General features: G+C 67.1%; 46 protein-coding genes, 2 tRNA genes and 2 pseudogenes (2 of these 50 cut by a window edge). 30 read left to right on the forward strand and 20 right to left on the reverse strand.

The features are described from left to right. From DQP58_RS00555 to DQP58_RS00580, 6 genes and pseudogenes are all read left to right on the forward strand, one after another. On the forward strand, positions 1 to 8 hold the end of the coding sequence (locus DQP58_RS00555; RefSeq protein WP_112706580.1) for an AMP-binding protein. Its footprint begins 1,579 nt before the window's first position; 8 of the gene's 1,587 nt are visible here — the last part of the coding sequence; its start codon lies beyond the left edge, outside the window; it ends in the stop codon at positions 6 to 8. Between the two features lie 91 nt (positions 9 to 99). After that, a complete protein-coding gene (locus tag DQP58_RS00560; RefSeq protein ID WP_112706581.1) occupies positions 100 to 525 on the forward strand; it encodes a nuclear transport factor 2 family protein in 426 nt (141 codons plus the stop codon). A 13-nt stretch (positions 526 to 538) separates the two neighbouring features. Then, a complete protein-coding gene (locus DQP58_RS00565; protein ID WP_112706582.1) occupies positions 539 to 1,069 on the forward strand; it encodes a MaoC family dehydratase in 531 nt (176 codons plus the stop codon). Then, positions 1,066 to 1,521, forward strand: a complete 456-nt coding sequence (locus tag DQP58_RS00570; RefSeq protein WP_112706583.1) for a MaoC/PaaZ C-terminal domain-containing protein — start codon at positions 1,066 to 1,068, stop codon at positions 1,519 to 1,521. Before DQP58_RS00565 ends, DQP58_RS00570 begins: the two co-directional genes overlap by 4 nt. Continuing rightward, positions 1,514 to 2,044, forward strand: a complete 531-nt coding sequence (locus DQP58_RS00575) for a maleylpyruvate isomerase family mycothiol-dependent enzyme (protein WP_112706584.1) — start codon at positions 1,514 to 1,516, stop codon at positions 2,042 to 2,044. Before DQP58_RS00570 ends, DQP58_RS00575 begins: the two co-directional genes overlap by 8 nt. A 75-nt stretch (positions 2,045 to 2,119) precedes the next feature. Continuing rightward, positions 2,120 to 3,366 (forward strand): annotated as a pseudogene (locus DQP58_RS00580) (HNH endonuclease signature motif containing protein). Positions 3,367 to 3,486: 120 nt separating this feature from the next. Here DQP58_RS00580 and DQP58_RS00585 read toward each other — a convergent pair. Beyond that, the gene (locus DQP58_RS00585; protein ID WP_112706585.1) at positions 3,487 to 4,953 is read right to left on the reverse strand and encodes an aldehyde dehydrogenase; all 1,467 of its coding nucleotides are present in this window, start codon (positions 4,951 to 4,953) and stop codon (positions 3,487 to 3,489) included. An 83-nt stretch (positions 4,954 to 5,036) separates the two neighbouring features. On the opposite strand from DQP58_RS00585, the gene DQP58_RS00590 reads away from it, so the two are divergent. Then, positions 5,037 to 6,386, forward strand: coding sequence for a secreted hydrolase (locus DQP58_RS00590; protein WP_112706586.1), 1,350 nt, complete (start codon positions 5,037 to 5,039; stop codon positions 6,384 to 6,386). Here DQP58_RS00590 and DQP58_RS00595 read toward each other — a convergent pair. After that, complete coding sequence (locus DQP58_RS00595; RefSeq protein ID WP_112706587.1) at positions 6,369 to 7,520, reverse strand: aromatic ring-hydroxylating oxygenase subunit alpha; 1,152 nt, start codon at positions 7,518 to 7,520, stop codon at positions 6,369 to 6,371. The genes DQP58_RS00590 and DQP58_RS00595 overlap by 18 nt on opposite strands. 40 nt (positions 7,521 to 7,560) lie before the next feature. Between DQP58_RS00595 and DQP58_RS00600 the strand changes: the two genes are divergently transcribed. The 5 genes from DQP58_RS00600 to DQP58_RS00630 all read left to right on the forward strand — a co-directional run bounded on the left by DQP58_RS00600 (position 7,561) and on the right by DQP58_RS00630 (position 20,881). After that, positions 7,561 to 8,463: a MerR family transcriptional regulator gene (locus DQP58_RS00600; protein WP_112706588.1), complete on the forward strand. Its 903-nt coding sequence runs from the start codon at positions 7,561 to 7,563 to the stop codon at positions 8,461 to 8,463. Positions 8,464 to 8,523: 60 nt separating this feature from the next. Continuing rightward, positions 8,524 to 9,246, forward strand: a complete 723-nt coding sequence (locus DQP58_RS00605) for a DUF1906 domain-containing protein (protein ID WP_112706589.1) — start codon at positions 8,524 to 8,526, stop codon at positions 9,244 to 9,246. 540 nt (positions 9,247 to 9,786) lie between these two features. After that, positions 9,787 to 19,044 carry a type I polyketide synthase gene (locus DQP58_RS00620; RefSeq protein ID WP_112706590.1) on the forward strand — a complete coding sequence of 3,086 codons (9,258 nt, stop codon included), beginning with the start codon at positions 9,787 to 9,789 and terminating at the stop codon, positions 19,042 to 19,044. A 25-nt stretch (positions 19,045 to 19,069) separates the two neighbouring features. Next, entirely contained in the window at positions 19,070 to 19,468 is a 399-nt protein-coding gene (acpS, locus tag DQP58_RS00625; protein ID WP_066862574.1) for a holo-ACP synthase AcpS, read from the forward strand. Positions 19,469 to 19,555: 87 nt separating this feature from the next. Further along, complete coding sequence (locus tag DQP58_RS00630; protein ID WP_112706591.1) at positions 19,556 to 20,881, forward strand: dipeptidase; 1,326 nt, start codon at positions 19,556 to 19,558, stop codon at positions 20,879 to 20,881. A 13-nt stretch (positions 20,882 to 20,894) separates the two neighbouring features. Here the strand turns inward: DQP58_RS00630 and DQP58_RS00635 are convergent, their stop codons facing one another. After that, the gene (locus tag DQP58_RS00635; protein ID WP_112706592.1) at positions 20,895 to 21,449 is read right to left on the reverse strand and encodes a DUF3060 domain-containing protein; all 555 of its coding nucleotides are present in this window, start codon (positions 21,447 to 21,449) and stop codon (positions 20,895 to 20,897) included. Between the two features lie 176 nt (positions 21,450 to 21,625). Here DQP58_RS00635 and DQP58_RS00640 point away from each other — a divergent pair, with 176 nt between their 5' ends. After that, the gene (locus DQP58_RS00640) at positions 21,626 to 22,990 is read left to right on the forward strand and encodes a cytochrome P450 (protein WP_112706655.1); all 1,365 of its coding nucleotides are present in this window, start codon (positions 21,626 to 21,628) and stop codon (positions 22,988 to 22,990) included. A 276-nt stretch (positions 22,991 to 23,266) separates the two neighbouring features. Here DQP58_RS00640 and bcp read toward each other — a convergent pair whose 3' ends face one another. Further along, positions 23,267 to 23,740, reverse strand: a complete 474-nt coding sequence (gene bcp / locus DQP58_RS00650) for a thioredoxin-dependent thiol peroxidase (protein ID WP_112706593.1) — start codon at positions 23,738 to 23,740, stop codon at positions 23,267 to 23,269. 105 nt (positions 23,741 to 23,845) lie between these two features. On the opposite strand from bcp, the gene DQP58_RS00655 reads away from it, so the two are divergent. Beyond that, complete coding sequence (locus DQP58_RS00655) at positions 23,846 to 24,073, forward strand: DUF3618 domain-containing protein (protein WP_112706656.1); 228 nt, start codon at positions 23,846 to 23,848, stop codon at positions 24,071 to 24,073. Here the strand turns inward: DQP58_RS00655 and DQP58_RS00660 are convergent. The 4 genes from DQP58_RS00660 to DQP58_RS00675 form a co-directional block, all read right to left on the reverse strand. Continuing rightward, positions 24,060 to 25,799: a DUF3556 domain-containing protein gene (locus DQP58_RS00660; RefSeq protein ID WP_112706594.1), complete on the reverse strand. Its 1,740-nt coding sequence runs from the start codon at positions 25,797 to 25,799 to the stop codon at positions 24,060 to 24,062. The genes DQP58_RS00655 and DQP58_RS00660 overlap by 14 nt on opposite strands. Before the next feature lie 139 nt (positions 25,800 to 25,938). Continuing rightward, entirely contained in the window at positions 25,939 to 26,205 is a 267-nt protein-coding gene (locus tag DQP58_RS00665) for a hypothetical protein (RefSeq protein WP_112706595.1), read from the reverse strand. Positions 26,206 to 26,348: 143 nt separating this feature from the next. Further along, positions 26,349 to 26,424, reverse strand: a tRNA-Lys gene (locus DQP58_RS00670). Between the two features lie 236 nt (positions 26,425 to 26,660). After that, a complete protein-coding gene (locus tag DQP58_RS00675) occupies positions 26,661 to 27,899 on the reverse strand; it encodes a GNAT family N-acetyltransferase (RefSeq protein ID WP_112706596.1) in 1,239 nt (412 codons plus the stop codon). 345 nt (positions 27,900 to 28,244) lie between these two features. Between DQP58_RS00675 and DQP58_RS00680 the strand changes: the two genes are divergently transcribed. The 3 genes from DQP58_RS00680 (at position 28,245) to DQP58_RS00690 (ending at position 32,953) form a co-directional block, all read left to right on the forward strand. Continuing rightward, positions 28,245 to 30,602, forward strand: a complete 2,358-nt coding sequence (locus tag DQP58_RS00680) for an MMPL family transporter (RefSeq protein ID WP_112706597.1) — start codon at positions 28,245 to 28,247, stop codon at positions 30,600 to 30,602. Between the two features lie 77 nt (positions 30,603 to 30,679). Next, positions 30,680 to 31,582 carry a DMT family transporter gene (locus tag DQP58_RS00685; RefSeq protein ID WP_112706657.1) on the forward strand — a complete coding sequence of 301 codons (903 nt, stop codon included), beginning with the start codon at positions 30,680 to 30,682 and terminating at the stop codon, positions 31,580 to 31,582. A gap of 159 nt (positions 31,583 to 31,741) precedes the next feature. Beyond that, a complete protein-coding gene (locus tag DQP58_RS00690; protein ID WP_205869301.1) occupies positions 31,742 to 32,953 on the forward strand; it encodes a L,D-transpeptidase in 1,212 nt (403 codons plus the stop codon). A gap of 8 nt (positions 32,954 to 32,961) precedes the next feature. Here the strand turns inward: DQP58_RS00690 and DQP58_RS00695 are convergent, their stop codons facing one another. From DQP58_RS00695 to orn, 3 genes are all read right to left on the reverse strand, one after another. Next, positions 32,962 to 33,384, reverse strand: coding sequence for a hypothetical protein (locus DQP58_RS00695; protein ID WP_205869302.1), 423 nt, complete (start codon positions 33,382 to 33,384; stop codon positions 32,962 to 32,964). Positions 33,385 to 33,468: 84 nt separating this feature from the next. After that, positions 33,469 to 33,544 (reverse strand) — tRNA-His (locus DQP58_RS00700). A 55-nt stretch (positions 33,545 to 33,599) separates the two neighbouring features. Next, positions 33,600 to 34,247 (reverse strand): oligoribonuclease, encoded by a 648-nt coding sequence (orn, locus tag DQP58_RS00705; protein WP_066860339.1) that lies wholly within the window; start codon positions 34,245 to 34,247, stop codon positions 33,600 to 33,602. 326 nt (positions 34,248 to 34,573) lie between these two features. Between orn and DQP58_RS00710 the strand changes: the two genes are divergently transcribed. Next, positions 34,574 to 36,145, forward strand: a complete 1,572-nt coding sequence (locus DQP58_RS00710) for a helicase HerA-like domain-containing protein (RefSeq protein ID WP_112706599.1) — start codon at positions 34,574 to 34,576, stop codon at positions 36,143 to 36,145. A gap of 115 nt (positions 36,146 to 36,260) precedes the next feature. Here the strand turns inward: DQP58_RS00710 and cmrA are convergent, their stop codons facing one another. Further along, a complete protein-coding gene (gene cmrA, locus DQP58_RS00715; protein WP_112706600.1) occupies positions 36,261 to 37,067 on the reverse strand; it encodes a mycolate reductase in 807 nt (268 codons plus the stop codon). A gap of 68 nt (positions 37,068 to 37,135) precedes the next feature. Here cmrA and DQP58_RS00720 point away from each other — a divergent pair, with 68 nt between their 5' ends. Beyond that, a complete protein-coding gene (locus tag DQP58_RS00720) occupies positions 37,136 to 38,488 on the forward strand; it encodes an MFS transporter (protein ID WP_112706601.1) in 1,353 nt (450 codons plus the stop codon). A 10-nt stretch (positions 38,489 to 38,498) separates the two neighbouring features. Here the strand turns inward: DQP58_RS00720 and DQP58_RS00725 are convergent, their stop codons facing one another. Beyond that, on the reverse strand, positions 38,499 to 39,275 hold the full coding sequence (locus tag DQP58_RS00725) for an MmpS family transport accessory protein (RefSeq protein WP_112706602.1): 777 nt from the start codon (positions 39,273 to 39,275) through the stop codon (positions 38,499 to 38,501). Positions 39,276 to 39,339: 64 nt separating this feature from the next. Further along, positions 39,340 to 39,996: an SACE_7040 family transcriptional regulator gene (locus DQP58_RS00730; protein ID WP_112706603.1), complete on the reverse strand. Its 657-nt coding sequence runs from the start codon at positions 39,994 to 39,996 to the stop codon at positions 39,340 to 39,342. 195 nt (positions 39,997 to 40,191) lie between these two features. Here DQP58_RS00730 and DQP58_RS00735 point away from each other — a divergent pair, with 195 nt between their 5' ends. From DQP58_RS00735 to DQP58_RS00770, 8 genes are all read left to right on the forward strand, one after another. Beyond that, positions 40,192 to 41,778 (forward strand): carboxyl transferase domain-containing protein, encoded by a 1,587-nt coding sequence (locus tag DQP58_RS00735; protein ID WP_112706659.1) that lies wholly within the window; start codon positions 40,192 to 40,194, stop codon positions 41,776 to 41,778. 5 nt (positions 41,779 to 41,783) lie between these two features. Continuing rightward, positions 41,784 to 43,799: an acetyl/propionyl/methylcrotonyl-CoA carboxylase subunit alpha gene (locus tag DQP58_RS00740; protein ID WP_112706604.1), complete on the forward strand. Its 2,016-nt coding sequence runs from the start codon at positions 41,784 to 41,786 to the stop codon at positions 43,797 to 43,799. Beyond that, a complete protein-coding gene (locus tag DQP58_RS00745; protein WP_112706605.1) occupies positions 43,796 to 44,962 on the forward strand; it encodes an acyl-CoA dehydrogenase family protein in 1,167 nt (388 codons plus the stop codon). The genes DQP58_RS00740 and DQP58_RS00745 overlap by 4 nt, the downstream gene beginning before the upstream one ends. Continuing rightward, positions 44,959 to 45,459, forward strand: a complete 501-nt coding sequence (locus DQP58_RS00750) for a MaoC family dehydratase (RefSeq protein ID WP_112706606.1) — start codon at positions 44,959 to 44,961, stop codon at positions 45,457 to 45,459. Before DQP58_RS00745 ends, DQP58_RS00750 begins: the two co-directional genes overlap by 4 nt. After that, on the forward strand, positions 45,456 to 46,277 hold the full coding sequence (locus DQP58_RS00755; protein ID WP_112706607.1) for an HpcH/HpaI aldolase/citrate lyase family protein: 822 nt from the start codon (positions 45,456 to 45,458) through the stop codon (positions 46,275 to 46,277). Before DQP58_RS00750 ends, DQP58_RS00755 begins: the two co-directional genes overlap by 4 nt. Before the next feature lie 234 nt (positions 46,278 to 46,511). Then, positions 46,512 to 47,594, forward strand: a complete 1,083-nt coding sequence (pdhA, locus tag DQP58_RS00760; protein WP_240629498.1) for a pyruvate dehydrogenase (acetyl-transferring) E1 component subunit alpha — start codon at positions 46,512 to 46,514, stop codon at positions 47,592 to 47,594. 9 nt (positions 47,595 to 47,603) lie between these two features. Beyond that, positions 47,604 to 48,659 carry a 3-methyl-2-oxobutanoate dehydrogenase subunit beta gene (gene bkdB / locus DQP58_RS00765; protein ID WP_112706609.1) on the forward strand — a complete coding sequence of 352 codons (1,056 nt, stop codon included), beginning with the start codon at positions 47,604 to 47,606 and terminating at the stop codon, positions 48,657 to 48,659. Next, complete coding sequence (locus DQP58_RS00770) at positions 48,656 to 49,825, forward strand: dihydrolipoamide acetyltransferase family protein (RefSeq protein ID WP_112706610.1); 1,170 nt, start codon at positions 48,656 to 48,658, stop codon at positions 49,823 to 49,825. The genes bkdB and DQP58_RS00770 overlap by 4 nt, the downstream gene beginning before the upstream one ends. An 8-nt stretch (positions 49,826 to 49,833) precedes the next feature. Here the strand turns inward: DQP58_RS00770 and DQP58_RS00775 are convergent, their stop codons facing one another. The 3 genes from DQP58_RS00775 to DQP58_RS00785 form a co-directional block, all read right to left on the reverse strand. Beyond that, positions 49,834 to 50,124, reverse strand: coding sequence for a hypothetical protein (locus DQP58_RS00775; RefSeq protein WP_112706611.1), 291 nt, complete (start codon positions 50,122 to 50,124; stop codon positions 49,834 to 49,836). Between the two features lie 103 nt (positions 50,125 to 50,227). Continuing rightward, entirely contained in the window at positions 50,228 to 50,998 is a 771-nt protein-coding gene (locus DQP58_RS00780) for an enoyl-CoA hydratase (RefSeq protein ID WP_112706612.1), read from the reverse strand. Between the two features lie 406 nt (positions 50,999 to 51,404). Further along, positions 51,405 to 51,815 carry a hypothetical protein gene (locus DQP58_RS00785; RefSeq protein WP_112706613.1) on the reverse strand — a complete coding sequence of 137 codons (411 nt, stop codon included), beginning with the start codon at positions 51,813 to 51,815 and terminating at the stop codon, positions 51,405 to 51,407. 517 nt (positions 51,816 to 52,332) lie between these two features. Between DQP58_RS00785 and DQP58_RS00790 the strand changes: the two genes are divergently transcribed. After that, entirely contained in the window at positions 52,333 to 52,623 is a 291-nt protein-coding gene (locus DQP58_RS00790) for a hypothetical protein (RefSeq protein WP_112706614.1), read from the forward strand. A 168-nt stretch (positions 52,624 to 52,791) separates the two neighbouring features. Here the strand turns inward: DQP58_RS00790 and DQP58_RS00795 are convergent, their stop codons facing one another. Further along, a complete protein-coding gene (locus DQP58_RS00795; protein ID WP_165827764.1) occupies positions 52,792 to 53,475 on the reverse strand; it encodes a cutinase family protein in 684 nt (227 codons plus the stop codon). A gap of 711 nt (positions 53,476 to 54,186) precedes the next feature. On the opposite strand from DQP58_RS00795, the gene DQP58_RS00805 reads away from it, so the two are divergent. Then, complete coding sequence (locus DQP58_RS00805; RefSeq protein ID WP_112706616.1) at positions 54,187 to 54,495, forward strand: hypothetical protein; 309 nt, start codon at positions 54,187 to 54,189, stop codon at positions 54,493 to 54,495. Positions 54,496 to 54,783: 288 nt separating this feature from the next. On the opposite strand, the pseudogene DQP58_RS00810 reads toward DQP58_RS00805, so the two are convergent. Further along, positions 54,784 to 55,028: pseudogene (locus DQP58_RS00810) on the reverse strand (adenylate/guanylate cyclase domain-containing protein); the annotation flags it as partial. Positions 55,029 to 55,223: 195 nt separating this feature from the next. Here DQP58_RS00810 and DQP58_RS00815 point away from each other — a divergent pair. Further along, complete coding sequence (locus DQP58_RS00815; RefSeq protein WP_112706617.1) at positions 55,224 to 56,288, forward strand: AraC family transcriptional regulator; 1,065 nt, start codon at positions 55,224 to 55,226, stop codon at positions 56,286 to 56,288. Positions 56,289 to 56,331: 43 nt separating this feature from the next. Here the strand turns inward: DQP58_RS00815 and DQP58_RS00820 are convergent, their stop codons facing one another. Next, positions 56,332 to 57,671, reverse strand: partial view of an acyl-CoA dehydrogenase family protein gene (locus DQP58_RS00820; protein ID WP_112706618.1) — the 3' portion only. Its footprint extends 286 nt past the window's final position; only the last 1,340 of its 1,626 coding nucleotides appear in the window; its start codon lies off the right edge, out of view — the gene reads right to left on this strand; the stop codon is at positions 56,332 to 56,334.

Consider the following 57,671-nt stretch of genomic DNA (forward strand, 5'->3'; position numbering starts at 1 on the left):
GCCGTTAGGTTCCGTTAATGTCACGTGATAGTCGACGAGTTGCATTAACGTCCCGTCAGCCCATTGTCGGCAGTGAATTCTCCAGAGAGGCTGGAAGCGATGACCATGACCTATCAAGAACAGCAAATGCTGCAAGCCGCTACCGGACGCGCTGCCATCCTCGATCTGAACGCCCGGCACAATCGGGCCTACTCCGACGGCGATCGCGACCGCTGGGTGTCCACTTTCCGTCATTCCGGTGCCAGCTATACCCGCGACGGTGAGCTGTTCAGCGACTTGCGGGCGGCCTTCGACGGTGGCGACGGTCAACGACTGGTCACGGTCGATCATGAGATCAGCGTCGACGGGGTCAACGCGACTCAGCACTGTGTCGCCGTGCTTTTCGCCGCGATTTATGGCGACACCACGCTGCGGGCCACCGGGACTTTCCGCGACACATTGATCTACGAGCGGGGCGGCTGGTACTTCACTTCGCGTGCCTTGCAGTGGGATTCCGTCCCGAGCCGCCACCCCCTCGTGATGTGAGTGGCACCGATACGTGGAGCAGGATTTCGGTCAGCGGCTGGCCTTCGGCACCTATGGCGATGCGCTGCGGATGGTCGGTGCGCGAAGCGAGCCGCGCGTCGCCGGAACCGCGGTCAGCGCCGCACGCATCCAGATGTTCGCTGCGATGGTGCGCGACGCTAATCGCTCCTACTGGGACCCGGAGTTCGCCCGGCGGCAGTGGGGAGGATTACTCGCGCCGCCCGCGCTGTTGATGGGCTGGCTGATCGCACCGCCCTGGCAACCCGGGGGAAGCGGCACCGCTTCGTTGATCGCCCTGCGGGTGCCGCTGCCCGGTACCACATTTATCAACGCCGCCAACGAGGTTGAGTTCCCCGAGCCCATCGTCGAAGGCGACGTGCTGACCGCAGTCGACGAACTGGTCTCGGTATCACCGGAAAAGCGGACGCGACTGGGCGTCGGCCATTTCGTCGAGACGCTGGAGACCTATCGCCGCCAGGACAACACCGTGGTCGCCACCAATCGCAATACCTTGTTCCGCTTCACCCCAGGGCCCGCGTCGTGACCGGCGACGGCCTGGACTGGGCGATGATCACCGTTCCCGTCGACCTGCCGGAAGTGATCGACCACATCAGCTACCAGCGGGTGGTGGAGAACGCCGGGGCGACTTGGGATTATTTCCCCGGCCATTTCGACCCGACATACGCTCAGGCGCAGGGCAATCCGACGATTTACGTCAACACGATGCACCTGGCCGGGTTCGCCGACCGCGTCGCGACCGACTGGGCGGGCCCGCGCTCGCGCGTGGTTCGCCGGTCCATGCGCCTGGCCGCGTCGGTGTACGCCGGCGACACGATGATCGGCCGGGGGCGGGCCGTGGCGAAGCGCCGGGACACCTCGGTGGACCCGCCGCGCTGCCTGGTCGACGTCGAAATCCGGGTGACCAATCAGCATGGCGCGCTGTGCTGTCCGGTCGAGCTGACGTTGCAGGTGCCCGGATCTTCCGGCGATGGATGACGTCGGCGAGCTGCATCTGGCGGTGTGCCGCCGCTTCGGCGAAGCCGTCGGCTCGGCGAACGGGAACTGGGACCGGCCTTCGCCTTGTGATGCGTGGGACGCTCGGGCGGTTCTCGAGCACGTGATCGGCTTTCACGACGTACTTCTATTGCGCCCGTTGGGGTTTAAGCCCGATCGTCCCCGAGAAGACCCGCAGGAGCGATGGCGACTGACCTATGACGCTCTGTTGACGGCGTTCGAATCGGGTCGAGCGACACAACTTGACGAGTACCGGCTGGTGCCGAACTTGACCCGTGATGTCCTGGTGCATACCTGGGACCTCGCCCGCGCGGTGGGCGCCGATGACGGCCTGGACCCCGCGTGGTGTGAACTGTTCTGCGCCGGCCTTCCGGAAGATCTGCAGGCCTTGGCCGCGTCCGGGATGTTCGGCGCGCCGGTCATGATCGGCGACGAGACCGATGCGCAGGCGAAGCTTTTGGCGCGCCTTGGCCGCGACCCGTGGTGGAAACCGGAGACCTCATAGAGGTATCTGCGCACACCACATTGGGGCCGCGGATCGGGGAGGCCGTTTGTCGGTGGTGGCTGCGATGATGGCGTCATGTCTTCGACCGCGGCTGCCGTCTGCGTCGAAGTGCGCCCCAAGGATCGTCTTGAGGTGTTGTTCGAGGAGTTGGCGGAGTTGACCGGTCAACGTAATGCGATTGATGGGCGCATCGTGGAGATCGTCGCCGAGATCGATCGCGATGAATTGTGCGGTATCACCGGGGCGCGGTCGGTGCCGGCGTTGGTGGCCTGGAAGACGGGCTGCTCGCCGACCAACGCGCACACGATCGCCACGATCGCCCACCGGTTGGCCGAGTTCCCGCGCTGCGCCGGCGGCATGCGGCAGGGTCGGCTGTCGGCCGATCAGGTCGGGGTGATCGCCGCCCGGGGCGGGCAGGGATCTGATGAGCATTACGCGCAGTTGGCCGCGGTGGCCACGGTCAACCAGTTGCGTACCGCGGTCAGGCTGGAGCCGCGCCCCGACCCCGAGGCCCGGCCCGAGGAGCTGGAGCGTTCGTTCACCACGACCACCACCGAGGCGGGCAGCTGTTACCGGATCACCCTGCCACACCCCGAGGCGGCGAAGTTCGATGCGGCGGTGGCCTCGCATCGTGACGCACTGATCGCCGAGTGGAAACACGATCACGACACCGGCGCGGGTGATCAGCGGCCGCCGGTGCCGGGCACGGTAGAGGAGTTTATGCGTCTGGTGGAGGCGGGCTGGGATGTCGAGGCGGCGCGGCGCCCGCACGGGCAGCACACCACCGTGGTGGTGCACCTCGATGTGGACAAGCCCGCCGCCGCACTGCATCGGGGTCCGCTGCTCGCCGATGCCGACCGCCAATATTTGAGCTGTGATGCCACCGGTGAAGTCTGGTTCGAACGCCGCGGCGAGGTTATCGGCGCCGGGCGGGCCACGCGGCTGATCAACCGGCGGCTACGCCGCGCGCTGGAGCATCGCGACCGCACCTGTGTGGTGCCCGGCTGCGGCGCCACCCGCGGCCTGCACGCCCATCACCTGCGGCACTGGGAAGACGGCGGCCCCACCGAGTTGGCCAACCTGGTGCTGCTGTGCCCCTACCACCACCGTCTGCATCATCGTGGTGTCCTCACCATCACCGGACCCGCACACGCACTCACCGTCACCGACACCACCGGCCGCCCATTGAGCCCGGGATCGCTGGCACGCCCACCCACAAAACCCCCACCCACAGTCCCGCCCTGTCCGGGACCGATCGGGAACGCGCCGACTGGTGGTGGTACACACCCTTCCAACCCCAACCACCACCAACAACCAACTAGCTTTTGCGGCACCCGATCCTTGGGCATGCATTGAAGCTCAAAGATATTGCGGCATCCATTAATTTGCACATGCCCGGCCGCCTACCGGTTGCCTGGCGCGGTGCCCGACACCCGCAAAACCTAGAGCGGCGGCAGCTGCCCCTTGGCTATCAGCGTCTGCAGCTCGACGTACTCGTGCAGGCCCTCCGGCCCGAACTCGCGGCCGATGCCCGACTGCTTGAAGCCGCCGAAGGGTGCGCCGATGTCCAAGGTGTACATGTTGATGCCGTAGGTCCCGGTGCGGACCGCGGCCGCGACCTGCAGGCCATGCTCGATGTCGGCAGTCCACACCGAACCGGCCAAGCCGTAATCGGTTTCGTTGGCGATGCGGATCGCGTCGTCCTCGTCGCGGTAGCGCAGCACGGTCAGCACCGGGCCGAAGATCTCCTCGCGGGCGATGCGCATGTCGTTGGTGGCGTCGGCGAACAACGTCGGCTGCACGTACCAGCCGCGCTCGGATGGGCTCTGCTCGCCACCGAGCACGACGCGAGCGCCCTCGCTGCGGCCGGACTTGATGTAATCCTGGACACGGCGCTGTTGCCGTTGCGCGACAAGGGGTCCGATGTCCGTCGACTCGTCGGCCGGGTCGCCGACCTTGAGCGCCGACATCATGCCGGCCAGCGCGTCGACGACCTCGTCGTGCTTGCGGTCGCTGACCAGAATCCGGGTCTGCGCCACGCACGCCTGGCCGTTGTTCATCAGGCCCGCGGACTTCAGGCCGGCCACCGTCTTGTCGATGTCGGCGTCGTCGAGGATGATGGCCGCCGACTTGCCGCCCAGCTCCAAACTGACCCGCTTCAGCTGCTCGCCGCACAGCGCGGCGATCCGGCGCCCGACGGCGCTGGAACCGGTGAACGCGATCTTGTCCACGCCGGGATGGCGCACCAGCGCCTCACCGATCTCCGGGCCGCCGGGCAGCACCGACACCACGCCGTCGGGCAACCCGATCTGTTCGATCATCTCGGCCAACCACAAGGCGTCCAACGGAGTTTCGGGCGCGGGCTTGATGATGACCGTGCAGCCCGCGATCAGCGCCGGGATCAGCTTGGGCATGATCAGAAACTGCGGCACGTTCCACGGCACGATCGCCCCGACCACTCCGACCGGAGCCCTGCGCAGGTGCACCTCGCCGAGCACGCCCTGGCGGCGTTCCTGCCACGGGAACTCGCGGGCGGCGGCCAGCGACAGGTGCATCAGCGCCGCCGCGGCCGCCCCCTGGCCCATTCGGCTGAAGCTACGCGGCGACCCCATTTCGTCGGTGATGAGATCGGCCATCTCGTCGGCGTGGCCGGCATAGATTCCGGCGAGCTGTTCGACCTTGGCCATCCGTTCGGCATGGCTCAGCCGTGGCCACGGACCGTGATCGAACGCGTGCCGTGCGGCGGCGACGGCCGCCTCGACGTCCTCGGGGCCGGCGACTTGGACGTGCCCGACCGGCTCCTCCGAGTGTGGCGAGATCACCGCGAGCTGCTGGGGATTAGCCGGCTTGCGCCACTGGCCCCCAATGAACACCTCGTTATAGGAGCGATGGCCGGAAGTCTCTGTCATCGGGGCACTTCCTCAGGGGATCGGACCGCGACCGCAATTTCGCTATTCACGCTAACATAGCGAAAAAAGCAGCGAGGCCCGATATGACCAGCGATTGGCGCAGTTACCCGTTCCAGTTGGTGCCCGACGACGACCAGTTGGAATTTCCCGCCGCGGAAGGCGAACATGCCGACCAGGAATCGGACACCTGGTTCATCGCCGGCCAGCTCGACGCCGCCGAGACCGATCGATCGTTTGCCTTCCTGACCATCTTCAACAAGAACCGGCCCGGGGGCACGGTGGTCGCGGACTTCTACACGCTGGCGCTGTTCGACCTCGACACCGGCGACTACGGCACCTTCACGGACTACGACATGCCGCCGGCCAACATGGAGCCGGGCGCCCAGCCCAAGCTGACGACGGCGTCGGGCCACCTCGACATCAACTATCACAGCGGCGCGGGTACCGCGTCGTGGACGACCAGTCGCAACGGCGATGGCGAACTGCTGCCCTACACGTACCGCGTGAGCCTGGTCGGAATGGATCAGTCCGCCCGGCCCATGCGACTGGATCTGGCCGTATCACCAACGCGCGCACCGACACCGGTGGGTGCGTCGACGTACAACGGAAAGATCGTCTGCTTCGGTCAAAGCGACACCTATTCCTATTTCCAGACCGGAATGGCGATGACCGGCACCTTGCGCTGGGGAGACGTGGTGGCGCAGGTGTCCGGCACCAGCGGGCACGTCGACAGGCAGTGGTTCCCGAAGTACGCCGGCGGAGGTGGATCCGGGGGAGATCCGCGGGCCAGGTCGCACGAATGGCGCACGATCAACTTCGACAACGGCGTCGACCTGAGCATCTGGCGCCAGTTCGACCGCACAGATGGCAATGCGCTGCAACCGTTTACCGGAATCACGACAAGCCACCCAGACCCCACGATCGCGCCGCAATGCGCCGAAGACATCGAGGTCACGGTCAGCAGCTACGTGCGATGGCCGGAGGCCATGCGACCGCTGGTGCGACCACTCGCCCCGGCGCGGTACATGCCCGACCGGCACCGGATCACCTGTCCCACACTGCAATTAGATCTCTTTGGCGAGCCGCTGGTGCCCGCTCCGGCGCACGGGCTGCCGATCGAATACATGGAAGGCCCCTACCGCTACCGCGGGACAATGTGGGGAGAACCGGTGACGGGCTTCGCGTTCAACGAACGCTCGCTGGCGCTATACCGGGATTGGGAGCTCGTCGAGGTGCTGTCCACCACTGTCGCGAACCTGACACCGCCGGAGCCTCGATTGCAGACGATGGTGGATCAGTTGGTGCCCCTGGTGGCCGCCGGGCGCCGCAAGGACGCCGTCGAGCTGCTGTTCAGCTCGGCGCCCGTCGAAAACGACGCGCTGGCAAAGCTTCTCGACGACCTTATCGCGGTGCTGTCAGTCGACGGCGGCTGAGCGCAAAAGCGCGCGGGCCCACGTGATGTGGCGATGCTGCAAACCCGGCTCGTTGCGGCCGAACAGCAGGTGATCGCGGACTCCGGACTCCAGATTGGCTTGCAGCCGCTCGACCAGCCGGTAGTCCTCGTCGCGCACGGTGGCATGTGCATATTCGAAGACGGCCTGAGCCCCGGCGGCCACCGCCTCGTCGGAGAGGTCCTGCGGAGTTGCATTCTGGTGCACGGTGATTGACCTGCCGGGGCGGTCGCCGGGGTAGACGCGGAACAGCTCACCGTTGGCGATGGTCACCGACAGCACGATGTTGGGGAACAGCGCGTAGATCACCACCATGTTGTGGAACGGATTCCACTGATCCTCGGGCACGTCCTCGAGCTCGAGAATGGTGTTGAGCGGGAAGATCAACCGATGGTGCGGGCCGTAGGAGTCGAACAGCGTGCAGTTGCTGCGCGCAATGGTGGCGAAGGTCTGTTGATGGACGGTGGCGAAATGGTAGTTCTCGGCGAAGGTGTCGATGGCCAGTTTCCAGTTGATCGGGGAGTCCAGCACCTTCTCGCCCAGCGGCGACCAGCGGCCGATGCCCCAGGAGTCCAGTTCCTGGGCGAGCGGGCCCAGGTGTGCGGCCACATCCAATGTCGCGCCGGGATCCAGTGCCACCCATAGGAATCCAGCGAACTCGGTGGCCGGGAGTTCGGTCAGGCCGTCGGACTTGACGGTCACTTCCGGGAACCCCTCACGTCCCGGAAGTGCCACCAAGTGCCCGGTGTTGTCGTACGTCCAGGCGTGGTATGGGCAGGTGAACCGCTTGGCGATGCCGCATCCCGTCGTCACCTGTGACTGGCGGTGCAGACACACGTTGTAGAACGCCTTGACGGATCCCTCGGACGTTCTGGTCAGCAGGATGGATCGCCCCATCACCGTCTTGGTGCAATACGCGCCGGGGACGGGAAGTTCCGAGACATAGCCGACCAGTTGAGGGCTGGCCAGGAGCATGGCGCGATCCCGGTCGTGTCGCTCGACACCCGTGTAGTCCCGCGCGTCGACGGTGTGCTGGCCGGGTGCGAGGTCGGTCGTCTTGTCCCGCGCCAACTTCAACGCGCGCCGGGTCAGGTCGATCAGCTGACCGTGTTCCATCCGCCCAGTACAGACCTTGTAACAGTTGTAAGGTCAAGGAGTGGCTGAGCAGTTGCTGATCGGCGACGTCACGGCCTTGACTGGCATCGCTTCCGGCCGTATTCGCCATTACGAGAGAATCGGGCTACTGCGCGCGCAACACCTGTCCAACGGCTACCGCGTTTTCGGCGTCGAGCAGGTTCTCGATTTGTTGCGCATCGACCTGATGCGAAGCCTCGGTATCGGTATCAACGACATTGCCCGCCTGATGGAGGGCGGACACAGCACGCTGGCCGGCCTGCTCGACCAGCACCGCACGCTGTTGGTGCAGGAACGTGAGCGGCTCGACCAACTGATCCGGGCCATCGACGAATCCTGCGCCGCCACCGAATGTTCCGGCGCCGACCTCAACGAGCACATCCTGCACCGGTTGGCGACGACGCACCGCGACAGCATCGGCGTGATCGGGCGGCTCAGCGCGCCGCTGTCAGCGCCCGTCGCCGCGATGTACGCGGACCTGTTCGACGAGTGGGAGCTACCGGTTCCCGCCTTGTTCGGGCAAATGGTGCTGCCGGGCGCGGCCAGCACCTTATTGTCGCGACTGGCCGAGACGCCTGGCCACGACGTGCTGTTCGGCCGATTGCGCAACCTGGCCGCCGACGTGATCGCGCTGGGCGAAGACGATTCGGCGGCGGGAGAGCTTGCGCGCCGTTGGATCGACCAGCAGCTGGCCGACCCGCTGCCCGACGACGTGGTCGACGTGCTGCGGGGAGTGCAACCGCTGTTGGAGCACGACCCGGTGATCGTGCAGGGATTCCGCGCCTGGGCGGCATCGATCAGCCCGGCGGCCGCGCACTTCATCGACGAGATCGCCCAGCAGACCGCTCGTCGTGGGGTGGAGGCTGTGAGCGTCATCGTGCTGCCCGCGCGCCGACCCGTTCAAACAAACGATGCGGCACCGTGATGCATATGTGACCGGTGTGATCAACGTGTCATATGGGGTTTGTGTCGTAATCTGTGGCCTGTGTCCTTAGTTACGCGACGTGACCTGCTCAGATTCGCGGCCGCAACCCCGGCATTTCTGGGCCTGGGCGCCGCGGGCGCATCCCTGAGCGCCACACCGGCGTCGGCCTCGCTCGGCACCCTGCTGGACTATGCGGCCGGCGTCATTCCCGCCAGCCAGATCCGGGCCGCGGGCGCCGTGGGGTCGATCCGGTATGTCTCCGACCGCCGTCCGGGCGGCAACTGGATGCTCGGCAAGCCGATCCAGGTCGCCGAAGCCCGCGACCTCAACAGCAACGGGCTCAAAATCGTGTCCTGCTATCAGTACGGCAAGGGCAGTACCGCGGACTGGCTGGGCGGTGCCAATGCCGGCCTGCAGCACGCGCAGCGTGGGATGCAGTTGCACGCCGCCGCCGGCGGGCCCGCCAGCGCACCCATTTACGCCTCGATCGACGACGACCCCTCCTACGAGCAGTACAAGAGCCAGGTGGCGCCGTACCTGCGGTCGTGGGAGTCGGTGATCGGCCATCAGCGCACAGGCGTGTACGCCAATTCGAAAACGATCGACTGGGCGCTGCACGATGGACTGGGCTCTTATTTCTGGCAGCACAACTGGGGCTCGCCCAAGGGGTACGCCCATCCGGCGGCCAACCTGCACCAGGTTGAAATCGACAAACGCAGCGTCGGCGGGGTGGGCGTGGACATCAACGAGATCCTCAAGCCCCAATTCGGGCAGTGGGCCTAGTCTCGGATCCCGCCGTCCGGCCCGGCCCAGACGCCGACTCTTAAAATTTCCAGCAAACACTCGTTCGCTCGTTTTCCCGAGGGGTGCGCGCGGCCATTGGCCGTCCGATGCCGCCAAGGGCGCCGTGACGGCACTCCGTGGCCCAAAATTTTTATGTAACGATTCGATAACAAGACTGCTTTGATCTGCGCAGTTATAGCTACTCGACCGTAACCACCTGCACGCAGCGGGTTTGTTAATCGGGTCCGCGCCGTCGGTGAAACCCCGTGTTACCCAGGACACGGTTACCCATGCGTAGAACTCACCAGTAACCAATCAGCACGCGAAACAAGCGCCGATCCTTATGACACTCTTAGTACAGCCGATGGAGTCCGTCGCGCCGCTGTGCACCACTCGGGCGGTCCGCCGACAACGCACCGGCCAGCCGTTTCCCGGCTAGTGATTCGACGCTGAACCACGCCGCATCGACGCCAAGCCCGCCAGGCGGTGGTGACCGCCAGACGACGAGACCTAAAGACGCATACAGGGGAGACAGACAAGGTGACGATCCACGAGCACGACCGGGTGTCCGCTGACCGCAACGGCCAAGGCAAGGTCCCACAGGCCGGGGACACCCACGCCCTTGTCGACCGCCTGACGGCCGGCGAGCCCTACGCCGTCGCATTCGGTGGCCAGGGCAGCGCCTGGCTGGAAACCCTCGAAGAGCTGGTGTCGTCGGCCGGTATCGAATCCGACCTGGCAACGCTGGTCGGTGAGGTGAACCTGGTCCTCGAGCCGGTGGCCAAGGAGCTCATCGTGGTCCGCCCGATCGGTTTCGAGCCGTTGACCTGGGTGCGTGCCCTGGCGGCCGAAGATCCGGTCCCCTCGGACAAGCACCTGACCTCGGCCGCGGTGTCGATACCGGGCGTGCTGCTCACCCAGATCGCGGCCGTGCGCGCGCTGGCGCGCCAAGGGATGGACCTCAAGGCGACGCCTCCGGTGGCCGTGGCCGGACATTCCCAGGGCGTGCTCGCCGTCGAGGCGCTCAAGGCCGGGGGCGCCCGCGATGTCGAGCTGCTGGCGTTGGCCCAGCTGATCGGCGCGGCCGGGACCCTGGTGGCCCGCCGGCGCGGAATCTCGGTGCTCGGCGATCGCCCGCCGATGGTGTCGGTAACCAACGTTGACCCCGACCGCATCGGCCGGCTGCTCGACGAGTTCGCGCAGGACGTGCGCACCGTCCTGCCGCCCGTCCTGTCCATCCGCAACGGCCGCCGTTCGGTCGTCATCACCGGCACCCCGGAACAGTTGTCCCGTTTCGAGCTGTACTGCCAGCAGATCTCGGAGAAGGAAGAGGCCGACCGGAAAAACAAGCTGCGCGGCGGTGACGTCTTTTCGCCGGTCTTCGATCCGGTGCAGGTCGAGGTGGGCTTCCACACGCCCCGGCTGGCCGACGGCATCGACATCGTCGGCGGCTGGGCCGAGAAGGTCGGCCTGGACGTCGAGCTGGCTCGCCAGCTCACCGAATCGATCCTGGTGCGTCCGGTCGACTGGGTGGAGGAGATCACCCGGGTCAACGACGCCGGCGCTCGCTGGATTCTTGACCTCGGCCCCGGCGACATCCTGACCCGGCTGACCGCGCCGGTCATCCGCGGCCTGGGGGTGGGCATCGTGCCGGCCGCCACCCGCGGCGGTCAGCGCAACCTGTTCACCGTCGGGGCCGTCCCCGAGGTGGCGCGGGCGTGGTCGAGCTACGCCCCGACGCTGGTTCGCCTGCCCGACGGGAGGGTCAAGCTCTCGACGAAATTCACCCGGCTGACCGGCCGCTCGCCGATCCTGCTGGCCGGCATGACCCCGACCACCGTGGACGCCAAGATCGTGGCCGCCGCGGCCAACGCCGGGCACTGGGCCGAGCTGGCCGGTGGCGGGCAGGTCACCGAGGAGATCTTCGCCGACCGCGTCGAGCAGCTGGCCGGGTTGCTCGAGGACGGCCGCACCTACCAGTTCAACGCACTGTTCCTGGACCCGTACCTATGGAAGTTGCAGGTCGGCGGCAAGCGGCTGGTGCAGAAGGCGCGCCAGTCCGGCGCGGCCATCGACGGCCTGGTGATCAGCGCCGGAATCCCGGATCTGGAGGAGGCCGTCGAGCTGATCGAGGAGCTCGGCGAGGTCGGCATCAGTCACGTCGTCTTCAAGCCCGGCACCGTCGAGCAGATCCGCTCGGTGATCCGCATCGCGACCGAGGTGTCCACCAAGCCGGTGATCGCGCACATCGAGGGCGGGCGCGCCGGTGGTCACCACTCCTGGGAAGACCTCGACGACCTGCTGCTGGCGACCTACTCGGAATTGCGGTCACGCCCCAACATCACCGTCTGCGTTGGTGGCGGCATCGGCACGCCGGAGCGGGCGGCCGAATACCTGTCCGGGCGCTGGGCGCAGGCGTACGGTTTCCCGCTGATGCCCATCGACGGCATCCTGGTCGGCACCGCGGCGATGGCCGCCAAGGAAGCGACCACCTCGCCGTCGGTCAAGCGCATGCTGGTCGAAACCCAGGGCACCGACCAGTGGATCGGAGCCGGAAAAGCCTCGGGCGGAATGGCATCCAGCCGCAGCCAGCTCGGCGCGGACATCCACGAGATCGACAACAGCGCCTCGCGGTGCGGCCGGCTGCTCGACGAGGTCGCCGGCGACGCGGACGCCGTCGCGGAGCGCCGCGACGAGATCATCGCCGCGATGGCCAACACCGCCAAGCCGTACTTCGGCGATGTCGGTGAGATGACCTACCTGCAATGGCTGCAGCGCTACGTCGAATTGTCCATCGGCGACGGCGATTCCACCGCCGACACCGCCTCGCCGGGCAGCCCGTGGCTGGCCGACACCTGGCGCGACCGTTTCCAGCAGATGCTGCAGCGCGCCGAGGCGCGGTTGGCCCCACAGGATTTCGGGCCGATCGAGACGCTGTACAACGACGAGGCCCTGCTGGAGAACCCCGAGGCGGCGATCGACCTGCTGCTCGACCGCTACCCCGACGCCGAGACGGTCCAGTTGCACCCGGCCGACGTGCCGTTCTTCGTCACCCTGTGCAAGACGCCAGGCAAGCCGGTCAACTTCGTGCCGGTGATCGATAAGGACGTGCGGCGTTGGTGGCGCAGCGATTCGCTGTGGCAGGCGCACGACGCCCGCTACGACGCCGACCAGGTCTGCATCATCCCGGGCACCGCGGCCGTCGCCGGCATCACCCGGATGGACGAGCCCGTCGGTGAGCTACTGGACCGCTTCGAGCAGGCGGCCATCGACGAGGCGCTCGCCGCCGGACTGGAGCCCAAGGCCGTCACGTCACGCCGGACCGGTCGCGCCGACGTCACCGGGCCGCTGGCCGTCGTGCTGGACGCCCCCGACGTCCAGTGGGCCGGCCGCACCGCGACCAACCCGGTGCATCGCATCGCCGACCCCGCCGAGTGGCTGGTGCACGACGGACCCGAGAGCCGCCGCGCCACCCATTCGACCACCGGGGCGCGGCTGCAGGTCGAAGGCGACCGCGTCGTCCTCAGTGTGCCCGTCTCGGGCACCTGGATCGACATCCCGTTCACGTTGCCGCCCAACACCGTTGACGGCGCCACCCCGGTGGTCTCCACCGAGGACGCCGCCACGGCCATGCGGGCGGTGCTGGCCATCGCGGCCGGCGTCGACGGCCCGGACTTCTTGCCCGCGGTCACCGACGGCACGGCCACCGTCACCGTCGACTGGGACCCCGAGCGGGTCGCCGACCACACCGGTGTCACGGCCACCTTCGGAGAACCGTTGGCGCCCAGCCTCACCACCGTGCCCGACGCGCTCGTCGGGCCGTGCTGGCCGGCCGTCTTCTCGGCGATCGGCTCGGCCGTCACCGATGCCGGCGTCCCGGTCGTCGAGGGCCTGCTGAGCCTGGTGCACCTGGATCACGCCGCCCACATGGTCGGCAGCCTGCCGACGGTCCGATCCCAATTGACCATCGCCGCAACGGCTTCGGCGGCCATCGACACGGAAATGGGACGTGTGGTCCCCGTCTCGGCGACCATCGCCGACACTGACGGTCAGGTGATCGCCACCCTTGCCGAACGTTTCGCCATCCTGGGCCGCACCGGCCCCGCCGAACTGACCGACCCGACACGCGCCGGTGGTGCGGTCTCGCCGAACGCGACCGACACCCCGCGTCGGCGCCGCCGCGACGTCACCATCACCGCTCCGGTCGACATGCGTCCGTTCGCGGTGGTCTCCGGTGACCACAACCCCATTCACACCGACCGGGCCGCCGCGCTGCTGGCCGGCCTGGAATCGCCGATCGTGCACGGCATGTGGCTGTCGGCGGCCGCCCAGCATGCGGTGACCGCCACCGATGGCCAGACCCGCCCCCCGGCGCGGCTGATCGGCTGGACCGCCCGCTTCCTGGGCATGGTGCGCCCCGGCGACGAGGTCGCGTTCCGCGTCGACCGCGTCGGAATCGACCAGGGCGCCGAGGTTTTGGAGGTCGCCGCCAAGGTCGGATCGGATCTGGTGATGTCGGCGACGGCCCGCCTGGCGGCCCCGCACACTGTCTACGCGTTCCCCGGCCAGGGCATTCAGCACAAGGGCATGGGCATGGACGTGCGGGCCCGGTCCAAGGCCGCCCGCAAGGTGTGGGACAAGGCCGACAAGTTCACCCGCGACACCCTCGGCTTCTCGGTCCTGCACGTGGTCCGGGACAACCCGACCAGCATCATCGCCAGCGGTGTGCACTACAACCACCCCGAGGGCGTCCTGTACCTGACGCAGTTCACCCAGGTCGCGATGGCCACGGTGGCCGCCGCGCAGGTCGCCGAGATGCGCGAGCAGGGCGCCTTCGTGGAGGGCGCGATCGCCTGCGGTCACTCCGTCGGTGAGTACACCGCGCTGGCCTGCGTGACGGGCATCTACGAGCTGGAAGCCTTGCTGGAGACCGTGTTTCATCGCGGCTCGAAGATGCACGACATCGTGCCGCGCGACGAGCTGGGCCGGTCCAACTACCGGCTGGCGGCGATCCGGCCGTCGCAAATCGACCTGCCCGACGACGAGGTCCCGGGTTTTGTCGCGGAAATCGCCGAGCGCACGGGCGAATTCCTGGAGATCGTCAACTTCAACCTGCGCGGTTCCCAGTACGCGATCGCCGGCACGGTGCGCGGCTTGGAAGCGCTCGAGGAAGAGGTGGAGCGGCGCCGCGAGATCACCGGCGGCAAGCGCTCATTCATCTTGGTGCCCGGCATCGACGTGCCGTTCCACTCGCGCGTGCTGCGGGTCGGTGTGGCGGAGTTCCGGCGGTCGCTGGACCGGGTCATGCCGCGCGACAAAGATCCCGACGTCATCATCGGCCGGTACATCCCGAACCTGGTGCCGCGTCCGTTCACCCTGGACCGCGACTTCATCCAGGAGATCCGCGACCTGGTGCCGGCCGAGCCGCTCGACCCGATCCTCGCCGACTACGACACCTGGCTCGCCGAGCGCCGCATCGAGATGGCCCGCATCGTCCTGATCGAGCTGCTGGCATGGCAATTCGCCAGCCCGGTGCGCTGGATCGAAACCCAGGACCTGCTGTTCACCGAGGAGGCCGCCGGCGGCCTGGGTGTGGAGCGGTTCGTCGAGATCGGGGTGAAGTCCGCCCCGACCGTCGCGGGCCTGGCCACCAACACCCTCAAGCTGCCCGAATACGCTCACAGCACAGTCGAAGTGCTCAACGCCGAGCGCGACGCCGCGGTGCTGTTCGCCACCGACACCGACCCCGAGCCGGAACCCGAGGACGAGCCGGCGGCGGATGATTCCGCCGCATCCCCGGCGGAGGCGGCGCCCCTGCCTAATGTCGCCCCCGCCGTCGCTCCGGCTGGCGCCGCAGCTCCGTCGAGTGCTCGGCCGGACGACATCGGGTTCGATGCGGCCGACGCCACGCTGGCGCTGATCGCGCTGTCGGCCAAGATGCGCATCGACCAGATCGAGGAGCTGGACTCCATCGAATCGATCACCGACGGCGCGTCGTCGCGACGCAACCAGCTGCTGGTGGACCTGGGCTCGGAGCTGAACCTGGGCGCCATCGACGGCGCCGCCGAAGCCGACCTGGCCGGGCTGCGCGCGCAGGTCACCAAGCTGGCGCGCACCTACAAGCCTTACGGCCCAGTGCTTTCCGACGCAATCAACGATCAATTGCGCACCGTGCTGGGGCCTTCGGGTAAGCGGCCCGCCGCCATCGCCGAGCGGGTCAAGAAGACCTGGGAGCTCGGCGACGGTTGGGCCAAGCACGTCACCGTGGAGGTCGCGCTGGGAACCCGCGAGGGCACCAGTGTCCGGGGTGGCGCCATGGGCCACCTGCACGAGGGCGCACTGGCCGACGCCGCCTCTGTCGACAAGGTGATCGACGCCGCGGTGGCCTCCGTCGCCGCGCGGCGCGGCATCGCGGTGGCGCTGCCGTCTTCGGGCGGTGGCGGCGGCGGTGCGACCATCGACGCCGCCGCGCTGGGCGAATTCACCGAACAGATCACCGGCCGCGACGGCGTGCTGGCCTCGGCGGCGCGCCTGGTGCTCAATCAGCTGGGCCTCGACGACCCGGTCAGCGCGTCGCCGGCGGCCACCGACGCCGAGCTCATCGACCTGGTGACCGCCGAACTCGGTGCCGACTGGCCGCGGCTGGTGGCACCGGTCTTCGAGCCGAAGAAGGCCGTGCTGTTCGACGACCGGTGGGCCAGCGCACGCGAGGACCTGGTCAAGCTGTGGCTGACCGACGAGGGCGACATCGATGCCCGGTGGGTGGAGCTGTCCCAAAGGTTCGAGGGCGCAGGCCATGTCGTGGCCACCCAGGCCACCTGGTGGCAGGGCAAGGCGCTGTCCGCGGGTCGTCAGATCCACGCGTCGTTGTACGGCCGCATCGCGGCCGGCGCCGAGAACCCGGACCCGGGCCAGTACAGCAGCGAAGTCGCCGTGGTGACGGGTGCCTCCAAGGGCTCGATCGCCGCGTCGGTCGTCGGGCGGCTGCTCGACGGCGGGGCCACCGTCATCGCCACCACGTCCAAGCTCGACGACGAGCGGCTCGCGTTCTACCGCGGCCTCTACCGCGACCACGCCCGGTATGGCGCTGCGCTGTGGGTGGTGGCCGCCAACATGGCGTCCTACTCCGACATCGACGCGCTGGTCGAATGGGTGGGCACTGAGCAGACCGAAAGCCTTGGGCCGCAGTCGATTCACATCAAGGACGCGCAGACCCCGACGTTGCTGTTCCCGTTCGCCGCACCGCGGGTCGCGGGCGACCTGTCCGAGGCCGGCTCTCGCTCCGAGATGGAGATGAAGGTGCTGCTGTGGGCGGTGCAGCGCCTCATCGGTGGGCTGTCGAAGATCGGCGCCGAGCGTGACATCGCGTCCCGGCTGCACGTCGTGCTGCCGGGCTCACCGAACCGCGGAATGTTCGGCGGCGACGGCGCTTACGGCGAGGCCAAGTCGGCGCTGGACGCCTTGGTGAGTCGTTGGCACGCCGAGTCCTCCTGGGCGGCCCGGGTCAGTCTGGCGCACGCGCTGATCGGGTGGACCCGCGGCACCGGGCTGATGGGCCACAACGACGCGATCGTGGACGCGGTCGAGGAGGCCGGCGTCACCACCTACTCGACCGACGAGATGGCGGCAATGCTGCTGTCGCTCTGCGACGTCGAGTCGAAGGTGGCCGCGGCGGGTGCGCCGATCAAGGCGGACCTGACCGGTGGGCTGGGCGAGGCCAACCTCGACATGGCCGAACTGGCCGCCAAGGCCCGGGAGCAGGCCACGTCGGCATCGGACGAAGCGGCCGACGAGGCCGCCGCCGAGGGCACCATCGCCGCGCTGCCGTCGCCGCCGCGTGGCTTCACCCCGGCGCCGCCTCCGGAATGGGCGGACCTCGACGTCGACCCGGCCGACCTGGTGGTCATCGTCGGTGGCGCGGAGCTCGGGCCCTACGGCTCGTCGCGGACCCGCTTCGAGATGGAGGTCGACAACGAGTTGTCGGCGGCCGGCGTCCTGGAGCTGGCCTGGACCACCGGCCTGATCCGCTGGGAGGACGACCCCCAACCCGGTTGGTACGACACGCAATCCGGTGACCTGGTCGACGAGTCCGAGTTGGTCGAGCGCTATCACGACTCCGTCGTGGAGCGTTGCGGCATCCGCGAATTCGTCGACGACGGCGCGATCGACCCCGATCACGCGTCGCCGCTGCTGGTGTCGGTGTTCCTGGACAAGGACTTCGCGTTCGTGGTGTCCTCGGAGGCCGACGCGCGCGCCTTCGTCGAGTTCGATCCCGAACACACCATCATCCGGCCGGTGCCCGACTCCAGCGACTGGCAGGTGATCCGCAAGGCGGGCACCGAGATTCGGGTGCCGCGCAAGACCAAGCTGTCGCGGACCGTCGGCGCGCAGATCCCGACCGGGTTCGACCCGACGGTGTTCGGCATCAGCCAGGACATGGCCAGCTCGACCGACCGGGTGGCGCTGTGGAACATCGTCGCGACCGTCGACGCGTTCCTGTCGTCGGGATTCACCCCGGCCGAGCTGATGCGGTGGGTGCACCCGGGCCTGGTGGCCAGCACGCAGGGCACCGGCATGGGCGGCATGACGTCGATGCAGACGATGTATCACGGCAACCTGCTCGGCCGGAACAAGCCGAACGACATCCTGCAAGAAGTTCTGCCGAATGTCGTTGCCGCACATGTCATTCAGAGTTACGTCGGCAGCTACGGCGCGATGATCCACCCGGTGGGCGCCTGCGCGACCGCGGCGGTGTCGGTCGAGGAGGGCGTCGACAAGATCCGGCTCGGCAAGGCCGAGCTGGTGGTCGCCGGTGGATTCGACGACCTGACGCTGGAAGCCATCATCGGCTTCGGTGACATGGCAGCCACCGCCGACACCTCCATGATGCGCGGCCGCGGCATCCACGACTCGAAGTTCTCCCGGCCCAACGATCGTCGCCGGCTGGGATTCCTCGAGGCGCAGGGCGGTGGCACCATCCTGCTGGCGCGCGGCGACCTGGCGCTGAAGATGGGTCTGCCGGTGCTGGCCGTGGTTGCCTACGCGCAGTCGTTCGCCGACGGCGTGCACACCTCGATCCCGGCGCCGGGGCTGGGCGCGCTGGGCGCCGGTCGCGGCGGCAAGGATTCAGCGCTGGCGCGGTCGCTGACAAAGCTCGGGGTGACCGCCGACGACATCGCGGTGATCTCCAAGCACGACACGTCGACGTTGGCCAACGATCCCAACGAGACCGAGCTGCACGAGCGGCTCGCCGATTCGCTCGGCCGCTCCGAGGGGGCTCCGCTGTTCGTGGTGTCGCAGAAGAGCCTCACCGGGCACGCCAAGGGCGGCGCGGCGGTCTTCCAGATGATGGGCCTGTGCCAGATGCTGCGTGACGGGGTGATCCCACCGAACCGCAGCCTGGACTGCGTCGACGACGAACTGGCCGGCTCGGCCCACTTCGTGTGGGTGCGCGAGACCCTGCGCCTGGGCGAGAAATTCCCGCTCAAGGCGGGCTTGGTGACCAGCCTTGGGTTCGGCCATGTTTCGGGCTTGGTTGCGCTGGTGCATCCGCAGGCGTTCGTCGCCGCGCTCGACCCGCAGCAGCGTGCGGACTACCAGCGTCGCGCGGATGCGCGCGTGCTGGCCGGTCAGCGGCGGCTGGCGTCGGCGATCGCCGGTGGCGCGCCGATGTACGAGCGGCCGCCGAACCGTCGCTTCGACCATGACGAGTCGGAGAAGCGTCAGGAGGCCGCGATGCTGTTGAACCCGGATTCGCGCCTGGGTGACGGCGACGCCTACCAGGTCTCTGCCGGATGACGTCGGTCCGTTAGCCTGGCGACCCATGGGAATTGTCGGTGTGGGGATCGATCTCGTCTCCATCCCTGATTTCGCCGAGCAGGTCGACCAGCCGGGAACCGTTTTCTCCGAGACGTTCACCCCGGGTGAGCGCCGCGATGCCTCGGACAAGAGTTCGTCGGCGGCGCGTCACCTGGCGGCCCGGTGGGCGGCGAAGGAGGCGGTGATCAAGGCGTGGTCGGGATCGCGGTTCGCCCAGCGCCCCGTGCTGCCGGAGGACATCCACCGCGATATCGAGGTGGTCACCGACATGTGGGGCCGCCCACGGGTTCGGCTGAGCGGCGACATCGCCAAACACCTGGCCGACGTGACGATTCACGTCTCGCTGACGCACGAAGGGGATACCGCCGCCGCGGTGGCGATCCTGGAGACGACGTCCGACTAGCCTCGCCGAGAGTCACGCCAGCGTGGCAATAGGCGGCGAACGTCACGCCAGCGTGACGCTCGCCGCGGGCCGACTAGCCTCGATCCCATGAGCGATCTGGTTGAGCGCGTGCGCGCGGTGTTGCCGTCGGTGCGGCGCGATCTGGAAGACCTGGTGCGCATCGAATCGGTGTGGGCCGACCCCGGCCGCCGCGACGAGGTGCATCGCAGCGCGCAGGCCGTCGCGGATCTGTTGGCGCAGGCCGGTTTCGGCGATGTGCAGATCGTCAGCGAAGGGGGAGCGCCGGCGGTCATCGCGCGCCATCCCGCGCCGGACGGCGCGCCGACCGTGCTGCTGTACGCACACCACGACGTGCAGCCCGAAGGCGACCGCGGCCAATGGCTCTCGCCGCCCTTCGAGCCCACCGAGCGCGGCGGCCGGCTCTACGGCCGTGGCAGCGCCGACGACAAAGCTGGCATCGCAACACATTTGGCGGCATTTCGGGCGCACGGCGGGCAGCCGCCGGTGGGCGTGACGGTGTTCGTCGAGGGCGAGGAGGAATCCGGGTCGCCGTCGTTGGGCCGGCTGCTGGCCGCGCACCGCGATGCGCTGGCCGCCGACGTCATCGTCATCGCCGACTCGGACAACTGGAGCACCGAAGTCCCGGCCCTGACGGTCACGCTGCGCGGCCTGGTGGACTGCGTGGTCGAGGTGGCCACGCTCGACCACGGCCTGCACTCCGGCATCTGGGGCGGGGTGGTGCCCGACGCGCTCAGCGCCCTGGTGCGGCTGCTGGCCAGCCTGCACGACGACGACGGGAACGTGGCCGTCGCCGGCCTGCACGAAAGCACCGCCGCCCCAGTCGATTACCCGCCCGAGCGGGTACGCGCCGACTCCGGATTGCTGGACGGCGTGTCCGAGATCGGGTCGGGTTCGGCGCCGCAGCGGCTGTGGGCCAAGCCCGCGATCACCGTGATCGGCATCGACACCACCCCCATCGAAAAGGCGTCCAACACGCTGATTCCGCGGGCGCGGGCCAAGATCAGCATGCGCGTCGCGCCGGGCGGTGACGCGGCGGGGCACCTGGACGCGTTGACCGCCCACCTCCAACGGCACGCGCCGTGGGGCGCGCACGTCAGCGTCACCCGCGGCGACATCGGCGAGCCCTACGCCATCGACGCCAGCGGCAGCGTCTACGACGCCGCCCGCCAGGCGTTCCGGCAAGCATGGGGTACCGACCCGATCGACATGGGCATGGGCGGGTCGATCCCGTTCATCGCCGAGTTCGCCGAGGCCTTTCCGCGGGCCAAGATCCTGGTGACCGGCGTGGAGGACCCCGCGACGCAGGCCCACAGCATCAACGAGAGCCTGCACCTGGGCGTGCTGGAACGTGCGGCGATCGCCGAGGCGCTGCTGCTGGCCAACCTGGGCTAGGGGGACGCACCTTTCATCGGGTGCCTTGGCCCTGAGCCACGACGTTGTTGTTTCCCGTCTTGTTGATTGTCGGTGAGCCGGAGTGATAGATCATCGCGTTGTCATCGCCGAAAACACTAATGACGTCGGCGCTGTCGACGGTGACATGATTTGCGCTGCCGGCGACGTCAAGCCTGCGACAGTGGCCGGTGACGGTGTAGGTGTTGTTGTCACCTTCGAGCCTGAGGTTCCCGTCGTTGCAGTCGATCGTGTCCTTCGCCCCGCCATTGATCATGGTGAGATTGCCGTGCACGGTGGTGCCGGAGTAGTTACCCGCGACGGCTACGATCGCGAACGCAGCTGCGAACGCACCCCCCAACACCATCCAACCTCGGGGCGTGTTCGCCAGCCCCGCAAGGCCTCTGATCCGCTGCCACCAGGTCCCACCGAGTGCACGCCCGCCATCCCGGCCGCTTTTGGACGTTCCGGACGGCTGAGGAGGGCTCCCCGGTGGTCGTGCGGCGCCGCGCTCCAGCTCGCGTATGTATTCCTCAGGGTCTAGCTTCTCCGGGTCTTCTTCCGGGTCCATCGCTCAATGATCCGCTCTGCGGTCGAGTTTTGGAGGTGTCACGTCGAAGCCGCGACTTTCCACGGCCAGGCGAAGCCGGACGCCGATCCGAACTGGCCCCCCGAATGCTGAACGAGAACGACGGTCTCGTCGCATACTGCTCTAGACGCAGCCACTCGTCCGCAGGAGACGCCACCGTGAGTACGGAAAACACCCTGACCGGAGACGCCCGCAAGACCAACCGTTACCACTTCGATCGCCACACCCCCGAGTACCGCGAGCGGTTCACCGCGATCACCGAGGAGATGCACGCCAAGTGTCCGCTGGCGTGGACCGACACTTACGACGGGCATTGGGTGGCAGCGGGCAACCGGGAGGTCTTCGAGCTCGCGCGCTGCCCGCAGGTGTCCAACGACCACGACGTCACGGGCGAAGGCACCGGCTACAAGGGCATCACGATCCCGACGCTGCCGCAGGGCACCGGTGTCCGTGGCGGCATGCTCGAGATGGACGAACCCGAGCACTCCGCCTATCGCAGCATTCTCAACCCCTACCTGTCGCCGGCGGCCGTCAAGCGCTGGAAGCCGTTCGTCGACGAGATCGTGCGGGCGAGCATCGACGAGAAGATCGAAGCCGGGCGGATCGACTTCGTCGACGATCTCGCGAACGTCGTGCCCGCGGTCCTGACCCTGGCGATGATGGGCGTTCCACTGAAGAAGTGGCAGCTGTATTGCGAGCCGGCGCACGCCAATGTCTACACGCCCGCCGATTCCCCGAACGCCCCAAGGGTTTTGGAACAGACGATGGCGATGGGGGCCGACCTGTTCAACCACCTCCTCGAGATTCGCGAGAACCCGCGGCCCGGCATTGTGGACGCGTTGGCGAGGCTGGAGATCGACGGCGAACCCGCCCCCGACGCCGAACTGCTCGGAATGCTGGGCCTCATCATCGGCGGCGGTTTTGACACGACGACCGCGCTGACCGCGCACGCGCTCGAATGGCTGGGCGAAAATCCCGAGCAACGCGAGCTGCTGAGGCGGGAATCGGAAACCCTGCTCGACTCGGCGACCGAAGAATTTTTGCGATACTTCACGCCCGCTCCCGGCGACGGCCGCACGATCGCCGCCGACCTCGAAATAGCGGGCACGCGGTTCAAAGAGGGCGATCGCCTGTGGCTGTCCTGGGCGATGGCCAACCGCGATCCCGCGGTGTTCCCCGATCCGAACCGCCTAGACCTGAGCCGAAAGAACAACCGGCACTTCAGCTTCGGGCTCGGCATCCACCGCTGCATCGGCTCCAACGTCGCGCGGGTGGTGTTCAAGTCGATGCTTACGGCGGTGCTCGATCGGATGCCCGACTACCGCTGCGACCCCGAGGGCACCGTGCACTATCCGACGATCGGCGTGATCCAGGGCATGCAGCACCTGCCCGCCACCTTCACGCCCGGCAAGCGCCTCGGACCGGGGATAGATGAGACGCTCGCCAAACTGCAGCGCGTTTGCGACGAACAGGGGATCGCGCGGCCGATCACCGAGTACCACGAGGCCGCCGTCATCGGCTAGACCCGATGGTGGCGACCCGCTTCGCCCGGCTTCGCCGCGCTCGCGATCGCCACTAAACCGGATGGCGGCGACCCGCCTCGCCCGGCTTCGCCGCGCTCGCGATCGCCACTAAACCGGATGGCGGCGACCCGCCTCGCCCGGCTTCGCCGCGCTCGCGATCGCCACTAAACCCGATGGCGGCGACCCGCCTCGCCCGGCTTCGCCGCGCTCGCGATCGCCACTAGACCCGATGGCGGCGACCCGCCTCGCCCGGCTTCGCCGCGCTCGCGATCGCCACTAGACGGACAGGTCGCGGCGCAGCTTGGCGACGTGGCCGGTCGCCTTCACGTTGTACTGCGCGACGGCGACCTTGCCCTTCTCGTCGACCACGAAAGTCGAGCGAATCACGCCGGTGACCGTCTTGCCGTACATCTGCTTTTCGCCGTAGGCGCCGTAGGCCGTCAGGACCTTGCGGTCGGGATCGGACAGCAGCGGGAACGTCAGCTTTTCGGCGTCGCGGAACTTGGCCAGCTTCTCCGGCTTGTCGGGGGAGATGCCGATGACGTCGAGGCCGGCTTCGTTGAGCTCGGCCAGGCTGTCGCGAAAGTCGCACGCCTGCTTGGTGCATCCGGGCGTCGAGGCGGCCGGGTAGAAGTACACGACGACGCGTCGGCCTTTGTAGTCGGCCAGCGATACCTTCTTGCCATCGGCGTCGGGCAGGCTGAAGGAGGGCGCTTTGTCGCCCGGTGCAAGCCGCGTGGTCTCGGTCAAGGTGGGGCCCTTTCTGTTCACCGGAGCGTCGGGGTTACCGCCAGCTGATCTAGGGTAGTTCGGGCAGGTGCATGAGCCGGATAAGTGGGCGACTTGGAGGACACAGTGGCGGACCGGGACCCCGAAGCCATCAAGCAGGACATCGACGTCGCCCGGGACCAGCTGGCGGCCACCGTCGACTCGCTTGCCGAGCGGGCCAATCCTCGGCGCCTGGCCGACGACCTCAAGATCCGGGTGATCGGATTCGTGCAGAAGCCCGTGGTGCTGGCCTCGCTGGCCGGGGTCGGGGCCCTCGTCGTGGTGGTGGCGGTGCGCCGCGTCAGGAATCGGTGACGCGCCCGGTCTGGACGTACACCGGAATGTCGTCGGCCCAGGGCTGATTGGTGGCCATGTCGTCGACGTCGCAGTAGCCGCGTTCGAATTCGCCCGTCGCGGCGTCGACCAACCTGTATTCCTGCCGCTGTTGGTGGATGGGCTGGGCATCGAGGATCACGACGCGCACCTCGCCCGGCTCGAACCCGCACCGCTGCTGCAGCGCCTCGATCAGGCATTCGTTGTGCATGTGGCCGTCGCCGAAATTCCAGCCCAGCACCATCGAGCACAGGACTTCACCCTCGCACAGGTTGTAGTCGTCCTCGTCGTAGTCGGCCATCGCCCGGTGCGCCAGGGTGAGCAGCGCGCGCCCGTGGGTGTTCATTCCCCGGAAGGCCAGGGCCAGGTGCAGCGGGATCAGGGTCTCTTCTTTGCTGCCGTACAACCGCTCGAGCTGCAGGTGCTGCATCGGGCCCAGGGCGCGGGAGCCGACGCGGAACTTCTCGTCGGCCGACGGCCGCACACACCACAGGGTGGTGTCCCAGTTGCCGGCGTAGTAGCGCATGCCGGGCAGAAACGAGACCTTACGCGGATAGAGGTTCCCCACGACGGCCGTGCCGGCCATGACGGCGAACAGGACGGCGATCGGCAACGGGTGGGCGATGTCGGACAGGCCCAGGCGGGCGTGCGCGACGAACAGCCACAACACCCCGAAGATCATGAAGACGTTCCACTCGAGCGGCACGCCCATCGGGAAGGCCAGCAGGATATTGAGGTGGAACACGATCATCACGAACGCCGCGACGGCCGTCGGCCAGCCGCCGTGTGAAAACACCAGCACCAGCGGTACCAGGCCCTCCACCGCGGTCGAGAAGTGCGCGATGAATCCCGCCAGCGCGCTGGGCCGCAGGTCGTCGGGGTGGTGTCTGAACATCGACCGCTTGAGCGGCCCCGAGGGGATGAACGGATTGTTCGCCAGCATGGTCGAGATGACGAACGGAAAGTGCCTGTTGAGTTTGGAGGTCGCCGCGCCCAGCCAGATCACCATGAACACGACCTTGGCGCCGACGATGATGTCCGCCCCGGCGAACAGGAACGTCAGCGCCAGCGGCGCGTACACCTCGCCGCGCGCGGCCAGGAAGATCACCTTGTCGCGCAAGCTGAGCACGGCCAGCACCGCCAGAATCGCGACGGTGCGCCACCACGGCAGCACACCGATCGTGGTGTCCAGCGCGGGAATCGGTCCGGCGCCGTCAGACACCAGCGCGGTCAGGAGCGCCACCAGCAGGACGCCGTAGAGCAACGCGTCGAACGCGGTTCGGTTGCTGCCCTTGGTCAACGGCACCCGGTCGGGCCACGGCGGCAACCGGATGGTGCCGGGCCGCAGCCAGTACAGGATCGACCCCATCGGGGGGAAGTAGCGCCCCGCCAGCGGCCCGAAGCAGCAACCGAGGCCGACGACCTCGAACAACATCGTGAAGAGGACGGCCTTCTGGAACACGATCGGCTCCGACCACCATTCGCCGACGTGGGTGAAGCCGCCGATGCCGGAGGTCGACCACGCGAAGAGCCAACCGCCGAGGACGTAGAGCGCGATCTTCACGCCGTACATCACGTGCATCACCAGCGGGGAGCCGAAGCCGTGCTCGGCGATGTGGCGCGCCATCGGCACGATCCGTTCGGCGCGGGAGCGGGTGGTCCACTCGGCCATGTCGACGACGGGCAGGTTGGGCCGGATGAACCCCATTGCAGCTCCTTCGACGCAGCTTGTCCCAAGGGGGCCTATCGGCGCTTCTGGCGCCGATCGGTGCCAGCAAGAAATTACCTGCAGGAGGGGCTTTCGCGGTGGGATACGGCGGCAAAATTCCGGTCAACCGCTGACGGGGTCACTCCCAGCCCGGCGGGTCGTTCTCGGCCATGTAGGCCTCCCACGCGGCGCGGCGCAGGGCCCTGGTGTGCAGGTCCTGACAGATCGCCTGTGCTTCGGCGGCGGTGCCGGCCCGGCCCAGGTCGTGGTGCACGAAGCCGTCGTCCACCCGTTCGGCGCGAAAGCCGCCCGTCGAGACCACGTGGACCCGGTATTCGCTGCGGTCGTCGATGTTGGCGTGATAGTGGCCCTCGAAGGGCTCGACCCACTTCAGGTCAGTTTTCACAAGTGCCTTCTGAAAAACCCCACACGCAGCGATGGTAGGACCCGCGCGATCGCCGGGAAAGGGATTGCTCGGAGATCGCTACCCATCGGGTGAACCCCCCATTGAAGTGGAGAAGCCACCAAATATTGAACTACTCGGTGAGCTGGTGCGCCGTCAGGGTTTCGAACCCCGGACCCGCTGATTAAGAGTCAGCTGCTCTACCAACTGAGCTAACGGCGCTTCTAAACGGCCGAGACCGCGTAGGCGACAATAACAGGCGTCTTGCCGTCCAGTGAAATCCCGACCGTTTCCCAGGATAGCCGCTAGGCCGCGGGGGATCCGCTTGGTTCGGAGCCGTCCGGCTCGCCTCGAGCATTACCCGCACGACTGGGGTCGGCGTCACCGCGGTTAGGCGCGCCACCCGCAATGCCTTCGAATAGTTTTCGCCGCAACCTGATTGGCGACCTGAACGGCTATCAGAAGAGCGTGCCGCAATAGGGCACCCGGTCGGTGGCGAACACGGCGTCCAGCGTGCGCAGCGTGCCCGGCTGCAGTTCCGTGATGCGGTTCGCCCGGTGAAGTTCCGATGGGCGGTGTGCCCCCATGTAGATGGTCCCCAGATCACCGAGGCTTATCTGGACGTCCGCGGGCCCGGCGTGCGGTGTGCACTCGCCGACACCATTGCGTGTCTGCAGCCGGAAGTGTCCACCAGCGACGCTGAGCGGGTCCGTGATGTCCAGGACCACGTCGGCGTCGGCAGAATAACCGCGGGCGCCGAGCGCGGCGGGCACGTTCATGATTCGCAGCCACAGGAAATCGCTCATGCCTATCGTTTTCGCGGCGAGCTGGTCTTTGAGTTTGAGTGGGAGCGGGTCATCGACCGGGACCTCCATCACGATGTTGTCGAACGTTTTGGAGCCCACCAGAGTCGCCAGCAGTTCGTCGTGGGCTTTGTTCGTGACCGCGCAGAAGTCTTGGACGATCACGCTGCCGAATGGCCGCCGATAGGCGTGCGGCGACGCTCCCACGACGCGATAGGTCACAAAACCGTCCGGATGAACGACGAAATTGAGCGTCGATCCGTTGTCCCGCTGGGTGATCCTGTCTTCGAGGATGTCGTCCCACCACGCATCATCTCGGCTCAGCGCACCCGGAGTGATGGCGCGCCACCGCTCATAGAGCGGGGGCAGCAGGCGTGCCGCCTGGGATGCGTCGACCTCACGAGCCCGATTTCGGTCGGGTTTGTTGCGCAGCTGGGTGAACCGCGGCTCGATGTCGTAGGTCCTGGCATAGCTGGCCACCCCGGCCCCAAGGATTTCGTAAACCGTTGGCTGCGTGGGAACGCCGCAAAGAATGGGATAACCACGCTCCTGCAATATTGCGAAGCCCTGGATGCTGAGCTGTTGCCAGATTCCTTGTCCCTGATGCGTCGCCGCGACTGCGATCATCGACAGCCAGGCGGCGTCGAGACTGGCGCCCCCTGGCACGGTGAGCCGTAGTGGGTAGTAAAGGGAAGTTCCGACCAGGTGCGGCTTTTCCGGATCGGACATGTCTTCGGCGATCAGGATGTCTTGCAGGTTGACCCGCCGCGTCCAGGCTGCGACGTCGTGCGGGTCCACGGCAATCCCATATGCGCGCGCCTGGTTCTCGTAGACGGCCTGCCAGTCCTTCTCGGTCGGATGCTTGACCCTGAGGGCGTCCTTTGGTGCATTCATCGCTCATCCAATTCGCTACTGGCCCAGCTGAATTCGCGATGTGCATGCCGAATCCAACAAAGCTCGTTTACTGGAATGCCGCCCTTCTTCGGTACCCGAGTCCGGGGTGGTGAAACGTCGCAACGACATTGGTGACGCCGCCCACAAGCCGTCATAGTAGGAGCAAGGGTGTAAGGCGGATCACCGGTGTGACGGAATCATCTGCGCTGACGCGACCGTCTTACTGTTACATAAACCGCGCGTGCGTCTCCGACGCATCGGCGGAAATGAGTGCCGAGGGGCGTCAAACGATCCCTGTATGGGTATAGAGCTAGGCCGGAGGCGCCGGATAAAGAAAGGACGCCAGTGCTGCGAGGAATTGCTCGAATTGCCATCGCGGCGCCCAGACGCATCATAGCGGCCGCCGTTTTCGTCCTGGTGGTCTGCGGGATCTTCGGGATTCCGGTGGTAAACAGGCTGTCGGCCGGCGGATTCCAGGACCCGACCTCGGAATCGGCGCGGGCGACCGAACTGCTCAAGGACAAGTTCGGCCAAACCGACCAGAAGATGCTGATCGCGCTGACCGCGCCCACGGGCGCCCGCAGCGACAAGGCGCGCCAGGTGGGCACCGACATCGTCGACCACCTGAAACGATCGCCTTGGGTCATCGACGTTTCTTCGGCGTGGACCTCGCCGCCCCAGACCGCGGCCCAGCTGGTCAGCACGGACAACAAGTCCGGGATGATCGTGGCCGACCTGAGAGGCGGGGAGAACAAGGCCCAGGAGTACGCCAGCACGCTCATGCGTGAGGTGGTCCACGACCGGGATGGCGTCACCGTTCGCGCCGGTGGGATGGCCGTGGCGTACGCCCAGATCAATCAGCAGAACCAGCGCGACCTGATGCTGATGGAGTCGATCGCGATTCCGTTGAGCTTCGCGGTGCTGGTGTGGGTGCTTGGCGGTGTGGTGGCGGCGACGCTGCCGATCGTGTTGGGCGCATTGGCCATCGTCGGCACCATGTCGGTGCTGCGGCTGATCACCTACGTCACCGACGTGTCGACGTATGCGCTGGACCTGAGCATCGCCATGGGCCTGGCCCTGGCGATCGACTACAACCTGCTGATCATCACTCGCTATCGCGAGGAGCTGGCCCGAACCGAGGACCGGGACCAGGCGTTGTTTCGGACCATGGCCACGGCCGGCCGAACCGTTCTGTTCTCGGCCACAACCGTCGGGCTGTCCATGGCCGTGATGGCGCTGTTCCCGATGTACTTCCTCAAGTCGTCGGCCTACACGATCGTGGTCACCGCGATCATCGTGGCCCTCGCCGCTGTCGTGGTGACGCCGGCCGCGATCGTGCTGCTGGGGCCGCGGTTGGACTCACTGAACGCCCGTCGGGTGATGCATCGCGTGCTGCACGGGCAGCGGCCGTTCCGCGACCACGCGCACCAGCCGCTCGAGACACAGTTCTGGTACCGGTCGACGCGCTACGTGTTGCGCCACGCCATGTCGGTCGGCCTGAGTGTCGTGGTGTTGCTGCTGTTGCTCGGTGCGCCGTTCCTCGGGGTGAAATGGGGCTTCCCTGACGAGCGGGTGCTGCCCAAAGGGGCGTCTGCGCGCCAGGTTGCCGACATGCTGGACAACGATTTCGCTAACGGGCTAGGCACCGGGGTGTCCGTCGTCGTCCCCGACGCCCGCGGCATGACCCCCGCCGACCTGGAGCGCTACGCCGCCGAGCTGTCCCGGGTGGCCGACGTCTCCGCGGTCAGCGCGCCGGCCGGCACGTTCGTGGGCGGGAGACGGGTGGCACCGCCCGCGGAGGCCACCGGCATGGCCAACGGCGCCGCGCTTCTGACGGTGTCGAGCACCGCGCCGCTCTATTCGAAGGCTTCGAACATCCAACTCGACCGACTGCATCAGGTCGCTGGGCCGGCCGGCCACTCGGTGCTGTTGACCGGTCTTGCGCAGATCAACCGCGACAGTGTCGACGCCATCACCAAGCGACTGCCGCTGGTGTTCGCGCTGATCGCCGTGATCACCTTTGCCCTGCTCTTTCTGCTGACCGGCAGCGCGGTGCTGCCGCTGCAGGCGCTGGTGTGCAACGTGCTGTCACTGACCGCGGCATTCGGCGCGATGGTGTGGATCTTCCAAGACGGCCACCTGGGCGCGCTGGGCACCACACCCAACGGGACGTTGAACGCCAATATCCCAGTGTTGTTGTTCTGCATCGCCTTTGGGCTGGCCATGGATTACGAGGTATTCCTGGTCTCACGCATCCACGAATACTGGTTGGCCTCGCAGGCCACCCGGGAGACGCCGCCCACGGCCGCCGAGGCGCGCGCCGCCACCGACGAGAGCACGGCGCTGGGTATCGCCGGGATCGGCCGGGTGGTTACCACCGCCGCCGTGGTGATGTCGATCTCCTTCGCCGCCTTGATTCCCGCGCACGTGTCGTTCATGCGCATGCTGGGCCTGGGTTTGACGCTCGGCGTGCTCGTCGATGCCACCCTGGTCCGAATGGTCTTGGTGCCGGCCTTCATTCACCTGCTGGGCCGCTGGACGTGGTGGGCCCCACGGCCGTTGGTGTGGCTGCGGGAGCGATCCGCAACCGGTGAAGAGGGCGAGGTCGCGGTGGGGCGGGGACGCTGGGCCCGTGACGCTCCGAACGGGGGCCGGTCATTGACCAGACGGTGGGCCGACAGGGCCAGCGCCGAGCGCACCTGACCCGCGAATATGCGTTGCACAACAATGGTTTTGCAATACCGCGAAGTCCGAAATGCCGGACACCGACGGAGATTTTCATGTCGCACACACTGATCGCCGCTCTCCTCGCGTTGAGTTCCGCGTTGTGCATTGCCACGGGCGACGTGTTGCAGCAACGCACGGCGCAGCGCATCACCGACCGGGCGGTGGGCTCCGTCGAATTGTTCGCCAATTTGCTTCGCAGCCAACGGTGGTGGTGGGGCACGCTGCTCTTGGCGGCGAGCATTGCGTTGCAAGTCGCGGCCTTGGGCGTGGGGTCGGTGTTACTGGTCCAGGCGCTGCTGATGTTTTCGGTGCTCTTCGCGCTGCCCCTCAACGCCAGGCTGTCGCACCGGGCCGTCACCGCAGGCGAATGGGTGTGGGCCGCGCTGTTGACCGCCGCGGTGACGGTGGTGGTCGTCGTCGGCAATCCGCAGGCCGGTCATAGCGGCGCATCGCTTCGCACCTGGGCGGTGGTGGCCATCGTGTTGGGGCCGCTCCTGATCGGCTGTGTGGTGGCCGGTCGTCTTCGGGGCGGCGCGCTGGCCGCCATGTTGTTCGCCTTGGTGTCCGGGGCGTTGTGGGGCACCATTGCGGCGCTCACCAAGGAGGTCGTCGCTCGGCTGGGCGAGGGTCCAGCCGCGGTGATGCGCGCCCCGGAGCTCTACGCCTGCATCCTTGTCGCCCTGGGCGGCGTGGTGTGGAGCCAGGCGGCGTTTCGGGCGGGCCCGTTGACCGCGTCCATGCCCACGCTGCAGGTGTCACAGCCCGTCGTCGCGGCGGTGCTGGGCGTCGTCGTCCTTGGTGAGACGCTTGAGACCGGTCGCGCCGGCATGATCGCCCTGACGGCAGCGGCGCTGGTGATGACGGCAGCCATCATCAAGCTCGCCCGCGTCGAGGCCGCCAGCGCCCGCGACAGGGGCGACGCCGAACTGGACGAAGAGTCCAACTTGCCGGCGTAGTCGGCGCCGCTGGCTGTTGGCCGCGCCGGAAATGACGATTTCATTGCGGCGATGACACCGAACGGACGCCCCGGCTCATGTGGCACGGGAGTGTCGGCAGATGCCATTAGAATGCCTGCAGCTACCTCGCTGGTCAGCGGTGACCATCTGAAGAATTGAATGGAAGGTCACTGGATGGCGCATTTGCGGAAACGCCGATCATGGCTGGTGGCTGCCATCGTTCCGATTGCTGTGTTCATCGCCGCCTGCGATGGCAACCATGCGGCGGCACCGGCGAAGGTCATCTTCGACAAGGGCACCCCGCTGGCCGACCTGCTGGTCCCGAAGCTCACCGCCTCGGTGACCGACGGCGCCGTCGGCGTGACGGTGGATGCGCCCGTCACGGTGAGCGTTGCCGACGGCGTGCTCGCCTCGGTCAGCATGGTCAACGAGAACGGCAAGTCGATCAGCGGGCAGCTGAGTCCCGACGGGCTGCGGTGGTCGACCACCGAGCAGCTCGGCTACAACCGGCGCTACACGTTGACCGTGAAGGCGACCGGCCTGGGCGGTGCGGCCAGCAAGCAGATGTCGTTCGAGACCAGTTCACCTGCCCACCTGACCATGCCCTATGTGAGCCCGGCCGACGGCGAGGTGGTGGGCATTGGTGAGCCGGTGGCGATCCGCTTCGACGAGAACATCGCGAACCGGGCGGCGGCCCAGAAGGCCATCAACATCACCACCAACCCGCCGGTCGAGGGCGCGTTCTATTGGCTGAACAACCGCGAAGTGCGTTGGCGCCCAGAGCATTTCTGGAAGTCAGGGACCACCATCGACGTGGCGGTCAACACCTACGGGGTGGACCTGGGCGACGGGATGTTCGGCGAGGACAACGTCAAGACGCATTTCACCATCGGTGACGAGGTGATCTCGACGGCCGACGACACCACCAAGACGGTGACCGTGCGGGTCAACGGCGACGTCGTCAAGACCATGCCGACGTCGATGGGCAAGGACAGCACCCCAACGGCCAACGGCGTCTACATCATTGGCGCCCGGTTCAAGCACATCATCATGGACTCCTCGACCTACGGGGTTCCGGTCAACTCGCCCAACGGATACCGCACCGAAGTCGATTGGGCCACGCAGATGTCCTACAGCGGCGTCTTCGTCCATTCCGCGCCGTGGTCGGTGGGCGCGCAGGGGCACACCAACACCAGCCACGGCTGCCTGAACGTGAGTCCCAGCAACGCCGAATGGTTCTACGACCACAGCAAGAGCGGTGACATCGTCGAGGTGGTGCACACGGTCGGGCCGACGCTGCCCGGGATCGAGGGGCTGGGCGACTGGAACATCCCGTGGCCGCAGTGGAAGGCGGGCAACGCCAACACCTGACGTAGCGGTCAGTCGATCTTGTGCCAGCTCCCGCAGCTTCGGGTCATGAACGCGGTATCGGTCGGCAGGATCCGGACCACCTGGGGGCCGTCGCCGACGTTGTTGTCGATGATGTCGTTGGTGTCGAAGCTGCGCAGCCTCGCCCAATAGCACCCGGACTGGGCGCCATCGGTGCGATAGGTGCCCGCCGCGATGTCCTTATTGACGATGTAGGTGCCGTTTTTCTCGATCGATGTCTTGGGTCCGGGCGGGGGTGGCGGGGCGACGGTCTTGGTCACCGTCTTGGTTTCAGCCGGCAGTGTCGACATGACCGTCGTCGTGGTGTGGCTCGACCCGCCGCATCCCGCGAGGAACAGCGCGACCCCCGCGACGGCCGCTGCCCCCGGGCGCAGGCGCCGGGGTGGGGGCGGGACGGGGCGTTGTCTCTTCACTACCTTCCACTCACGGGTGCATCGGCATCGCGCCGAGTCGGTAACACCATAAAAGGTCAGGGAGCGGTGATGCTCCCTGACCTGTGGGGTGAGTGACGGGACTCGAACCCGCGACATTCAGGATCACAACCTGACGCTCTACCAACTGAACTACACCCACCACGGCCGCAGGCCGACCTGCGCACGATGTCGGTCAACGAGCGGCGACGTCGATACTAGCCGGTCGGCGGCGCGGAGGCCGAATCGTTTGGTCCCGGTGCGTCTTTTCCGCCATCGAGGGCGGCGACGATCGCCTCGATTTCGCTGGTAGACGGACCCGGCGGCGCGACGAACGCGGCCTGGCGGTAGAACTGCAGCTCGCGGATGGACTCGTGGATGTCGGCCAATGCGCGATGGGCCAGGCCTTTTACCGGCTGACCGAAGTAGATCCGCGGGTACCAGCGGCGGCAGAGCTCTTTGATCGAACTCACATCGATCATGCGGTAGTGCAGGTACGCGTCCAGGGCGGGCATGTCGCGCACGATGAAGGCGCGATCGGTGGCGATGGAGTTTCCAGCCAGCGGCGCCGTCTTGGGTTGTTTGACGTGTTCGCCGATGTAGTCGAGCACCATCGCCTCGGCGGTCGCCAGGTCGACGGTCGATGCCCGCACTTCGTCGGTGAGCCCCGAGCGTGAGTGCATTTCACTGACCACGTCGCCCATCGCCGCGAGCGCGGCGTCGTCGGCATGAATCACCACGTCGACCCCGTCACCGAGAACGTTCAAATCGGCGTCGGTCACCAGCGCCGCGATCTCAATCAGCTTGTCCGAGCCCAGATCAAGCCCGGTCATCTCGCAGTCGATCCACACCAATTCGTCTCGCACAGCGCTCAGACTAGTTGTGATCGCAAGCGCGGCGGAGCCGGGCGCGGCGGGTCGCAACCGTCGGATCAGTTGCGATCGCAAGCGCGGCGGAGCCGGGCGCGGCGGGTCGCAACCGTCGGATCAGTTGCGATCGCAAGCGCGGCGGAGCCGGGCGCGGCGGGTCGCAACCGTCGGATCAGTTGCGATCGCAAGCGCGGCGGGTCGCCACCCATTGCACTAGGCGCGGATGACGCCCGCGCCGGCCCTCGCCCGCGTCTCAGCTGGAGAAGTAGGGTGAGCGTTGTCGAACTGCATGCCGAATCACCGGGGAAGAGGGGCGCAGCACGATGAGCACCGATTCAGCTGCCACGGCCGCGACGCGGATCGCCGAGGGCTACGCCGTCGGTGGCCAGGCACTCGAATTGGGCACGGTCGTCATCGACGGGGCGGCCGATCCGGCGGCGCAGATCCGTATCCCGCTGGCCACCATCAACAGGCACGGCCTGGTGGCCGGGGCCACCGGCACCGGCAAGACCAAGACGCTGCAACTGATCGCCGAGCAGCTCAGCGCCGCGGGTGTTCCCGTGTTGATGGCCGATGTGAAGGGCGACCTGTCCGGGCTGGCCCAGCCCGGCGAGGGCAACGACAAGACCGCGGCCCGGGCCAAAGACACCGGCGACGACTGGGAGCCGACCGGGTTTCCGGTCGAGTTCTTGTCGCTGGGCACCGATGGGGTCGGTGTGCCGATCCGGGCCACGGTGGCCAGCTTCGGCCCCGTCCTGTTGTCAAAGGTGTTGGGGCTCAACGCCACTCAGGAGTCGACGCTGGGGCTGATCTTCCACTGGGCCAAGGAGAACAACAGCGCCCTGGTCACCCTGAACCAACTGCGCGATGTCATCACCCACCTGACCAGCGATGCCGGCAAGGAAGACCTGAAATCCCTTGGCGGAGTGTCGTCCACCACGGCCGGGGTGATCCTGCGGGCACTGGTGAACCTCGAGGGCGAGGGCGGCGACACGTTCTTTGGCGAGCCGAAGCTCGACCCGCGCGATCTGCTGCGCGTCCAGGAGGGCCGCGGCATCATTTCGCTGCTGGAGTTTGGCGGTCAATCATTGCGCCCGGTCATCTTCTCGACCTTCCTGATGTGGCTGCTGGCCGACCTGTTCACGGTGTTGGACGAGGTAGGCGACGTGGACAAGCCGAAGCTGGTCTTCTTCTTCGACGAGGCGCACCTGTTGTTCGCCGACGCGTCCAAGGCCTTTCTCGAGCAGGTCGAGCAGACCGTGAAGCTGATCCGGTCAAAGGGCGTCGGGGTGTTCTTCTGCACCCAGTTGCCCACCGACATTCCCAACGACATCCTCTCCCAGTTGGGCGCGCGCATTCAGCACGCGTTGCGCGCGTTCACGCCCGACGACCAGAAGGCGCTGAGCAAGACCGTCCGCACCTACCCGAAAACCGATGTCTACGACCTGGAGTCGGCGTTGACGTCGCTGGGCATCGGCGAAGCGGTGGTGACCGTACTGTCCGAGAAGGGCGCGCCGACGCCGGTCGCGTGGACCCGCATGCGAGTGCCCCGCTCGTTGATGGCCTCGATCGGCAACGACGCGATCAAGTCGGCGGCGAAAAGCAGTGCGCTGCAGGCAACCTACGGCGAGACCGTTGCCCAACCGGCGCAGCCGCAGGCCGGCCCGCCGGCTCGGCCCTCGTCGCGGGCACCGCAAACCCAGTCGGACTACCCACCGGTCCCGTCGAATGAGCCGGTCCCGCCGATGCCGGAGCCGGCGGAGCCGTCGGGGCCGAAAGGTCCCTCGATGTGGGAGGAAGTGCTGCAGAACCCGACGGTGAAAAGCGGCATCAACACCGCGATACGTGAAGTGGTGAAGAACATCTTCGGGACCGGGCGCCGCCGCCGGAAGTAGCGCGTGTCCGCCCTCCGCGCGCGTAACGCCACGGCGAATAATCGGGCCAATAATCGCCGCTGCGTTACGCCCACGAAGGCGCCGCCGCCACGCAGCCGCCACGCAGCCGCCGGAACTATCCGCCGCCGAGCTTCTTGTAGAACGCGCCCACGATGGGCGCCACGATGGCGCGCGGGCCGTACCCGCTGGCCACCGACATGGCCTTTGACGTCAGACCCGGCACGACGCGCATCTTGTTGCGCGCCAACGCATCCAGCGACGCGCGCGCGGTGTGCTCGGTCGAGATCCACAGAAAGTCCGGCACCAACCGCTCGACGATCGAGGCCTCGGTGTCGTCGGGCAGATCGGTCCGCACCGGGCCCGGCGCCAGCAGGGTCACGTTGACGCCGGACCCGCGCAACTCACCGCGCAGCGATTCGCTGAAGGTGTTCGCGAACGCCTTGGTCGCCGCATACGTGGCGTTGTAGGGGATCGGCGAATTACCCGCCGCCGAACCGGAAATCAGGATGCCGCCGGACTTCCGCTCGACCATTCCGGGCAGCACGGCCAATGTAAGGTCATGAACCCCAAGGACGTTCAACTGCAGTTGCGCCTTCTCGCCGGCCGGATCGAGCGTGGCGACCGGACCGAAGGTCGCGGTGCCCGCGTTGGCGCACAGGATCGAGATGGGGCGGGCGGCCAGCTCGTCGCACAGCTTCGCCCGTTCGCCCGGGTCGGCCAGGTCGGCGGGGCGCACGTCGACGGTGACGCCGTACTTGCCGGTCAACCGGGCGGCCAGGTCCTTGAGCAGGTCTTCACGGCGTGCGGTGACGATCAGGTGGTGTCCGCGTGCGGCGAGTTCGGTGGCGAGCGCCTCACCGATGTTCTGCGAAGCTCCGGTGACAACGGCGCGCGCCTCGGCGCTTGGGGCGGGTAACGGCATGCGCCAATCGTAGACAGCGGGCGCAACGCGGCCCGCGGGCGATCGCGGGCGCCTATAGAGTGCCGGGCATGAGCCAGCCGGAGTCGCATCCCGCCACGCCCGCGCGATCGCGCGTGCTGGCCTGGGCGCTCTGGGACTGCGGTTCGACCGGCCTCAACGCGATCGTGGCGACCTTCGTGTTCTCCGTCTATCTGACCAGCAGCGTTGGGGTGGGGATATCCGGTGCCACCACCCCGGCGAGCTGGTTGGGCCGCGCGGCGGCCATCGCCGGACTGACCGTCGCCGTGCTCGCGCCGGCCGTCGGCGTGTGGGTGGAATCCCCGCATCGTCGGCGGGTGGCGCTCAGTGTGCTGACCGCCACAGCGGTGACGCTGACCGGTGCGATGTTCTTCATCCGCGACCGCCCCGGCTACCTGTGGGCGGGCCTGGTGCTGTTGGGGGCGACGGCGGCGTGCGGCGATTTGGCCAGCGTCCCGTACAACGCCATGCTGCGTCAGCTTTCGACGCCGCAGACTGCCGGGCGGATCTCCGGGTTGGGCTGGGCGTCAGGTTATGTCGGAAGCGTTCTGCTGCTCCTGGTTATCTACACCGGGTTCATCTCCGGGTCCGGCGGCGGTCCCGACGCGACGCGCGGTCTGCTGCGAGTTCCCTTGCGGGACGGGCTCTATGTCCGCGAGGCGATGGTGGTGGCCGCGATCTGGTTCGCGGTATTGGCGCTGCCCCTGCTGTTCGTCGCGCAGCGGCTCACCGCGCCCTCGGAGGGGTATCAACCGACCAGCATGCTGGGCGGCTATCGAAAGTTGTGGACCGAGGTCAGCGCGGAATGGAAGCGCGACCGCAACCTGGTGTACTTCCTGTTCGCCAGCGCCCTCTTCCGGGATGGGCTGGCGGCGATCTTCGCTTTCGGTGCGGTGCTCGGCGTCAACGTGTACGGCATCTCTCAGGCCAACGTGCTGATCTTCGGCGTGGCCGCCAGCGTGGTCGCCGCCGTGGGGGCGGTGCTGGGCGGGTTCGTCGACCACCGGGTCGGGTCGAAGCCCGTCATCGTGGCGTCACTGCTCGCGATCGTCGTCCTGGGACTGACCCTGATGGTGCTGTCCGGCCCGGTGGCCTTCTGGGTGTGCGGGCTGCTGCTGTGCATGTTCATCGGCCCGTCGCAGTCGTCGTCGCGCGCACTGCTGCTGCACATGGCCAAGCACGGCCGCGAAGGCGTCGCGTTCGGCCTCTACACGATGACCGGGCGGGCGGTGGCGTTCGTCGCACCCTGGCTGTTCTCGGTGTTCGTCGACATCTTCGGCGCCGTGCGGGCCGGCCTGGGTGGGATTTCGCTGGTGCTGATCGCTGGACTGGTGGCGATGCTGGCGGTCCGGGTCCCGCTGCGCGGCCCCGCGGTTGCCGAACCCGTGGCCGAGCCGTCGTAGCGGGCGCGGCCTATCCGCGGGCGTCGCAGATCGTCAGACCGCCGCCGACGCGCTTGGCGACCTGCACGCCGTCGACGGTCAGCGTGCAGGTGACGCTGTGGCCGATGTTGACGATGGTCACGTTGGCAGGGTGGTTGGCCGACTTGGACAGGCTGACCTCTTTGCTCCAGGGCAGCGCCACGTTGAATTCGGTCTGGATCAGGCCGCCGGTGTCGATGTACATGATGCTGATCGCGCGCCCCTCACCCGAGACGGTGTAGACGACGTCCTGCATCGCCGCCGGCCCGGTCGTTTCGGGGGGCTGCGCGGGAACGCTGGTCGGCGGGATCGGCGCCGGAATGAGCGACGGGGTCCGGTGCGGTGACGTCGTCGTGGTCGGCGTGCTCGGCTCGGGCATCGCCGGCAACGGCGGGACGGCGGTCTGGGTCTTGATCGCGTCGTTCGCGAGCGCCAATGCAATCACCAGGGCGACGGCCAGCAGTACCGCCGCAGCGGCGCCGATCCACAACCACCGCGACGATTTCGGGGCGTCGGGCGGCGGGGGAGCCATGCCGGGCGGCAGGTCGCCCGACGGGGGCAGGTCTTGCTGCCAGTACGCGGGCAGCCGCTTGGTCGTATTCGCCTCGTTCGGAGTGGGCGCCCACGGTGGCGTCGTCCCGCCATAGCTCGGCGCGTACGGCGTCTGGTCGGCGTACGCGGGATCGGCGGAGGGCGAATACCTCGGCTGCTGCGGCCCCGGCTGCGATGTGCTAAACCGCTCGGTGGGACGTGAATCGTTCATGTCCACCTCATGGCTTGCAGGGTACCTGGACTGAAGTGTTAAAGCCCTGAGTCACCTTACGACGGGAAACTCAGGGGCACTGATTTCCGGCGGCGAGCGCGGCCACCGTCATCGCCCGCATGACGGTGCGCGACCGCGCCGCGCGGACCGTCTTGCTGCGCGACGCATCCGAGGACTTCATGCTGTGCGGGGTCGAATTCAGCAGGCCGAACACGGCGTGAGCGGCGAGTCGGGCGTCGGCCTCGGCCAGCTCGGGATTGAGCTCCCGCAGCACGCCCACCCAGACCTCGACGTACTGACGCTGGGATTTGCGCACCTGCTTTTCGGCCGCCTCGGGCAGATACGCGAGGTCGCGATCCTGGATGCGGATCAGGTCGGGTTCGTCGAACACGAAGTCCAGATGGAAGTCGATCAGGCCGTCCAGCACGGCGGCGGCATCGGCGTTGTCGGCCCGCACCCGCCGCGCACCGGCGAGCAGCCGGGTGCTGATGCCCACCAGCAATTCGACGAGCAGCGACTCCTTGTTCGGGAAATGCCGGTAGATCGCCGGACCGCTGACGCCGGCCGCGGCGCCGATGTCTTCCAGCCGCACCGCGAGGAACCCGCGCTCGGCGAACAACCGCTCGGCGGCGGACAGAAGCTGGAGGCGGCGGTCAGACTTCAACTGGCTCCGGCGATTTGGAGCGTCGGGGACACCCGCCTGACCGTCGGAGGCGGACGTTGTCATGACGAACCTCCGTTGGTTAATTGGCCCTAACGTAGCACGAGTTATTCGCGATTAACTCGCGTTTTTCGGTTGGTGCGGTCGTTTCTGGACCGGCAACGACGACGATGGTATTCTCCCCTTGAGTTAATGAGCATTAACTCAAGGATTGCCTGACCGCACGACGGCAAGGAGGCTGCTGCGGCGATGGACAACGTGGTGACCTCGCCCGCGAAGGCCGAGGCGTCGTTCGCCGATGAGCACCGCCGGCTGGTCGGCGAGCTGAACGTCAAGCTGGCCGCGGCGGCGCTGGGCGGTAACGAGCGCGCGCGGGAACGCCACGTCAGCCGGGGCAAGCTGTTGCCTCGCGAACGGGTGGATCGCCTGCTCGACCCGGGTAGCCCGTTCTTGGAGCTCTCCCCCCTGGCCGCGGACGGTATGTACGGCGACGAATCGCCGGGCGCCGGAATCATCACCGGCATCGGCCGGGTGTCGGAGCGCGAGTGCGTGATCGTCGCCAACGACGCGACGGTCAAGGGCGGCACCTACTACCCGATGACGGTCAAGAAGCATCTGCGCGCCCAGGAGGTGGCGCTGCAGAATCGGCTCCCGTGCATCTACCTGGTGGACTCCGGGGGTGCGTTCTTGCCGCGGCAGGACGAGGTGTTCCCCGACCGCGAGCATTTCGGTCGCATCTTCTACAACCAGGCGACCATGAGCGCCAAGGAGATTCCACAGGTGGCCGCGGTGCTCGGTTCATGCACGGCCGGCGGCGCCTACGTGCCCGCGATGAGCGACGAGGCCGTCATCGTCCGCGAGCAGGGCACGATCTTCTTGGGGGGTCCGCCCTTGGTCAAGGCGGCGACCGGCGAGATCGTGTCGGCCGAAGACCTCGGCGGTGGTGACCTGCATTCCCGGGTTTCCGGCGTCACCGACCACCTCGCCGACGACGACGAACACGCCCTGCGGATCGTGCGTGCGATCGCGGCCACCTTCGGCCCGCGCGGGGCCAGCCCGTGGGAGGTGCGATCCCCGGTCGCGCCCAAATGCGCGCAGACCGAGCTCTACGACGTGGTGCCGCCCGACCCGCGCGTGCCCTACGACGTGCACGAGGTCATCGTGCGGCTGGTCGACGGCGGCGAATTCAGCGAATTCAAGGCCAATTACGGCAAGACCCTGGTGACCGCCTTCGCCCACATCCACGGCCACCCGGTGGGCATCGTGGCCAACAACGGCGTGTTGTTCAGCGAATCCGCCGTGAAGGGCGCGCATTTCATCGAGCTGTGCGACAAGCGCAAGATCCCGCTGCTGTTCTTGCAGAACATCGCCGGCTTCATGGTCGGCCGCGATTACGAGGCCGGCGGCATCGCCAAGCACGGCGCCAAGATGGTCACCGCCGTCGCCTGCGCGCGGGTACCCAAGCTGACCGTCGTGATCGGTGGTTCCTATGGGGCGGGCAACTATTCGATGTGCGGCCGGGCCTACTCGCCACGCTTCCTGTGGATGTGGCCCAACGCCCGCATCTCGGTGATGGGCGGTGAACAGGCCGCGTCGGTGCTGGCCACCGTGCGCGGCGAGCAGCTCGCCGGCGCGGGCAAGCCGTGGTCGACCGACGAGGAGGAGGCGTTCAAGGCGCCCATTCGCGAACAGTACGAGAGTCAGGGCAACCCCTACTACTCCACCGCCCGGCTGTGGGACGACGGGATCATCGATCCCGCCGATACCAGAACCTTTGTCGGGCTGGCCCTTTCGGTGTGCGCCCAAGCGCCGCTGGAACCGGTCTCCTACGGCGTCTTCCGGATGTGAGTGCAGTGTTCGAAACCGTTTTGGTGGCCAACCGGGGCGAGATCGCGGTCCGGGTGATCCGCACCCTGCGCCGACTGGGCATCCGCTCGGTCGCCGTCTACAGCGATCCCGACGACGGCGCGCGCCACGTGCTCGAGGCCGACGAGGCGGTGCGACTCGGCCCCGCGGCGGCGCGCGAGAGCTATCTGAACATCGACAGGGTCGTCGAGGCGGCCGTGCGTACCGGATCTCAGGCCATCCATCCGGGATACGGATTCCTTTCGGAGAACGCCGATTTCGCCGCCGCCTGCGAACGGGCCGGGGTGGTCTTCCTGGGCCCGCCGGCCCGGGCGATCCAGGTGATGGGCGACAAGATCACCGCCAAGAACGCCGTCGCCGCCTTCGACGTCCCGGTCGTTCCCGGGGTCGCCCAATCCGGGCTGAGCGACGACGAGTTGGTCGCGGCCGCGGACGAGGTCGGATACCCGGTGCTGATCAAACCGTCGGCGGGCGGCGGTGGTAAGGGCATGCGCCTGGTGGAAGAACCGGGCAGGCTGCGCGAGGCGCTGGTGGGGGCGCGGCGTGAGGCCGCCTCGTCCTTCGGTGACGACACCCTCTTCCTGGAACGATTCGTGTTGCGCCCCAGGCACATCGAGGTCCAGGTGCTCGCCGACACGCACGGCAACATCGTGCACCTCGGCGAGCGCGAATGCAGCCTGCAGCGCCGCCACCAGAAGGTCATCGAGGAAGCGCCGTCGCCGTTGCTTGACGAGGCGACCCGCGCGCGCATCGGGGAGGCCGCCTGCAACACCGCGCGCAGCGTCGACTACGTCGGTGCGGGCACCGTCGAATTCATCGTCTCCGCGGCCCGACCCGACGAGTTCTTCTTCATGGAGATGAACACCCGCCTGCAGGTCGAGCACCCGGTGACCGAGGCGGTCACCGGGCTGGACCTGGTCGAGTGGCAGCTACGGGTCGCCGCCGGGGAGAAGCTGGCTTTCGCCCAGGACGACGTCGAATTGCGCGGGCACGCGATCGAGGCACGGGTGTATGCCGAAGATCCGGCACGGGGATTCCTGCCGACGGGCGGGCGGGTGCTGCAGGTCTTTGAGCCGTCCGGTGACGGCGTGCGGGTGGATTCTTCGCTGCGGGCGGGCACGCTGGTCGGCAGTGACTACGACCCGATGCTGAGCAAGGTGATCGCCCACGGGACCGACCGCGACGAGGCGCTGACGAAACTCGACCGGGCATTGAGCCGGACCGCGATCCTGGGCGTGCAGACCAACATCGAATTCCTGCGGTTTCTGCTCGCCGACGAACGCGTGCGTGCCGGTGACCTGGACACCGCGCTGCTCGATGAGCGGCTGGCCGACTTCGCTCCGGTGCCGGCCCCCGATGACGTGCTCGCGGCAGCGGGTCTCTACCGGCAATCGGCGTTGGCGTTGCGGGCTCGCCACTTCGCGGGCAATCCGTGGGCGGCGCCGACGGGTTGGCGGGCCGGCGGCAGCCCCGCACCGGTTCGCACCGACATGCGCACCCCGCTACGCACCGAGACGGTGTCGGTGTGGGGGCCACCCGAGGCCGCCGACGTTCGGGTGGGTGGCGGTGAAACATATTCCGCCGCAGCACAAGTCGAGCAATCGCGAATGAGCGTTACGCTGGACGGGTTGCGCCGCGAATACCACTGGGCCGAAGCCGACCGGCACTTGTGGATCGCCGACGAGCGTGGCACCTGGCACGTGCGTGAGGCCGAGGAGAACAAGATCCACCGCGCCGCGGGCGCGCAGCGGGCCGAGATCGTCAGTCCGATGCCCGGCAGTGTGATCGCGGTTCAGGCATCCTCGGGCACCGACGTTTCCGAAGGCGACGTGGTGGTCGTCGTCGAGGCGATGAAAATGGAACATTCGCTTGCCGCACCGGTTTCCGGACAGGTGGAGGTGCTGGTCTCCGTCGGCGATCAGGTGACGGTGGACCAGGTGCTGGCCCGGCTGGTGCCCGATCAATCCGGCGCGGCGAACGATTCGAGTGAGGACGCGTCATGACCACATCCATTACCGCGGGGACCCTACCCAAGGAATACCAGGACCTGCGGGACACGGTCGCCGAGTTCGCGCGCACCGTCGTCGCGCCGGTATCGGCCAAACACGATGAGGAACACAGCTTCCCGTACGAGGTCGTCGCCAAGATGGGGGAGATGGGCCTGTTCGGGTTGCCGTTCCCCGAGGAATACGGCGGCATGGGCGGCGACTACTTCGCGCTGTCGCTGGCGCTCGAGGAGCTCGGCAAGGTCGACCAGTCGGTGGCGATCACCCTGGAGGCCGGCGCCAGCCTGGGCGCGATGCCCATTTACCGGTTCGGCACCGAAGAGCAGAAGCAGAAGTGGCTGCCGGACCTGACCGCCGGCCGGGCGCTGGCCGGCTTCGGGCTCACCGAACCCGGGGCGGGCTCGGACGCGGGAGGCACCCGCACGACCGCCCGGCTCGACAACGGCGAGTGGGTGATCAACGGCAGCAAGCAATTCATCACCAACTCCGGCACCGACATCACCTCACTGGTCACCGTCACCGCCGTCACCGGAACCAACGCGAACGGCAAAAAAGAGATCTCGTCGATCATCGTGCCCAGCGGCACACCCGGATTCACCGTCGAACCGGTGTACAGCAAGGTCGGCTGGAACGCGTCGGACACCCACCCGTTGAGCTTCGACGACGCCCGCGTCCCGCAGGAGAACCTGTTGGGTGTGCGCGGCACCGGCTACGCCGGTTTCCTGTCGATCCTGGACGAGGGCCGCATCGCGATCGCCGCGCTGGCGACCGGGGCGGCGCAGGGGTGCGTGGACGAAAGCGTCAAGTACGCCAAGGAACGGCAGGCCTTCGGCCAGCCGATCGGCGCCTACCAGGCGATCAGCTTCAAGATCGCCCGGATGGAGGCGCGCGCCCACGTGGCCCGCACGGCCTACTATGATGCGGCGGCAAAGATGTTGGCGGGCAAGTCTTTTAAGAAGGAGGCGGCAATCGCGAAGATGATCGCCTCGGAAGCCGCGATGGACAACGCCCGCGACGCCACGCAGATTCACGGCGGCTACGGTTTCATGAACGAATATCCGGTCGCCCGCCACTACCGCGACAGCAAGATCCTCGAAATCGGTGAAGGGACTACCGAAGTGCAGCTGATGCTCATCGCACGATCGCTGGGACTGTCATGAGCGAACCGGCCAAATCGGTTGTCCAGCGGGGCTTGTGGTTTGAAGAGTTCGAGATCGGCACCAGCTACCTGCATCGGCCCGGCCGCACGATCACCGAGGCCGACAACGTCTTGTTCACCACGCTCACCATGAACACCCAGTCGCTGCACCTGGACGCGGCCTGGGCGGCCGAGCAGCCGGGCTTTCGCGGCGAGCGGCTGGTGAATTCCATGTTCACCCTGTCCACCCTGGTGGGCCTGTCGGTGTCGCAGCTGACGCTCGGCACCATCGTGGCCAACCTCGGCTTCTCCGAGGTGTCGTTCCCCAAGCCCGTCTTCCACGGCGACACCCTCTACGCGGAAACCGTCTGCACGGCCAAGCGGGAATCCAAGAGCCGGCCCGGCGAAGGCATCGTCACCCTCGAGCACACCGGACGCAACCAGGACGGCGACGTCGTCGCGCGGGCGGTGCGCACCACGCTGGTGCAGAAGCGCCCTGCCGGCCAGGAGGTCAAGTGAACCTGCACGCCGCCGGCCCCGGATGGTTGTTCTGCCCGGCCGACCGTCCCGAGCGTTTCGCCAAGGCCGCCGCTGCCGCCGACGTGGTGATCCTCGACCTCGAGGACGGCGTGGCCGAAGCGGATAAACCCGCGGCGCGCAAGGCGCTGCAGGAGACGCCGCTGGACCCCGAGCGCACCGTCGTGCGGGTCAACGCCGCCGACACCGCGGAATACCCGCTGGACCTCGAAGCCCTGGCCGGCACCGCCTACACCACGGTAATGCTGTCCAAGACGGAGTCGGCCGCGCAGGTGACGGCGCTGGCGCCCCGCGATGTGATCGCGCTGCTGGAGACGCCGCGCGGTGCGGTGTTCGCCACCGAGATCGCGGCGGCACCGGGCACCGTCGCGCTGATGTGGGGCGCCGAGGATCTGGTCGCCACGCTCGGCGGTAGCTCCAGCCGTAAGGCCGACGGCACCTACCGCGACGTCGCGCATCACGTGCGGTCGACGGCCCTGCTCACGGCGTCCACCTTCGGTCGGGTCGCGCTCGACGCCGTGCACCTCGACATTCGTGACCTCGATGGCCTGCGGGCCGAGGCCGAGGACGCCGTCGCGCTGGGTTTCGCCGGGACGGTGTGCATTCACCCGAGCCAGATTCCGGTGGTGCGCGGGGCGTACCGCCCCAGCGAGGAGCGGCTGGACTGGGCGCGGCGGGTGCTGACGGCGGCGCGGTCCGAACGCGGCGTCTTCGCGTTCGAGGGACAGATGGTCGACTCTCCGGTGCTCAAGCATGCGCACATGACGTTGCGCAGGGCGGGCGAGTCCGTCCCCGACTGACGGCTCCGCGAACGCGTCGGCGTGGCGCGACACGTTGTGCCGTCGTCGCAATCAACGCGTTCTCTTCTCGTTCGAGCGCATAATGGTGGGTACGTCAGTGTCGCGGCGAGCGAAGCCTTTCGTGTAGCTGGCGATCGACTCCCGCTCGCGGTGGACCCCGGCTGACCGTTTGCCGGGACCCGCCGTGGCTCACCGGGCCACGCGGCACCCGGCGAGGGAGGCGGTGTGGCGCAAATGTCTTCGGTGCCGATGACTGTCGAGCTGGAACCGGTGCAACTCGTCGCTCCCGATGGCACACCGACGCCCGAACACCGCTACAGCCGTGAGCTTCCCGTGGAGACGCTGAGCTGGCTCTACGAGATGATGGTGGTCACCCGCGAGCTGGACGGCGAATTCGTCAACCTCAAGCGGCAGGGGGAGCTGGGGCTGTTCGCGTCCTGCCGTGGTCAGGAAGCCGCTCAGGTTGGCGCCACGGCGTGCCTGCGCAAGACGGATTGGTTGTTCCCCCAATATCGGGAGCTCGGCGCGTTTTTGGTGCGCGGCATCCCGCCGGGGCATGTCGGCGCGGCGTGGCGCGGAACGTGGCACGGCGGCATCGAGTTCACCAAGAAATGCTGTGCCCCCCTGTCGATTCCGATCGGCACCCAGACCCTGCATGCCGTGGGCGCGGCCATGGCCGCCCAACGCCTCGGTGAGGATTCGGTGACGGTGGCCTTCCTCGGCGACGGCGCCACCAGCGTGGGAGACGTGCACGAGGCGTTGAACTTCGCGGCGGTGTTCGCCACGCCCTGCCTGTTCTTCGTGCAGAACAATCAGTGGGCGATCTCGATGCCGATATCCCGGCAGACCGCGGCACCCTCGCTGGCGCACAAGGCGATTGGTTACGGGATGCCCGGAATCCGGGTGGACGGCAACGACGTTTTGGCCTGCTACGCGGTGACCGCCGAGGCCGCCGCCCGAGCCCGGGCCGGCGGTGGGCCGACGTTGATCGAGGCGGTCACCTACCGCCTGGCCCCGCACACCACATCCGACGATCCGAGTCGATACCGGACGCAAGAGGAAGTGGATCGCTGGGCGGCGCTGGAACCGATCGCGCGGTACCGCAGCTACCTGCAGGGCCAGGGCCTGTGGTCGAACCGGTTGGGGGAACGCGTCGCGGCGCGCGCCAAGCGGATGCGGACCGAATTGCGCGACGCGGTAGTCGACGCGCCCGACTTCGACATCGACGAGGTGTTCACCTCGGTGTACGCCGAGATCACACCGGGGCTAGAGGCACAGCGCCAGCAGCTGCGGGCCGAACTCGACCGAAGCGATTGAGAGGCATCCATGACTCAGCTCGCTGATCGCCCGGCCGGCCACGACGAGACGCTCACCGCGGCAGTAGAAAACGTCGTGCTGGGCGCGCAGTCGCTGACTATGGTGCAGGCGCTAAACCGCGCCCTGCACGACGCCATGGCCGCCGACGATCGGGTGCTGGTGTTCGGCGAAGACGTCTCGGTCGAGGGCGGGGTGTTTCGGGTCACCGAGGGGCTGGCCGCGGCGTTCGGTGAAGTCCGCTGCTTCGACACGCCCCTCGCCGAGTCGGCCATCATCGGGATCGCGGTGGGGCTGGCGTTGCGCGGCTTCGTGCCGGTACCCGAGATCCAGTTCGACGGGTTCTCCTACCCGGCCTTCGATCAGGTGGTCAGCCACCTCGCGAAGTACCGCACCCGCACCCGCGGCGAAATCAACATGCCGGTGACGGTGCGCATCCCGTCGTTCGGGGGAATCGGTGCCGCCGAACATCATTCGGACTCGACCGAGTCGTATTGGGCCCATACCGCCGGCTTGAAAGTGGTGGTACCTTCCAGCCCCGCCGACGCCTATTGGCTACTGCGGCACGCGATCGTCTGCCCGGACCCGGTCATGTACTTGGAGCCCAAGCGCCGCTACCAGGGTCGCGGCCTGGTTGACGTCACCCGGCCCGAACCACCGATCGGACGCGCGATGGTGCGCCGGCCGGGCACCGACGTAACCGTCGTGACGTACGGCAGCCTGGTCGGCACGGCCGTCGGAGCCGCCGAACAGGCTCAGCGCCAACGCGGTTGGAGCCTGGATGTCATCGATCTGCGCTCGCTGGTGCCGCTGGACTTCGATACTGTCGCCGCGTCGATTCACCGGACCGGACGCTGCGTGGTGATGCACGAGGGCCCGCGAAGCCTGGGGTACGGGGCCGGCCTGGCGGCCCGAATCCAGGAGGAGTTGTTCTACGAGCTGGAGGCCCCGGTGCTGCGCGCGTGCGGGTTTGACACCCCGTACCCGCCGGCGCGGCTGGAGAAGTGGTGGTTGCCCGGACCCGACCGGCTGCTCGATTGCGTCGAGCGTATGCTGGGGCAGCCATGAACGACGAGCGGGTCAAGTCGTTTCGGGTCCCCGACCTCGGGGAGGGGCTAGAAGAAACCACCGTGGCGCAGTGGCATGTGGTGGTGGGCGAGGACGTCGACCTCAACCAGGTGCTGTGCACGGTGGAGACGGCCAAGGCCGAAGTGGAGATCCCCAGCCCGTACGCGGGTCGCGTCGTCGAAAGGAACGGCGCCGAAGGCGATGTGCTCAACGTCGGGGCGGTGCTGGTGCGGATCGACACAGCGCCGCTGCGCGGTGAGTCGCCGGCCAGCGAGACGGCGCCACCGACGTTGGTCGGTTATGGCGCCGACTCCGGCATCGACATCAGCCGGCGCACCACCCGTCCGCTGGCCGCGCCTGCAGTGCGCAAGCTGGCCAAAGAGCTGATGGTGGATCTCAACTCGGTGCAGGGTGGCGCGGGCGCCATCATCACCCGGGAGGATGTGCTGGCGGCGGCCGGCGGGAACGGCCATGGCGCCCATGTGCGGCCCGTCCAGGGTGTGCAGGCCCGGATGGCGGAGAAAATGACGCTGTCGCACAAGGAGATTCCACCGGCGAAGGTCGGTGTCGAGGTCGACTGCGCCGAGCTGCTGCGGCTGTCCGACCGGTTCCGCGCGGAGCAGGAGACCATCACACCCTTCGTCCTCACGTTGCGCTTGCTGGTCATCGCGTTGCGGCACAATGAGATGTTGAATGCGACCTGGGTGGGCTCGGCGCAGGGACCGCGGGTGCGCGTCGAGCACCGTGTGCACCTGGGGATCGCCGCGGCCACCCAGCGTGGGTTACTGGTCCCGGTGATCGCCGATGCCCACGCGATGACGACCCGTGAACTGGCAAGCAGGGCGGCCCAATTGATTGCCGGCGCGCGTGCCGGCAGCCTGGGGCCGGGGGAGCTACGCGGCTCGACGTTCACCGTGACGAACTTCGGGGCGCTGGGCGTGGACGACGGGGTGCCGGTGATCAACCATCCCGAAGCCGCCATCCTCGGCATCGGAGCGATCAAGCCCCGGCCCGTCGTCCGGGGTGGCGAGATCGTGGCGCGCCCGACGACGTCGTTGACATGTGTGTTCGACCATCGCATCGCCGACGGCGCGCAAGCCGCCCAATTCGTCTGCGAGCTAAGAGATCTCATCGAGGCACCGGAAACCGCGTTGCTCGACCTGTGAGCGCCGGGTCAGGAGTGCGGCGGTACCGGGCACCAGAACAGGCCGCAGTTGAAGTTCGGCTGATGAAACGGCGGCGGGGGCGGGTACGGCGGGGGGTTGTCGGTGTCCCAACATTGGTTCCAGTACTTGTTTTCGCCCCACGCCGGGTTCCACGGCTGGTTCGGGCACCAATGCACTTGCGGGGCCGGCGCCGGCCGGGCCTGCGCGGTTCCCACGGTCAGCGCGAGTCCCGCCGTGGCGAGCCCGCTGGCCAGCAGGGCCCCGGCGGCAAGCCGGGTGAGGGTGTGGTGAAGGTGCACGCTGCATTCCTTTGCTCGGGCGCCATGTCGGTTGGCGTCGTCGCAGCAAGTGCACCCGTGCCGCCGCGCTACCGATCCCAACCTGCGCGCGTGCGGGGGAGGCCTACCGCCGTTGCGCGGCGGCCAATCGTTGTGCGAATTCCGGTGATTGGATGGAATAGGACTGCGGGCCGAGCTCGGCGCGCATGGCGAGCTGGTGCTGCTCGTTGTCCAGCGATCCCGGGCTGACGGTGGCGCGCATGGTGGCCTTGGTCGCCAGCACCACGTCGCGCGGTGCCGCCGCCGGGCCGGCGGCCAGCTCCAGCGCTGCGGCGACCGGATCATCGGCGACGCTCAGCGCCACGCCGTGCCGTACGGCGGCGTCGGCGTCGAAGCGCATGCCGAACAGCAGCGCCGCCCGCGCCACCTGCGGGCCGACAGCTCGCTGGAACATCCATGTCGCGCCCCCGCCCGGGTGTAGCCCGAGCTTCTGGAACCGCGCGTCGAACACGGCGGCGGGTCCGGCGATGCGCACGTCGGCGGCCAGGGCCAGATTGAGACCCGCGCCCACCGCGGCGCCGTTGACGGCGGCAATGGTGGGCAGCCGGCAACCGCCGACGGCCATGAAGCCGTCGTAAAGCTGCTGCAGGCCCGCCTCGGCCGCGCCGCCGCCCGCGGCACCCAGGGCGCTCAGATCCGCGCCCGCGCAGAACGCCTTGCCGGCCCCGGTGACCACCACGGCATGCACCTCGGGATCGGCTTCGGCCCGCTCGACCGCCTCCCGCAGCAGGCCCGACGACTCGGCGGTGATCGCGTTGCGCCGATCGGGATCGTTCACGGTGATGACCGCGACGCGGTTGGTGACGTTGAACAGGATCGGTTCGGACTGGGCCATCGGGCACCTCCGGCTTCGGCTCTTGGTGGCGGATCCGCCTGGGCACACCGGTTAACGGCGGCAGCGTCTTGGGCGAGGTAAGACTACTTCGCGCCCCGCGCCCCGAATCGGCCGGTAGGAGCGTGAATATCGAGAACCGTTAGGAAAGGGCGGGCATTCCCATTAGCGTCCGGCGCAAGTCGCTTGGGGCGCCGCCACGCAACGGCGTAAACCTTTGCGGGGCCGGCAGCGGATATCGGGATCTACAAGCAATGCTGTGTTTATCAAAACGTTATCTGCCGCTTTTCGCCGGCCGGTCGAACGCCCGGGTCGACCTGGTGAAACAAAGGGCGGGCGCCGGCTCACGGGCCGGATGTCAGAGCTGGGCGCCGCGCTTACCGCGGCCGCGGACGTTGCTCGCGCCGCGTTACAGCTCGGGTTTCGCTAACTTCTTCGCCAGCTCATCGAGTTCGGCCTGGCGCTCCCGCACCGCACACCCGCGCCGCTCTGTGCGCGCTCCGCGCATAGCGGCCACCGGCAGCGCATCACTACGCATCTTGGTGTTGGCGTAATGTATTGCGGCATCAATCATTTCAATGTATCGCTCGGCATCGTGCTCCGCGCACGAACCCTCGATCCGTTGGATTTCGTCCCAACAGGGATAGGAAGAATACCGGGCATCAAGTTGTTGCTGCGAGACCTGCGTTCCGAAGTAACAGCGCCAGTCGCGGCTTAGCCAACCCCGTGTCTTGACTTCGACTTTGATTCGATTGCCAACGCCGGCTATGAACCTCGGTTCCCCGACGCGCACTACCGGCTGCCAGTCATTCGACGCCATATTTCGCCAACCCCTCGAAGAGAAGACGCTGTAAGTAATGATCTCCCCGTAAGCGCCATCTGCTCGTTTTGACACGCTGTTCCCAGTTCGATTAAAGCGCAAACTTTTGACGGCGACTTCGATTTTGTGGGTCCGCGGAGGCTATGGGAACCCAGCTGATTGCCATTAGCCGCGGTTGCGCGTGCGGGTTCGCGGCCGTCAACGCGATCGCTAAATGCGCCCGTGACCTGCGCCAGCGCGCTAATTGTGCCATTAGTTTCATCGTGCGTCACGGCGCTCACTTCTGTCCCGGAGGCACCGTCCGGTGACCATAACGTGATTCCCGGATCCGATCGCGCATGCGCCATCGCCTTCGGCGATCGCGATCAGTGATCGAGCCCGGCGGCGGGTGACCGGCTGGACTCGCCACGCACATTACGCGGCCAAGGATCCGTAGAGGATCCGCCAAGCGCCGGCGCCCAAGCTCACGTCAGCTCGAACGAGCAATCCCCATCGGCATTGACGCAAGGAGCACCTCATGCGGACCGCGAGCTACCGGACCATGCGATACAGGGCGCCGGCTTACCGGGCGTACGCGCGGACGCGCGATCGCCGACTTGGGTACGTGCGGCTGATGCTGGTCTCCTTCGCGACGGCCGCTCTGATCGGCCTGGGGGTCGGTGTTGCCAGCCTCGATCGACCGCTGGCCGGCCGGGCCTGTCCGGTTCCGAACGTCACCACGCATGACGCCGCCGGCCTCACCTGGTTGTGCGACCCGGCGTCGCCCGGGCATCGGGAGGCGGTGTGGCAGTATGCGCCCGCGTCTTAGCCTCGATAGCGCAAGGCGCGCAACGGGTTTCGTTGCTAGCGCCCGCCGGTTGGAGATGCGCCTCGGCAAGGACGAACGAGCGCCACCATTAGCGCAGCTCTCGCGTCCGGCAAGTCGCTCGCGACCGTGCGGCACGCGCAGGTCACCATGGTGGCCAGTTAGGCGACCTCAGAGATGTGCGGCCACGAAAGTGGCCGCCTGGCTTGGCATTCCGGATCCTTGGTAGGACAGATCCGCCGCCGAGAACAACTCGTCGTGGGACGGCAGCGCCAGCGGACCGCCCGGAGTGCACACCGGATCGCCGGGCGCGCACAAGTCAATGGCCTTCGCCCCATACCACGGGCTGACCACGCTCACCGGCGCCCCCAGATACCTGGCCGACGGATTTCCGAAGAGGGCCAGGGCGGCAACATGGTCGGCCTCGTCGGCCGTCAATATCTGAGGAATCAAGCCCGCGATCGGTGCCTGGGCGATGGTGATCAGATCTATCACCATCGCGCCCTGCGAATAGCCTCCGAGCACCAGTTTCGTGTTAGGACAGTTCGCCACCATGGACTGAACGTGGGCGTGCGCGTCGCCGGCGCCCGCTGAGGCTGACTGCGCGAAATCCTCATCCGCGGGGTAGTTGACGGGATACACCCCGAGCGACCGGCCCCCGACCTGGGAGCGCAGCGAGTCGATGAACGCCTGTCCGACCCCGCCGACACCGGGCGGCTCGGCGGTTCCACGGGCGAACGTGACCTCGACGTCGGGGCAGGGTGCGGCGGACGCGGAGACCGGCGGGCACAACGCCGACCAGCAAGCTGTCAGCACCGTGACGGCCAGTACACGCGCTAATCGGCGTGCGGTCACGCACCAATGCTGACATATCGGGGCCGGGAAGGCACGGTCCGATTAGGGCCCAGCAACGCGAGACATATGGCCCGGACCGGCGTGCCGGCCGGCAAACTCGCGCGCCCCAGGCAATTCTTGGCCGACGGCTTCCGCGCTCACCGATTGGTTTATGGCGCATCGTTTCTCGCGCTGCGAACGATCAGCGGCGATGTCCGCAATCCCCGCGATGATCCGAAAGCGCTCTCGAAACTCCGGGAGTGTGCCGAACGCCCACCGGACCTGGCCTGAGGTCCGACCGATTTATTTCTCCGCCATTGCCGGCATTGCGCCGTGGCGTCTGCAACCAGCGCAATACTCCTCATCCTGATTCTGCGTTTCGTGTATTGAATTGCATTCAGGACATTCCTGAATGTATTTATGATTCGGATTCAGGCAAGCAGCCATAAGTTGTTGTTTTTGCCTAAATACGCTTGCTGAACTCTTATTGACCCTAGCCAACATCCTCGATAATTTCCCTGCTCAACGATGCAAATGGGCCGACTCTCGTGGTCGGCCATCCGCGTTTGCCACTATCAATCACTGTTCCCAGCCGCAGCCGGTTGAAACCCCCGGGGGAGGGCGCAACCTGCACGCACCCGCGGAAATGGAGTAGCCGCCTACTCTAGACGGCTCGCTTCGCCGCGCCGGAGACTATTAACGTTCTCTTCCCATCTAGCGAAAGGTCCAGCCATGGCCATCGTCGCTACTACGATCGTCCATCCGAACCCTGGGGTCGCCTGGGACGACATTCAGAAGCAGTTGAAGCGAGCGACCGGGCTTGCCCGCAAACATGGCGCGGAGAACGTCACCGCGCTGGTCAACATGATCGGAGGTCAGGGCACCAACGCCATCGGCTTGATGTCGACTACCAAGGACTGGGCCACGTACGGCCAGGTCCAGCAGAGCCTCAATGCTGACCCGGATTTCCAAGGCCTCCTCGTCGACGCGGCCCAAATGGCCACTTGGGAGAACTACGTCAGCCAGACGATCGAGGTCTAGTAACACGGCCGAGTAATGAGGTGATTCGACCACGTCGGTGGGGCGTTGGTGCCTCGATTGTCGGTCCGCACCGTCAATCGTCTAGGTATTCAGCAGGATTGCTTACCTAGGCGATAGCGCCCGGTTCGACTGCGCCCCGTTTCCCATGCCTTCCCGCTGTGTCACCGTGATCGGCGTTAGCCCCGACAGAGGTGTGCGGGAGACCTGCGGAACAACTGGAACCAGATCGGCCCAGCCGCTTTTGAATAGATGATCGGGCCGCCCTACTCGCGCCACGGGGCGGCCCTTTCACGGGGGAGGTCCAAAGAGTTGGACGGCGGCTGTCTTGCCCCTGAGGGCGTGAGACCTACGGCCGATGAGTCCAGCGACCGCTGATTTAGCGCGTCGACGCAGCGGGTGAGAAGGATTGAGTCGCCGGTGATTTAGCTGTGCTGCTCGGCGCGGGCCGCGACGTTGACCGTGTCACCGATCAGGGTGAATCCCCGCTTGCCTGCCCCGCCGATGGTCCCCGCGATGACGAGGCCAGTGTCGATTTCGCTGGCCGGTCAAAGTACTGGTGGCGCGGGAGTTGGCCTCGGACGAATCGACTGACCGGCCGGAAGGGCCAGGGTCGAGACGACGCTGATCACCGGCTGAACCACCGCTTTCCGCGGCGTACCTCGAGCTGGTCAGGGGTCTATTCTTTGGGGAGGGTTGATGAGACATATACGCCCGAGCCGAGGAGCGTGATGGCGAACCAAATCGGAGAAGTCGATACGCCTGAGTACCGACCATGGGTCACCGTCGGAACGACCGATGAGGTCGCCGAATTGCGCCGGAAACTAACGGAGTCCTGGCCATATTGGTGGCCCGAGATCCACCCGCTAGGGGACAGGGCGTCAGTCTCATTTGCACACCGTATCGGCCGGGTCGGTCCCCTGACCATCCTGGAAACCAGTTATCACGATGAGGCGTGGGTGAGCGCTGTCGAGAGTTCCCTCTACCACGTCACCCTGCCTATCTGGACTCCTTCGGTCGCCGTCGGTCGGGGTTCGCCCATCTTTCCTACGCCTGGCTCATTCGTGGTGTATCGACCGGAAGACGAACTGGGCGTCCGCCGTCCTGCTGGCCCCCGGCTCACACTAATGATCCAGCCTCCCGCCGTTGAGGAGGCGCTTGCCGACGCACTCGGGCGCCCAATAACGTCCCAAATCGACTTTCAATCCATCTTGCCGCCCACAAGTGCAGCCGTTCGGAGCTGGGTCTCCATGGTCTGGCTGTTGACCGCGCAACTGTTCCGGCCGGCCAGTGTCGTGCATCAGCCGATTGTCGGGATGCCTTTCGCGGAGAGTGTGATCCGCGGCCTCCTCTGGGCCGCACACCACCCTTACCGCGCGGCATTGGACGGTGAAGCGACGGAGCTTCCACCTCGCGCCATCCGCGCGGCGATCGAAATCATCGAAGCCGAACCACATGAGCCGCTGACTGTCTCGACATTGGCCGCCCGAAGCTACGTCAGCGTTCGTTCGCTTCAGCAGGGCTTTAGAGCCCACCTCGGTACGACACCCATGGCGTACCTGCGTGACGTCCGTCTCCGCCGTGTCCATCGGGACTTGCTGGGCTCCGATCCTTCGACCGAGACGGTGGGATCCATCGCATCTCGTTGGGGATTCAACAATTTGGGGCGGTTCGCCGCGGCCTACGCCGTCCGCTATGGCGAGAAACCCGTCGCGACGCTGCGCCAGTCAGGCGGCGTTACCCGACGACGTGGGGAACTCCGGCGCCCGACACGACGACAGCCATGCCCAGAATAAGCCGTCCCGACAACGCAATTCATTGCCCGTCAAAACGGAACGTCTAAGCTCGCGCCACGATCGCTCGAAGGTCCAGACGCGTTGCAAGAGCGCCATACTCTAGGTGACGGTCGTCGCTCATGCGAGCGGCTACGAATGCGTCTGCCACTGCGGATGGCGCCTCACGAATGACAATCGAAGCCTGCAGGGCCAACGCGAGGGACTCGACGAGTCGTCGAGCCTGTCCTTGGGCCGCTGCCGCGTCCGCACCCGCATGTCTGACGCTCTCGCGCACGTGAGCGATGTGCTTGTCGAACTCTGGATATTGGCCGAGCGCGGAACATATCTCGCGATCGAAGGCCTCGACCGAGTGCGGCTCGCGGGCGATGGCTCGGAGGACATCGAGGGCAATTACATTGCCCGAACCTTCCCAGATCGCCATTAGCGGTTGCTCCCGATAGCGGCGCGCCAGCGGGAAGAGTTCGCTGTAACCGTTTCCCCCTAGGCATTCCAACGCCTCGTAGGCGTGGTGTGGGCCCCGCTTGCAAACCCAGTACTTTGCGACAGGCGTCGCTAGCCGCCGAAAGGCTACCGACTCGTCGTCGTCACTGTCGTAGGCGGCGGCCAGTCGTAGCGCGGTCCAGGTGGCAGCCTCGGCCTCCAGTTGAAGGTCGGCTATGACGCTGGTCATCGCCGGTTGATGGATGAGCATTGCGCCGAAGGCGGAGCGATTGCGACAGTGCCATGCGGCCTCCGCGACGGATTGCCGCATGCCTGCGGCGCTCATTAGCACGCAGTCCAACCGCGTCTGAGAAACCATCTCGATGATTGTGCGCACGCCGCAGCCCGCCTCGCCGATCAGCCAGCCGGTGGTGTCCTCCAACTCGATTTCTGCGGAAGCGTTGGATTTGTTGCCTAGCTTGTCTTTTAACCGTTGGATACGAAACTCATTGCAGCTTCCGTCTGGCAGCATTCGCGGCACCAGGAAGCAGGACAATCCGCCCGGGGTTTGCGCAAGCATAAGAAAGGCGTCGGACTGCGGAGCGGAGCAAAACCACTTGTGGCCAGTCAGGCGCCAGGTTCCGTCCTTGGCGTCGACTGCGCGGGTGGTATTGGTTCGCACGTCGGATCCACCCTGCTTCTCGGTCATCGCCATTCCGAAGATCGCTGACGCTTTGGTATCAGGGGCGCGGAGTTCCGGGTCGTAGGTTCGCGAATACACCCGGGGCAGCCATGTCTGCGCGAGGTCGGGAGCAAGTCGCAGTGATGGAACGACGGAATGGGTCATGCCCACCGGACATGTGTGACCGGGCTCTACCTGGGCGAAGAGCATGTATGTCACGGCACGGGCGATGTGTGCGCCCGGACGTGGGTCGGCCCAGCAGCTGGTGTGAGCGCCATATC

Source organism: Mycobacterium colombiense (assembly GCF_003284975.1).
GTDB classification, from domain to species: domain Bacteria; phylum Actinomycetota; class Actinomycetes; order Mycobacteriales; family Mycobacteriaceae; genus Mycobacterium; species Mycobacterium europaeum_A.

Bases quoted from the DNA above. Each gene is read 5' to 3' on its own strand.
- DQP58_RS00780 (WP_112706612.1), bottom strand. From the start codon at position 50,998: ATGGCCCAGTCCGAACCGATCCTGTTCAACGTCACCAACCGCGTCGCG.
- DQP58_RS00585 (WP_112706585.1), bottom strand. From the start codon at position 4,953: ATGACAGAGACTTCCGGCCATCGCTCCTATAACGAGGTGTTCATTGGG.
- DQP58_RS00595 (WP_112706587.1), bottom strand. From the start codon at position 7,520: ATGGAACACGGTCAGCTGATCGACCTGACCCGGCGCGCGTTGAAGTTG.
- cmrA (WP_112706600.1), bottom strand. From the start codon at position 37,067: ATGCCGTTACCCGCCCCAAGCGCCGAGGCGCGCGCCGTTGTCACCGGA.
- pdhA (WP_240629498.1), top strand. From the start codon at position 46,512: ATGTCTTCGGTGCCGATGACTGTCGAGCTGGAACCGGTGCAACTCGTC.
- bkdB (WP_112706609.1), top strand. From the start codon at position 47,604: ATGACTCAGCTCGCTGATCGCCCGGCCGGCCACGACGAGACGCTCACC.
- DQP58_RS00745 (WP_112706605.1), top strand. From the start codon at position 43,796: ATGACCACATCCATTACCGCGGGGACCCTACCCAAGGAATACCAGGAC.
- DQP58_RS00690 (WP_205869301.1), top strand. From the start codon at position 31,742: ATGGAAGGTCACTGGATGGCGCATTTGCGGAAACGCCGATCATGGCTG.
- DQP58_RS00770 (WP_112706610.1), top strand. From the start codon at position 48,656: ATGAACGACGAGCGGGTCAAGTCGTTTCGGGTCCCCGACCTCGGGGAG.
- DQP58_RS00635 (WP_112706592.1), bottom strand. From the start codon at position 21,449: ATGGACCCGGAAGAAGACCCGGAGAAGCTAGACCCTGAGGAATACATA.
- DQP58_RS00660 (WP_112706594.1), bottom strand. From the start codon at position 25,799: ATGGGGTTCATCCGGCCCAACCTGCCCGTCGTCGACATGGCCGAGTGG.
- DQP58_RS00590 (WP_112706586.1), top strand. From the start codon at position 5,037: ATGACCAGCGATTGGCGCAGTTACCCGTTCCAGTTGGTGCCCGACGAC.
- DQP58_RS00790 (WP_112706614.1), top strand. From the start codon at position 52,333: ATGCGGACCGCGAGCTACCGGACCATGCGATACAGGGCGCCGGCTTAC.
- DQP58_RS00630 (WP_112706591.1), top strand. From the start codon at position 19,556: ATGAGCGATCTGGTTGAGCGCGTGCGCGCGGTGTTGCCGTCGGTGCGG.
- DQP58_RS00575 (WP_112706584.1), top strand. From the start codon at position 1,514: ATGGATGACGTCGGCGAGCTGCATCTGGCGGTGTGCCGCCGCTTCGGC.
- DQP58_RS00675 (WP_112706596.1), bottom strand. From the start codon at position 27,899: ATGAATGCACCAAAGGACGCCCTCAGGGTCAAGCATCCGACCGAGAAG.
- acpS (WP_066862574.1), top strand. From the start codon at position 19,070: ATGGGAATTGTCGGTGTGGGGATCGATCTCGTCTCCATCCCTGATTTC.
- DQP58_RS00730 (WP_112706603.1), bottom strand. From the start codon at position 39,996: ATGACAACGTCCGCCTCCGACGGTCAGGCGGGTGTCCCCGACGCTCCA.
- DQP58_RS00750 (WP_112706606.1), top strand. From the start codon at position 44,959: ATGAGCGAACCGGCCAAATCGGTTGTCCAGCGGGGCTTGTGGTTTGAA.
- DQP58_RS00805 (WP_112706616.1), top strand. From the start codon at position 54,187: ATGGCCATCGTCGCTACTACGATCGTCCATCCGAACCCTGGGGTCGCC.
- DQP58_RS00710 (WP_112706599.1), top strand. From the start codon at position 34,574: ATGAGCACCGATTCAGCTGCCACGGCCGCGACGCGGATCGCCGAGGGC.
- DQP58_RS00815 (WP_112706617.1), top strand. From the start codon at position 55,224: ATGGCGAACCAAATCGGAGAAGTCGATACGCCTGAGTACCGACCATGG.
- DQP58_RS00685 (WP_112706657.1), top strand. From the start codon at position 30,680: ATGTCGCACACACTGATCGCCGCTCTCCTCGCGTTGAGTTCCGCGTTG.
- DQP58_RS00560 (WP_112706581.1), top strand. From the start codon at position 100: ATGACCATGACCTATCAAGAACAGCAAATGCTGCAAGCCGCTACCGGA.
- DQP58_RS00785 (WP_112706613.1), bottom strand. From the start codon at position 51,815: ATGGCGTCGAATGACTGGCAGCCGGTAGTGCGCGTCGGGGAACCGAGG.
- DQP58_RS00720 (WP_112706601.1), top strand. From the start codon at position 37,136: ATGAGCCAGCCGGAGTCGCATCCCGCCACGCCCGCGCGATCGCGCGTG.